This is a genomic window from Alkalibaculum sporogenes (assembly GCF_009362815.1).
GTDB lineage: Bacteria > Bacillota > Clostridia > Eubacteriales > Alkalibacteraceae > Alkalibaculum_A > Alkalibaculum_A sporogenes.
In genome coordinates this window covers 1-57,671 of sequence record NZ_WHNX01000003.1, presented here as the reverse complement: position 1 = coordinate 57,671, position 57,671 = coordinate 1, and the positions used below count along the sequence as shown (strand labels likewise).

59 protein-coding genes, 2 tRNA genes and 1 riboswitch (1 of these 62 running past the window's edge) are annotated in these 57,671 nt (G+C 30.1%); of the genes, 18 read left to right on the top strand and 43 right to left on the bottom strand.

The window, feature by feature from the left end:
- Positions 1 to 1,034 carry the 3' portion of a D-alanyl-D-alanine carboxypeptidase family protein gene (locus tag GC105_RS02300; protein ID WP_193708243.1) on the top strand. The gene continues 250 nt to the left of window position 1, outside the view, so the window shows 1,034 of its 1,284 coding nt (coding positions 251-1,284); its start codon lies off the left edge, out of view; it ends in the stop codon at positions 1,032 to 1,034.
- Positions 1,035 to 1,076: 42 nt separating this feature from the next.
- Here GC105_RS02300 and GC105_RS02295 read toward each other — a convergent pair whose 3' ends face one another.
- From GC105_RS02295 to GC105_RS02240, 12 genes are all read right to left on the bottom strand, one after another.
- Positions 1,077 to 1,925, bottom strand: a complete 849-nt coding sequence (locus GC105_RS02295) for a histidinol-phosphatase (RefSeq protein ID WP_193708242.1) — start codon at positions 1,923 to 1,925, stop codon at positions 1,077 to 1,079.
- 153 nt (positions 1,926 to 2,078) lie between these two features.
- Positions 2,079 to 3,230, bottom strand: a complete 1,152-nt coding sequence (locus GC105_RS02290) for an MFS transporter (RefSeq protein WP_152801285.1) — start codon at positions 3,228 to 3,230, stop codon at positions 2,079 to 2,081.
- 64 nt (positions 3,231 to 3,294) lie between these two features.
- Positions 3,295 to 3,912 carry a V-type ATP synthase subunit D gene (locus tag GC105_RS02285; protein WP_152801283.1) on the bottom strand — a complete coding sequence of 206 codons (618 nt, stop codon included), beginning with the start codon at positions 3,910 to 3,912 and terminating at the stop codon, positions 3,295 to 3,297.
- Entirely contained in the window at positions 3,913 to 5,301 is a 1,389-nt protein-coding gene (locus GC105_RS02280; protein ID WP_343029931.1) for a V-type ATP synthase subunit B, read from the bottom strand.
- A gap of 16 nt (positions 5,302 to 5,317) precedes the next feature.
- Positions 5,318 to 7,084: a V-type ATP synthase subunit A gene (locus GC105_RS02275; RefSeq protein ID WP_281350059.1), complete on the bottom strand. Its 1,767-nt coding sequence runs from the start codon at positions 7,082 to 7,084 to the stop codon at positions 5,318 to 5,320.
- Position 7,085: 1 nt separating this feature from the next.
- Positions 7,086 to 7,694 (bottom strand): V-type ATP synthase subunit E, encoded by a 609-nt coding sequence (locus GC105_RS02270; protein ID WP_152801282.1) that lies wholly within the window; start codon positions 7,692 to 7,694, stop codon positions 7,086 to 7,088.
- 19 nt (positions 7,695 to 7,713) lie between these two features.
- Positions 7,714 to 8,013: a V-type ATP synthase subunit F gene (locus GC105_RS02265; RefSeq protein WP_152801280.1), complete on the bottom strand. Its 300-nt coding sequence runs from the start codon at positions 8,011 to 8,013 to the stop codon at positions 7,714 to 7,716.
- Between the two features lie 8 nt (positions 8,014 to 8,021).
- Positions 8,022 to 8,441, bottom strand: coding sequence for an ATP synthase subunit C (locus tag GC105_RS02260; protein ID WP_152801278.1), 420 nt, complete (start codon positions 8,439 to 8,441; stop codon positions 8,022 to 8,024).
- Between the two features lie 129 nt (positions 8,442 to 8,570).
- A complete protein-coding gene (locus GC105_RS02255) occupies positions 8,571 to 10,520 on the bottom strand; it encodes a V-type ATPase 116kDa subunit family protein (protein WP_152801276.1) in 1,950 nt (649 codons plus the stop codon).
- On the bottom strand, positions 10,520 to 11,584 hold the full coding sequence (locus GC105_RS02250) for a V-type ATPase subunit (RefSeq protein WP_152801274.1): 1,065 nt from the start codon (positions 11,582 to 11,584) through the stop codon (positions 10,520 to 10,522). The genes GC105_RS02255 and GC105_RS02250 overlap by 1 nt, the downstream gene beginning before the upstream one ends.
- Before the next feature lie 8 nt (positions 11,585 to 11,592).
- Positions 11,593 to 11,913, bottom strand: coding sequence for a hypothetical protein (locus tag GC105_RS02245; RefSeq protein WP_152801272.1), 321 nt, complete (start codon positions 11,911 to 11,913; stop codon positions 11,593 to 11,595).
- 228 nt (positions 11,914 to 12,141) lie between these two features.
- Entirely contained in the window at positions 12,142 to 13,359 is a 1,218-nt protein-coding gene (locus GC105_RS02240; RefSeq protein WP_193708240.1) for a pyridoxal phosphate-dependent aminotransferase, read from the bottom strand.
- Between the two features lie 175 nt (positions 13,360 to 13,534).
- Here GC105_RS02240 and GC105_RS02235 point away from each other — a divergent pair, with 175 nt between their 5' ends.
- A complete protein-coding gene (locus GC105_RS02235; RefSeq protein WP_152801270.1) occupies positions 13,535 to 13,714 on the top strand; it encodes a hypothetical protein in 180 nt (59 codons plus the stop codon).
- Between the two features lie 100 nt (positions 13,715 to 13,814).
- On the opposite strand, the gene gloA is transcribed toward GC105_RS02235, so the two are convergent.
- Positions 13,815 to 14,195 (bottom strand): lactoylglutathione lyase, encoded by a 381-nt coding sequence (gloA, locus tag GC105_RS02230; RefSeq protein WP_152801268.1) that lies wholly within the window; start codon positions 14,193 to 14,195, stop codon positions 13,815 to 13,817.
- A 198-nt stretch (positions 14,196 to 14,393) separates the two neighbouring features.
- Here gloA and GC105_RS02225 point away from each other — a divergent pair, with 198 nt between their 5' ends.
- Both GC105_RS02225 and GC105_RS02220 read left to right on the top strand, forming a co-directional pair.
- On the top strand, positions 14,394 to 14,837 hold the full coding sequence (locus GC105_RS02225; RefSeq protein ID WP_152801266.1) for an NfeD family protein: 444 nt from the start codon (positions 14,394 to 14,396) through the stop codon (positions 14,835 to 14,837).
- Between the two features lie 3 nt (positions 14,838 to 14,840).
- Positions 14,841 to 15,740, top strand: coding sequence for an SPFH domain-containing protein (locus tag GC105_RS02220; protein WP_152801264.1), 900 nt, complete (start codon positions 14,841 to 14,843; stop codon positions 15,738 to 15,740).
- Positions 15,741 to 15,839: 99 nt separating this feature from the next.
- Here GC105_RS02220 and GC105_RS02215 read toward each other — a convergent pair whose 3' ends face one another.
- Complete coding sequence (locus GC105_RS02215) at positions 15,840 to 17,051, bottom strand: ATP-binding protein (protein ID WP_152801262.1); 1,212 nt, start codon at positions 17,049 to 17,051, stop codon at positions 15,840 to 15,842.
- Between the two features lie 163 nt (positions 17,052 to 17,214).
- On the opposite strand from GC105_RS02215, the gene GC105_RS02210 reads away from it, so the two are divergent.
- Both GC105_RS02210 and GC105_RS02205 read left to right on the top strand, forming a co-directional pair.
- Entirely contained in the window at positions 17,215 to 17,622 is a 408-nt protein-coding gene (locus GC105_RS02210; protein ID WP_152801260.1) for a PspC domain-containing protein, read from the top strand.
- Positions 17,612 to 18,508, top strand: a complete 897-nt coding sequence (locus tag GC105_RS02205; RefSeq protein ID WP_152801259.1) for a LiaI-LiaF-like domain-containing protein — start codon at positions 17,612 to 17,614, stop codon at positions 18,506 to 18,508. Before GC105_RS02210 ends, GC105_RS02205 begins: the two co-directional genes overlap by 11 nt.
- Before the next feature lie 136 nt (positions 18,509 to 18,644).
- Here the strand turns inward: GC105_RS02205 and thiT are convergent, their stop codons facing one another.
- The 8 genes from thiT to GC105_RS02165 form a co-directional block, all read right to left on the bottom strand.
- The gene (gene thiT / locus GC105_RS02200; RefSeq protein ID WP_152801257.1) at positions 18,645 to 19,265 is read right to left on the bottom strand and encodes an energy-coupled thiamine transporter ThiT; all 621 of its coding nucleotides are present in this window, start codon (positions 19,263 to 19,265) and stop codon (positions 18,645 to 18,647) included.
- Between the two features lie 34 nt (positions 19,266 to 19,299).
- Positions 19,300 to 19,388: riboswitch (TPP riboswitch) on the bottom strand.
- Between the two features lie 126 nt (positions 19,389 to 19,514).
- On the bottom strand, positions 19,515 to 20,513 hold the full coding sequence (locus GC105_RS02195; RefSeq protein WP_152801255.1) for an NAD(+)/NADH kinase: 999 nt from the start codon (positions 20,511 to 20,513) through the stop codon (positions 19,515 to 19,517).
- Between the two features lie 89 nt (positions 20,514 to 20,602).
- A complete protein-coding gene (locus GC105_RS02190) occupies positions 20,603 to 21,445 on the bottom strand; it encodes a DegV family protein (protein ID WP_152801253.1) in 843 nt (280 codons plus the stop codon).
- Positions 21,446 to 21,464: 19 nt separating this feature from the next.
- Positions 21,465 to 21,902: a MarR family winged helix-turn-helix transcriptional regulator gene (locus GC105_RS02185; RefSeq protein ID WP_152801251.1), complete on the bottom strand. Its 438-nt coding sequence runs from the start codon at positions 21,900 to 21,902 to the stop codon at positions 21,465 to 21,467.
- 273 nt (positions 21,903 to 22,175) lie between these two features.
- Positions 22,176 to 22,868 carry a DUF1638 domain-containing protein gene (locus GC105_RS02180; protein WP_152801249.1) on the bottom strand — a complete coding sequence of 231 codons (693 nt, stop codon included), beginning with the start codon at positions 22,866 to 22,868 and terminating at the stop codon, positions 22,176 to 22,178.
- A gap of 38 nt (positions 22,869 to 22,906) precedes the next feature.
- Positions 22,907 to 23,632, bottom strand: a complete 726-nt coding sequence (locus GC105_RS02175; protein ID WP_152801247.1) for a GntR family transcriptional regulator — start codon at positions 23,630 to 23,632, stop codon at positions 22,907 to 22,909.
- A complete protein-coding gene (locus GC105_RS02170; protein WP_152801245.1) occupies positions 23,611 to 24,291 on the bottom strand; it encodes a cobalamin B12-binding domain-containing protein in 681 nt (226 codons plus the stop codon). Before GC105_RS02170 ends, GC105_RS02175 begins: the two co-directional genes overlap by 22 nt.
- Before the next feature lie 270 nt (positions 24,292 to 24,561).
- On the bottom strand, positions 24,562 to 25,113 hold the full coding sequence (locus GC105_RS02165) for a 5-formyltetrahydrofolate cyclo-ligase (protein WP_152801243.1): 552 nt from the start codon (positions 25,111 to 25,113) through the stop codon (positions 24,562 to 24,564).
- A gap of 136 nt (positions 25,114 to 25,249) precedes the next feature.
- On the opposite strand from GC105_RS02165, the gene GC105_RS16750 reads away from it, so the two are divergent.
- A complete protein-coding gene (locus GC105_RS16750) occupies positions 25,250 to 25,411 on the top strand; it encodes a hypothetical protein (RefSeq protein WP_193708239.1) in 162 nt (53 codons plus the stop codon).
- A gap of 32 nt (positions 25,412 to 25,443) precedes the next feature.
- On the opposite strand, the gene GC105_RS02160 is transcribed toward GC105_RS16750, so the two are convergent.
- The 7 genes from GC105_RS02160 to GC105_RS02130 form a co-directional block, all read right to left on the bottom strand.
- The gene (locus GC105_RS02160; RefSeq protein WP_152801240.1) at positions 25,444 to 27,078 is read right to left on the bottom strand and encodes a nucleoside kinase; all 1,635 of its coding nucleotides are present in this window, start codon (positions 27,076 to 27,078) and stop codon (positions 25,444 to 25,446) included.
- Positions 27,079 to 27,120: 42 nt separating this feature from the next.
- Complete coding sequence (rnhA, locus tag GC105_RS02155) at positions 27,121 to 27,582, bottom strand: ribonuclease HI (RefSeq protein WP_152801238.1); 462 nt, start codon at positions 27,580 to 27,582, stop codon at positions 27,121 to 27,123.
- Between the two features lie 68 nt (positions 27,583 to 27,650).
- Positions 27,651 to 28,199, bottom strand: coding sequence for a Holliday junction resolvase RecU (locus tag GC105_RS02150; RefSeq protein WP_152801236.1), 549 nt, complete (start codon positions 28,197 to 28,199; stop codon positions 27,651 to 27,653).
- 58 nt (positions 28,200 to 28,257) lie between these two features.
- The gene (locus GC105_RS02145) at positions 28,258 to 29,253 is read right to left on the bottom strand and encodes an RluA family pseudouridine synthase (RefSeq protein ID WP_152801234.1); all 996 of its coding nucleotides are present in this window, start codon (positions 29,251 to 29,253) and stop codon (positions 28,258 to 28,260) included.
- A gap of 9 nt (positions 29,254 to 29,262) precedes the next feature.
- Complete coding sequence (polA, locus tag GC105_RS02140; RefSeq protein ID WP_152801232.1) at positions 29,263 to 31,935, bottom strand: DNA polymerase I; 2,673 nt, start codon at positions 31,933 to 31,935, stop codon at positions 29,263 to 29,265.
- Between the two features lie 717 nt (positions 31,936 to 32,652).
- Positions 32,653 to 34,563, bottom strand: coding sequence for an FAD-dependent oxidoreductase (locus GC105_RS02135; RefSeq protein ID WP_152801229.1), 1,911 nt, complete (start codon positions 34,561 to 34,563; stop codon positions 32,653 to 32,655).
- 169 nt (positions 34,564 to 34,732) lie between these two features.
- The gene (locus tag GC105_RS02130) at positions 34,733 to 35,542 is read right to left on the bottom strand and encodes a MerR family transcriptional regulator (RefSeq protein ID WP_152801227.1); all 810 of its coding nucleotides are present in this window, start codon (positions 35,540 to 35,542) and stop codon (positions 34,733 to 34,735) included.
- A gap of 248 nt (positions 35,543 to 35,790) precedes the next feature.
- On the opposite strand from GC105_RS02130, the gene GC105_RS02125 reads away from it, so the two are divergent.
- From GC105_RS02125 to GC105_RS02110, 4 genes are all read left to right on the top strand, one after another.
- Complete coding sequence (locus GC105_RS02125; protein WP_193708238.1) at positions 35,791 to 36,918, top strand: ABC transporter ATP-binding protein; 1,128 nt, start codon at positions 35,791 to 35,793, stop codon at positions 36,916 to 36,918.
- On the top strand, positions 36,918 to 37,559 hold the full coding sequence (locus tag GC105_RS02120) for an ABC transporter permease (RefSeq protein WP_152801223.1): 642 nt from the start codon (positions 36,918 to 36,920) through the stop codon (positions 37,557 to 37,559). The genes GC105_RS02125 and GC105_RS02120 overlap by 1 nt, the downstream gene beginning before the upstream one ends.
- Complete coding sequence (locus tag GC105_RS02115) at positions 37,556 to 38,143, top strand: ABC transporter permease (protein ID WP_152801221.1); 588 nt, start codon at positions 37,556 to 37,558, stop codon at positions 38,141 to 38,143. The genes GC105_RS02120 and GC105_RS02115 overlap by 4 nt, the downstream gene beginning before the upstream one ends.
- A gap of 94 nt (positions 38,144 to 38,237) precedes the next feature.
- On the top strand, positions 38,238 to 39,149 hold the full coding sequence (locus GC105_RS02110) for a glycine betaine ABC transporter substrate-binding protein (protein WP_152801219.1): 912 nt from the start codon (positions 38,238 to 38,240) through the stop codon (positions 39,147 to 39,149).
- A 152-nt stretch (positions 39,150 to 39,301) separates the two neighbouring features.
- On the opposite strand, the gene GC105_RS02105 is transcribed toward GC105_RS02110, so the two are convergent.
- The gene (locus tag GC105_RS02105) at positions 39,302 to 40,465 is read right to left on the bottom strand and encodes a DUF4349 domain-containing protein (RefSeq protein WP_152801508.1); all 1,164 of its coding nucleotides are present in this window, start codon (positions 40,463 to 40,465) and stop codon (positions 39,302 to 39,304) included.
- Complete coding sequence (locus tag GC105_RS02100; RefSeq protein WP_152801218.1) at positions 40,466 to 41,041, bottom strand: RNA polymerase sigma factor; 576 nt, start codon at positions 41,039 to 41,041, stop codon at positions 40,466 to 40,468.
- A 294-nt stretch (positions 41,042 to 41,335) separates the two neighbouring features.
- Between GC105_RS02100 and GC105_RS02095 the strand changes: the two genes are divergently transcribed.
- On the top strand, positions 41,336 to 43,120 hold the full coding sequence (locus tag GC105_RS02095; RefSeq protein ID WP_152801216.1) for an urease accessory protein UreH domain-containing protein: 1,785 nt from the start codon (positions 41,336 to 41,338) through the stop codon (positions 43,118 to 43,120).
- 192 nt (positions 43,121 to 43,312) lie between these two features.
- Here GC105_RS02095 and GC105_RS02090 read toward each other — a convergent pair whose 3' ends face one another.
- From GC105_RS02090 to GC105_RS02075, 4 genes are all read right to left on the bottom strand, one after another.
- Positions 43,313 to 43,537: a hypothetical protein gene (locus GC105_RS02090; RefSeq protein WP_152801214.1), complete on the bottom strand. Its 225-nt coding sequence runs from the start codon at positions 43,535 to 43,537 to the stop codon at positions 43,313 to 43,315.
- A gap of 125 nt (positions 43,538 to 43,662) precedes the next feature.
- Positions 43,663 to 43,929, bottom strand: coding sequence for a metal-sensing transcriptional repressor (locus GC105_RS02085; protein WP_152801212.1), 267 nt, complete (start codon positions 43,927 to 43,929; stop codon positions 43,663 to 43,665).
- A 75-nt stretch (positions 43,930 to 44,004) separates the two neighbouring features.
- On the bottom strand, positions 44,005 to 45,375 hold the full coding sequence (locus tag GC105_RS02080; RefSeq protein ID WP_343029930.1) for a sensor histidine kinase: 1,371 nt from the start codon (positions 45,373 to 45,375) through the stop codon (positions 44,005 to 44,007).
- Positions 45,376 to 46,059, bottom strand: a complete 684-nt coding sequence (locus GC105_RS02075) for a response regulator transcription factor (RefSeq protein ID WP_152801210.1) — start codon at positions 46,057 to 46,059, stop codon at positions 45,376 to 45,378.
- A gap of 187 nt (positions 46,060 to 46,246) precedes the next feature.
- Between GC105_RS02075 and GC105_RS02070 the strand changes: the two genes are divergently transcribed.
- The 4 genes from GC105_RS02070 to GC105_RS02055 all read left to right on the top strand — a co-directional run bounded on the left by GC105_RS02070 (position 46,247) and on the right by GC105_RS02055 (position 49,606).
- Positions 46,247 to 46,606 (top strand): DUF2512 family protein, encoded by a 360-nt coding sequence (locus GC105_RS02070; RefSeq protein WP_152801208.1) that lies wholly within the window; start codon positions 46,247 to 46,249, stop codon positions 46,604 to 46,606.
- An 87-nt stretch (positions 46,607 to 46,693) separates the two neighbouring features.
- Positions 46,694 to 46,780, top strand: a tRNA-Leu gene (locus GC105_RS02065).
- Between the two features lie 679 nt (positions 46,781 to 47,459).
- Entirely contained in the window at positions 47,460 to 48,377 is a 918-nt protein-coding gene (locus GC105_RS02060) for an ABC transporter ATP-binding protein (protein ID WP_152801206.1), read from the top strand.
- A complete protein-coding gene (locus GC105_RS02055; protein WP_152801204.1) occupies positions 48,374 to 49,606 on the top strand; it encodes an ABC transporter permease in 1,233 nt (410 codons plus the stop codon). Before GC105_RS02060 ends, GC105_RS02055 begins: the two co-directional genes overlap by 4 nt.
- A gap of 206 nt (positions 49,607 to 49,812) precedes the next feature.
- On the opposite strand, the gene GC105_RS02050 is transcribed toward GC105_RS02055, so the two are convergent.
- Positions 49,813 to 50,544, bottom strand: coding sequence for a hypothetical protein (locus GC105_RS02050; protein WP_152801202.1), 732 nt, complete (start codon positions 50,542 to 50,544; stop codon positions 49,813 to 49,815).
- Positions 50,545 to 51,029: 485 nt separating this feature from the next.
- On the bottom strand, positions 51,030 to 51,842 hold the full coding sequence (locus GC105_RS02045; RefSeq protein ID WP_193708237.1) for a sensor histidine kinase: 813 nt from the start codon (positions 51,840 to 51,842) through the stop codon (positions 51,030 to 51,032).
- A 127-nt stretch (positions 51,843 to 51,969) separates the two neighbouring features.
- Here GC105_RS02045 and GC105_RS16745 point away from each other — a divergent pair, with 127 nt between their 5' ends.
- The gene (locus tag GC105_RS16745; protein WP_193708236.1) at positions 51,970 to 52,143 is read left to right on the top strand and encodes a hypothetical protein; all 174 of its coding nucleotides are present in this window, start codon (positions 51,970 to 51,972) and stop codon (positions 52,141 to 52,143) included.
- A 209-nt stretch (positions 52,144 to 52,352) separates the two neighbouring features.
- On the opposite strand, the gene GC105_RS02040 is transcribed toward GC105_RS16745, so the two are convergent.
- Together GC105_RS02040 and GC105_RS02035 are read right to left on the bottom strand one after the other, a co-directional pair.
- Entirely contained in the window at positions 52,353 to 53,087 is a 735-nt protein-coding gene (locus GC105_RS02040; RefSeq protein WP_152801199.1) for a LytR/AlgR family response regulator transcription factor, read from the bottom strand.
- Between the two features lie 383 nt (positions 53,088 to 53,470).
- A complete protein-coding gene (locus GC105_RS02035) occupies positions 53,471 to 53,818 on the bottom strand; it encodes a hypothetical protein (protein ID WP_152801197.1) in 348 nt (115 codons plus the stop codon).
- Between the two features lie 190 nt (positions 53,819 to 54,008).
- On the opposite strand from GC105_RS02035, the gene GC105_RS02030 reads away from it, so the two are divergent.
- The gene (locus tag GC105_RS02030; protein WP_152801195.1) at positions 54,009 to 54,326 is read left to right on the top strand and encodes a DUF6951 family protein; all 318 of its coding nucleotides are present in this window, start codon (positions 54,009 to 54,011) and stop codon (positions 54,324 to 54,326) included.
- A gap of 126 nt (positions 54,327 to 54,452) precedes the next feature.
- Here the strand turns inward: GC105_RS02030 and GC105_RS02025 are convergent, their stop codons facing one another.
- The 4 genes from GC105_RS02025 to GC105_RS02010 form a co-directional block, all read right to left on the bottom strand.
- Positions 54,453 to 55,796, bottom strand: coding sequence for an NCS2 family permease (locus GC105_RS02025; protein WP_152801193.1), 1,344 nt, complete (start codon positions 55,794 to 55,796; stop codon positions 54,453 to 54,455).
- A 249-nt stretch (positions 55,797 to 56,045) separates the two neighbouring features.
- A complete protein-coding gene (locus GC105_RS02020) occupies positions 56,046 to 56,468 on the bottom strand; it encodes a universal stress protein (protein WP_152801191.1) in 423 nt (140 codons plus the stop codon).
- Positions 56,469 to 56,640: 172 nt separating this feature from the next.
- Positions 56,641 to 57,063, bottom strand: a complete 423-nt coding sequence (locus GC105_RS02015; protein ID WP_152801189.1) for a universal stress protein — start codon at positions 57,061 to 57,063, stop codon at positions 56,641 to 56,643.
- Between the two features lie 330 nt (positions 57,064 to 57,393).
- Positions 57,394 to 57,469 (bottom strand) — tRNA-Lys (locus GC105_RS02010).
- Positions 57,470 to 57,671 lie beyond the last annotated feature (202 nt).

Here is a 57,671-nt window from a genome sequence, read left to right as displayed (position 1 = left end):
AAATTGAAAGTGGCAGCAGTGCTATTTACCTAATACCAGATGAAAAATTGACTATGGAACAACTTATGTACGGTTTACTTGTTGAATCTGGAAATGATGTTGCAGTTGCAATTGCTGAACAAACAAGCGGTTCTGTTGAGGAATTTTCCAAATTAATGAATGCAAAAGCTAAAGCCCTAGGAGCTAATGATTCTAATTTTGTAAATCCACATGGTCTACATAATGAAAATCATTACACTACCGCTCACGATATGGCATTGATTATGCGCGAAGCAATTAAGAATCCTATACTATTAAACCTTATGACTACAAAAAATTACATAATTCCTGAGACTAATAAGCAAGATACAAGGTATTTATGGACTAAAAATAGACTTTATAGATCTGATACAGGGGAATTCTTTTACGATAAAGTAATTGCTTCTAAAACAGGTTTTACAAGTGTAGCAAGAAATACTCTTTTAAGTGCAGCAGAAGAAAATGGAATGAGACTTATTGCTGTGGTACTTCAATCTAACGGAGTTGCTTCATATAGCGATACTATAAATATGTTCGAATACGGATTTGATAACTTTGTTACTTCTACTTTAGTTAATAAGAACGAGTTCATTCAAGAATATAGCATTCAAGACGCTACATCTCCACTCAAAATTGTATCTAGAAGCACTGTAAAATATGTTGTTAATAAAGATAATGATAAAGAGATAGTAGCCTCTATTAATATATCAAAAGATTTATCTCCTTCAATTAAAGAAGGTGAAAAAATAGGAACTGTTGAATACTCTTTGGATGCTACAAAAATAGCTGAAGCTGACTTAGTCTCGGGAAATGAATTGGAAAGTGTAAACTCTGTTAGATTTAACAAAATAATTAAATCACTTGTTTGGGTACTACCTGGTATACTTGGGCTGTATATATTTGCAAGACTCTATGTCTTTGTTAAAAATACTCAAATAAGAAAGAGAAGATATAAAAGACAATCTGCTATTAAATACATTAAAAAATCTAGTAACAATGAATACTCAAAGTATTAAAAATAACCCTCAAACAAAATTTGTTTGAGGGTTATTTTGTAGTTATAATTTATAAGGTATCCAACCATCATGAGTAAAAGTCATAATTCTCTTAAATCCAATATCTTTAACTATTGTATAAATTTCATCATAATAGAAATCTATTCCTTCCACACTATGAGAATCTGCGTTTACTGTAATATCCATATTATTCTTTAGTATCTCTTCTAGGATAAAAGTAGATGGATATAAGCAATCACTTCCATATCTAGGTATGCCACCAGTGTTTATTTCAATAATACTATTACTTCTATTTATTACATTTAGTGTTTCTACGATAATATCCTTATACCATTTTTCCTCTTCATTAAAAAAGTAATTTCCTTTATTGTTCTTTTTTATTATATCTATATGGCCTATTATTGTAGGCTCATATTTTACCACCATCTCTTTTATGCTATTATAATAATGTCTTACAGCATATTCCACATTTCCTTTAAACATCCTGTCAATAGCTTGTTCTAATACTTCTCTTGATTCATCAACAAAACAAAAGTCTCCTGTATTGTGTGCATATAGTGTATGAACAGAACCTATATAATAATCTAAATATTCTATATAAGGGATAGCTAGTGGATTTAATCCTAATCCATTAAAATAGTCTATCTCTAGTCCAGAATATATAACAATTTTTTTACTATATCTATCTTTTATTATACTAATTTCTTTCAAGTAATTATTCATTTCACTTTCATGCATTGTCCAATGCTCTTGATTTATTATGGCTGCATGGGATGATATGCCAAGATGTAGAATGCCTTTATCTATAGCTGCTATAACCATCTCTTCAATTGTATTTTTGCCATCGCAATAATTATTATGAGTATGATAATTTGATATAAACCTTTTCATCATATCCTCCCTGATGAGTTACTAGTTCTTGATTACTTTAGTATCAAAATCAACTTTTATACGCTACAACTGTCATTCATTTATGTATTTTAGTCGTTAATTCTTTATTTGTTAATCTGTACTTTACTGTTATATTAATTCTATGAACTGTTATCAATTAAATTTTTCAGTGTTATTTTTAGCAAATTTCAAAAATAAAATATATGAAATAATTATAAAAAATCCACTTAAAACAGTAGTATATAAAAATCCACCGTAACTGTACACCACAGGCCCTATAATATAAAATAAAATTAATGAAAGCGATACGACGAAGAATACTAGAGACATAAATACGCCTCTTTCTTCTGGTATTATTTCCGAGGAAATAGTCTGTATAATAGTCCATCCTCCATCAAAACTTAAAGACATTATAAATGTAATTATCCAAATAAAGTGGATATTAACTATATTAATTAGAAATATACTAGCTATCAATATAAGATAATAGATTTTAGTTAGTTTTAGCTTTCCAATTCTGTCAGATAAAATCCCAGCAATAAAAATACCTGATAATGTTCCAAAAGCAGAATACGTTAGCACCTTCCCAATATTTAAAGCTGATAAATTGAAAAAAGCTTCTAGATGAACTGCTATATAACTGAAGTATAATACTAAAAAAGTTCCCATACTAAAATTTAAAAACAAAAATAACCTTCCATCTCTATTTCTAAAAATGAGTATAATATCCACAGTTGAAATTTTATAACTACTACGTTTTTCTACCTTTGGTATAAAAAAAGATAAAAGTAGTATTATTGCTGTAATAAAAGCAATAATTAAATAGTATACTTTTAAACTAAAATTACTAATTAAATAAGTTGAGGTTAGTGGACTTAGTAGTATTCCTATACCTGATGCCGCTCTGATAATTCCATATATTTTACCTCTATTACTATAGGCTACAATATCTCCTAAGTAAGCTAATAATAAACCTGACAAATTGTAATATCCAAGGCCAATAATGCTTCGACCTACCAAAAATAAAGTTGCACCATTTGCATAAGATGTAATTATACTACCTATTAAAAATGTAGATACTCCAATTATAATAAACTTTTTCTTTCCATATTTTTCAGAAGCAACACCAAAAAATGGGGCACATATTCCAGCCAATGCAAATCCAATATTCACTAGTATAATCGAAGAATGGTTAATTCCAAAATTATTTGAAAGGATAGGAGCCATGGCATAAAGACCTGAAGTCTCAAAGGTAATAATCATTTGTATTAAAAACATAGTTGTTACAGTAAGCATCTTTCCCATGATGTCTCCTCACAAGTCAATAGTAGCGATATATCTCACTACTATTTATTAAACTAAATCTTGATTAGTTCTGCTTTTTCTTTACTATTTTTAACCTAAAGAAGTCTTCTCTTTCTTTTTCTTCTAAAATTTCTTCAATAAACTTTATTTGCTTATTAAATTTAGGTATCTGAATTTTATCTAAGGCATTAGCCCTTTTCTGAGTCTTTCTTATCTCTAGAGATAATTTATAAGCAGAAGTTTCAACTTGTGCTAGTTGATATGATAAGTACTTTACTTCATTTAATTTAAATATTGCAATATCTAAAGACGGATTACTCCGATAAAATCCGTATTGCGGATTAATTTTTTCCTTTAATGTGTACAAAACTTCAGGGATCTCAACCCCCATAACACTTTTAAATCGTATATCATAATCTTGTTCCTTATTAACAGCTAAAATGACTTCTTCAATGTTATAAACTCCCATAGTAATACTTACTTGCTTAATGGCTTCGTAAGCTTCAGCAAATTTTTCTTCTATTTTATCCTCAATTGTCTTAGCTGATTCAGTAAGTGTCATCATTTCTTGTATTAACACTGTCCTCTTCTTATCTAATAAGTCAAATCCTTTTAGTGAAAAATTTAAAGCGCTCTTACTTTTTATTAAATTTGCTTTTGTAGGTGTTATCTTATTAGCCATTTATTCACCATCATTCTTTAATTCGTAATGCACATCAATTAAATCGGGATTTATTCTATCTAGTTCATCTTTGGGTAGGATCCTAAGAATTTTCCAAGCTAAATCTATAGTTTGGTTAATGTCCCGGTTTTCATGAAACCCTTGAGAAATGAATTCATCTTCAAATACTCTCCCAAATTTCATGTAACTTCTATCTACCTCTGACAAATCATCTTCACCGATAATCTGTGCCAATGATCTAATCTCTTGTACTTTTGAATACGATGAAAATAACTGGTTTGCTACATCAGGATGATCACTTCTTGTATAGCCTTCACCAATACCATCCTTCATAAGTCTAGATAGAGATGGCAAAATATTTACTGGCGGGTATATATTGTTCTGAAATAGTTCTCTTCCCAATACGATTTGACCTTCTGTAATGTATCCAGTTAAGTCAGGAATAGGATGAGTAATATCATCATTTGGCATAGTTAAAATAGGTAAAAATGTAATTGATCCTGGTTTATCTTTTAGCATTCCAGCACGCTCATATAAAGAAGCTAAATCAGAGTATAAATAACCTGGAAAACCTTTTCTACTAGGCACTTCTTCTTTTGCAGAGGATACTTCCCGTATCGCTTCGCAATAACTAGTAATATCGCTCATGACAACTAATATCTGCATATCTTCTTCAAATGCAAGGTACTCAGCTACTGTCAATGCACACCTTGGGGTATTAATTCTCTCCGCAATTGGATCATTGGCATAATTTATAAACATGACTACTCGATCCATTGCATTAGCTTCCATTAAGCTCTTTTTAAAAAAATCTGCATCATCATGTTTTACACCAATTGCTGCAAATACAATTGCAAAATCTTCACTAGACCCTTCTCCAAGTTTAGCTTGTCTTACAATCTGGGCAGCAAGTTCATTATGAGTCATACCATTTCCCGAAAATATAGGCAGTTTTTGACCTCTTATAAGAGTCATTAGTGCATCTATACTTGATATGCCTGTTTGTATAAAATCTCTAGGATACTTTCTTGCTACAGGATTAATAGGTCTCCCATTAATATTCAACTTATTTCTACTGTAAATCGCACCACCTTGGTCTAATGGTCTCCCCAAGCCATCAAAACTTCTCCCTAGTATTTCCTTAGATAGTGATAGTTCAAAGGCTTCTTTGGTAAATGAAATTGAAGAATTATTTGTAGAAAGTCCTGAAGTATTTTCAAATACTTGTATAACAACTTTCTTCTCTTCTATTTTAATTACCTTTCCTTTTTTTATCACACCATCACTACTCATAATATCTACAACTTCACCAAAAAAAACATCATTCACGTTGGACATTTCAATTAGTGGTCCAATTATTTTATCGATCTTTAAATATTCTTTTTTCACTTTTCAACACATCCAATTAAACAAGATATTTTTTTTCTAGTTCATCATAATATTCGTTGATTTTTGCTTGTATTTCGTCTATTTTAGATAAATCATCATTCAAAACAGTATATTTCATCTTGATTATCTCGTCAAAAATACTTTGGTTTTTTATTTGAGAAATAGGTACATTTAGTACTAATAATTTTCGGCATTTTTCATATAAATAATCAATAATCCATAACATACGATACTGCTTTTTTAAAGGAACAAAAGTATCCTGAGAGTTAAATGCATTTTGCTGTAAAAAACCGATCTTAATTAATTTTGCTATTTCTAGAACTAAACGTTGATCATCTGGAAGCACATCTTCTCCAACTAACATAACAATTTCTTGAAGTTTATTTTCATTATTTAATAGCTCTAGCATTTTATTTCTAAGTTTTATAGAATCATCAGCTAAGTTAACCTCGTACCACTGTTCTAAAACCTTTATGTATCCACTGTAACTATCTAGCCAATTTATGGCTGGATAATGTCTAGAATAAGCTAATTCCTTGTCTAGCGCTAAAAATACATTTACATATCTTTTTGTATTTTCAGTTACTGGTTCAGAAAAATCGCCACCGGCTGGAGATACAGCTCCAATAATAGTTACTGAACCTTCTTTTCCATTTAATGATTCAACTGAACCTGCTCTTTCATAAAACTCAGCAACTCTTGAGGATAAATAAGCAGGATAACCTTCCTCTGCAGGCATTTCTTCAAGTCTCCCTGAAATTTCTCGTAACGCCTCTGCCCATCTAGATGTTGAATCAGCCATTATTGCTACATCATACCCCATATCTCTATAATACTCTGCCATAGTAATTCCTGTATAAATACTTGCTTCTCTAGCAGCAACAGGCATATTAGAAGTATTTGCAATTAAAATAGTTCTTTCCATTAGAGGCTTATTAGATTTTGGATCTATTAATTTAGGAAAATCTTCTAACACCTCAGTCATTTCATTTCCTCGCTCACCACAACCGATATAGATTATGATATCAGCATCAGACCATTTAGCAAGTTGATGTTGCGTCATTGTTTTTCCTGTACCGAAACCTCCTGGAATAGCACATGTTCCACCTTTTGCTAAAGGAAAAAATATATCCAAAACTCTTTGCCCTGTAATTAATGGCTTTTCTATCTCTTTTCTTTCTTTAACAGGTCTAGGAACCCTAACAGGCCATTCATGGTACATTTTTAATTGCTCCTGTTTGTTCTCTCCTTCTAATATTACTAATACATCTTCTATATTGTAATTTTTATTTGTAGCTATTGAACTAACAGTACCTGATTTATTTGGTGGTACTAGTAACCAATGTTTTATAAGAGAAGTTTCTTGTACATAACCAAAGATTTGCCCTTCACTTAGTATATCTCCAACCTCTACAGTAATAGTGACTTCCCATAATTTTTCTTGATTTATAGATAGTAAACCAATTCCTTCAGGAATAAAATCTTTATTGATTTTATTGATCTCTACTAAGGGTCTTTGTATTCCATCAAACATATTTCCCATCATTCCTGGACCTAATTTTACCGATAAAGGCTTTTCAGTTGAAATAACTTCTTCACCTAATTTTAAACCTTCTGTTTCCTCATATACTTGTATAGTTCCTACATCACCATCAAGTATTATTACTTCGCCAATAAGTTTTTTGCTACCAACCATGACCATTTCACGCATCTTAAAATTTGCCATATTTTTTCCTCTGATTACTGGCCCATTAATCATGTTTATAATACCATTTTTTCTCAATTTATTTCACCTGCTTTTCAAGTGATTCGTAAAGCCTTATACCTATTTCACTTTTATATTCGTTGACTTTTCTTTTAATTGTATAGTCCATTCTTTCCTTATCAGACACAGACTCAATAATAATTCCACCAATATTTTCATCATCCATTTGGACTATTTCAACGTTCTTATACTCAGCCTTAATATAACTCGAAAACCTTTGTACATCCCTTTTTACTAGAAAAATTTTCGTATCATTATTTAATATTAATTCACTAGATTCACAAAGAGTGTCTTTTACATAAATATCATAAGCTTCTTTATTTGTAAACTCTATCAATGAAGATATAATTTCACTAATAAAGGAATTAAGTAAATCTTTTTGTACATTCAACAACATCTTTTTTGAGTCTATTTTAGCTGTTGACAATATCTTTTGAGATTTAATCTGTATATTTTTACTCATTTTTTCATTCAAAAGGCTGCATTTTGTTTCTATTTCTTTACGTTTACTATCAGTTATTTCCATGTTTTTACTATCTATCTCTGCTAATAATTTATTAGCTTTTCGTACTTCTTTGTCATAAACGTATTTAGAAAAGGTCCTAATTTTATCTTCTACAGTTATCATCTAACTCACTTCCAATCAATCATAGTCCAATAGACTCTTTAATGTAACTCATAATTCTTTCTTTATCGTTGTTATAACCATGTCGGTCAGGAATCACAGTTATTAACGGTATTTTAGTTGTAGTTTTAGTGTGGATTACTTCTTCTTTAATCGAGTGGTATATTTTTTCAGTCATTAAAATAATTCCATATCCACCTGATAAAGCTTCTTTGAATGCTTGTTCTATATCGTCACCTTCTTGTAAATAAACACCATCGACTCCAGCCAGTTTCATTCCTATATATGTATCTCTATTTCCACTTAAAAGATATGACTTCATATAAACACCTACAGAGAACCAAGTATCATTATAGAGATAACTAAGCCATAAATAGCAATACCTTCAGCAAGTCCAACAAATATCAACGTCTTGCCAAGCATTTTTTCATCCTCTGATACTGCTCCTAATGCTGCAGACCCTACATTACCTACTGCAACTCCACACCCTAGACATGCCAAACCTGTTGATAAAGCTGCACCTATATAACCCATACCAGCATTAGTACTCTCAGTATTAGCTGCCCTTGCAATTTCTGGCATCATCAAAATAACTAAACCCATCATAAGTGGAATAAAGAAAGATAGATTAAACTGTAAAAAATGTTTTATCTTTGAGTTTTCCTTATATCCCTTCTTTAAAAAATACACACCTGCTGATATTGTTGAAAAAATAATAAAAACCGTACTATACATAATAAAATTTATCATCCTAATTTTCTCTCCTTAATTTATCTAGTAGTTAAATTTCTATTTATTCCATCTGCAGTACTATGAAGTCAAGCTTTGACTCATGGACTATTTTGTTTATTGATTTGAAATATTTTAAGCTGCTTAATTTTATAATTTTGCTGGCTTAAATTCTATCCCACCACCTTGAAAATACTTGCTAAACAATTCATAATACTCTAGTCTAAGTACTTGTATTCCAACTATTAAACCTTCAAGACCAATTATAAATATATTCCCTAAAATATACACAATTGTGCTTCCAATACCACTATTTACCATATGAGCTAATGATTCAAATGCTATAAATAATCCTACATGATTTAACGCAAAAGCCCCTATTCTTATAAAAGAAAGAGTATTACTTACAATGCTCATAAGTATTTCAAAGACCTCAAAAAAGCTTTCAACAAAGAAGCTAGAATCTAGTTTATGAGAACTATTGTGATTTGCTTTTGACAATTTTGCAATAATAGGTTCTTTAAATAATAATATTACAATAGCTGCTAATATAATACTACTTAGTATAGGTATAGATATCAATCTATTCCCAGTAAATAAAGCTAATACTACTAATATAATACAAAAATACAATACTAAACCAGTTACTCCATTTCTACTCAAAACAGAATTGTAGTAATCTTTAGATTTATATTGATTAACTATGCCATAAATATATCCTATTAATATGAGAGTAACTCCAATCACTATGGCTGCAATTAAAATTGTATTCACATTACTAAATGGCTTAAGCCACCAAGTTTTAATAATTGTTTCGAAGCCAAAAAAACTTCCATATAACAAGCCAAAAAACATAGAACTAATACCAAGCCTTGATATTATGCTTCCCAACTGAAATCCTTTAAAACGCGCTAGGTTACCTAAGAGGAACAATACAAACCCTTGACCTAAATCCCCAAACATAAAACCAAAAAGAAATAAATATGATATGCTTAAAAATGGAGTCGGATCAACCTCTTCATACAATGGAACCCCATACATCTTTATGAATGTTTCAAATGGCTTAAATAACCAATTGTTTTTTAGCTTTGTAGGTATTCTAACATTCGGATTTTGATGATTATCATTAAACATAATAATCATATCCTCGTACTTTGAAAGAATTGCAAGAATTTCTTTCTTTAATCTTACTGGAATCCAGCCAGAGAAGTAGAAATGTTCCTTACTAAAAGCTATATCTTTCATAACCTCATGTATCTTTTCATATAGATGAAGTACATTGTAATCATAATTACTTTCTTCTTTATATCTCTCTTTGATTATATCTATTTCTTTTTCTAGAAGTTCAACTTTTTCTTGGAAATGATTTTTCTTCTTTTGTAGCCATGTTACAATCTGCGAAGGTTTTTTTGTATATTCTGATTTTACACCCTCAAGTTTATTGAAGTTTAAAGACTTAAGTATTCTATTTGTCTCAGTTTCTAAATCGTATGGAGATATTACAACATATACTTCATTTTCATCATATGCCCCTACATGTACTACAATAGCCGTAATATTACTGTAATTATTTTTTAATCGTTCTACGTTTTCCTTGCTTAATGTACCTATTGTATAATGAAAATTTTCCATGTTATTAATTTTATCCATCTCTATATTTGCTGAAGATAGAAAGTTATATACCTTAATGCTTTTTTGAATTTGATTTATATCATCATTAAACATCTTTAGTATTTTGTACTTCGTATGTATTTCATCGTAGATTTTATTAACTGATCTTATAGTTGATTTAAGATCAATCTCTCCTTCGAGGATTTTCTTATCCACTGTGTAATGATCGCCAAACACTTCTTGTAATAAATTTGATTTGCTTACAAAGTCCTCATTACTTGCATTTTTTAATCCTGATTGAACTTCCGCAAACCCCAATATTTCATCAAGGTTATTATCAGTCACATCCATACTAAATCTAAAATTCTCTATCTCGTTATACGCATCTGCTATCTGAACATTTTCAAATAACAGTATATCTTTTATAACTTTTTCAACATAGTGGTTTTTGCCCACAATATTCATCATGATGAGTTTTTCTACCGCCACTACTCCACCACCTCAATTGTTCTAATTAAATACTTAGTTATTTCTCCAGCACTCATTTGATATCTTTTACTCTCTATGATCGATATAATATCTTTCACTTCGAATTCAATTAATTGTATATACGCTATTACTTTTCCAAAACTCAGAGTAGAAAATCTGTATAGATGCAAAGCCTTGTAAAAAGTATATCTATCAATCCTTCTTTCCATATACATATCTATATCGTCGTAATTATGATTAAATAAAAAAGCATATTCTGTTTGTTCAAGATAGCTTTTTAGTTTTTTTAAATCAAAAGCATATATAAAATCCTTTAATTTGTGGTAATCATATTTATATCCATAATCTAATACAAAATTTAAAATTTCTTCCTTAGACATATCGTAGTATTTAGTAGCTCTATAAATCCATTCTAAATTTAGCAGATCTATATTCTTTCTTAAGATTTCTGTTGATTCTTTATCCTCTTGGTAAGGTAATTTTAAAGCTGTTGCAACTAATTGATGATAATAATACTTATCAAGAATCATTTCAATGTAAAAACTAAATTTATCGTCAATCTGTTTACTATATGGCAAAATAAGTCGATAGTAATCCGTTCCCTTGAGCTTTTCTAAAACCTTATTAATGCTATCTTGCTCTAATAATTCTGTAAAATTTATTTTTGAATATTTTGAAGAAAAAAGATAATCCTGAAAATTATCAGGTTTTGTTCTACCTAATACAACTTCTAAAACTAATTTTAAATCTTCAATTTCATATCGAAGCATATAGCTTTTTATAAAGTTTTTATACTCATCTCTCAAATAGAACATTATCTTTTCTATTACTATTACTCTATATTTATATAAAGCTCTCTCTACTTCATTTCTATGTATTTTTCTACCCTTGAGATTCCATAGCACTTTATTGAATGCAGTATTATCGTTTAGATAATTAAAAACCTCTTTAACATTTTCAAGTTTCATCAGTGTAATAAAATCTTTCTCACTTAACATATTTGATTTCATTGCACTTATCTTGGTATTTACTGTGCTAAATTTCATATTATTTATCATATTCATCTACCTTATCAAGATTCTATGATCTCGTTGACTATTTTATCTATTAGTTCACCTTTAATAAGTTCGTATTTTTTTATTAAGTTTTCACAAAACTGTTTTGATTCATCCATTATCTTTTTAGCATTTTCATTGGCGTCACTAATAATCTTCTCATTCATCATCTTTAATTCGACGCTTAATTCTGTGCTAAGCTTATCCTCAAGCTCTTTCATATCATTAGTCAGTGATGATTCTTTATCCTTTATTAGCTGATTTGTTTTTTCCTTAACCTCTATTGCTTTATTATCTATTTCAATAATTTTATTAAAAACAAACTCTAACTCATTCATATAGCCACATCCTTAACATGGTAGTTTTTAGGAAAGATTCACTCTAAATCTATCCCTATTATACTCCTAATTTTAAAAAGGTCAAATAATTATTTACTTTTGTTTTCTATACCTATATCTTCTACAGGGTGTACTGTTGTTAGCTTAGAAGTAATCTTTATAAAATACTGAATCTCATAAGTATACAAAAAAAAGATGGTCATTTAAAATGGCCCATCTAAAATATTATTATTTTTGCAAGTAAGTTTCTAAAAAACTTTCTAGTCTATCTAGCGAGGTTTTAAGATCATCTATGGAAGGTAAAAATACTACTCTAAAATGATCTGGATCTTTCCAATTAAATCCAGTCCCCTGAACAATTAGTACTTTTTTACTCTTAAGAAAATCTAGGGCAAATTGCGTATCATCCTTGATATTATATTTTGTTATATCTATTTTTGGGAAAATATAGAATGCTCCTTTAGGTCGCGTACAACTCAAACCTGGGATCTTATTTATCCTATCATATACATACTCTCTTTGCTGATATAATCTCCCACCAGGTTTAATTAAATCATTTATACTCTGATATCCTCCTAATGCGGTCTGTATAGCATGTTGAGCTGGTACATTCGCACATAATCTCATAGTTGATAGTATCTCTATGCCTTCAATATAGTCTCTAGCACTAGCTTTATTACCGCTTAACACCATCCACCCTACTCTAAATCCTGCTATTCTATGAGATTTCGAAAGTCCATTATACGATACACATAAAACATCGTGAACTAAACTAGATAGTGGTACATGTGTTATTTCATCATATAATATCTTATCGTAAATTTCATCAGCAAAAACTATTATCCCATTTTCATGAGCAATCTTCACAATATCTACTAAAATTTCTTTTGGGTATACTGCACCTGTTGGGTTATTGGGGTTAATAATTACTATTCCTTTAGTATTACCTGTAATTTTTGATTTTATATCCTCAATATCTGGATACCAATCCGAATCTTCATCACATATATAGTGCACAGCTTTTCCACCCGAAAGATTGACTGAAGCCGTCCATAGTGGATAATCCGGAGCAGGCACTAAAATTTCATCACCATCGTCTAATAAGGCTTGCATAGACATTGTAATAAGTTCACTTACACCGTTACCTATGTAAATATCATCAAGTGTAATATCCATTACTCCTTTGTCTTGATAATATTGCATAATTGCTTTTCGCGCAGGGAATATTCCTTTAGATTCACAGTACCCTTCAGAATTTCTAAGATTAATTCGAACATCGTGAATTATTTCATCAGGAGCAAAAAGATCAAATGGAGCTGGATTCCCTATATTTAGTTTAATAATATTATCACCATTTACTTCCATTTTAGAACTTTCTTCCATGACAGGTCCACGAATATCATAGCAAACATTATCGAGTTTTTTAGATTTAATAATTTTTTTCAAGATATATCAACTCCTTCCTACTATTTTCATCATATACTATTTAATTTTAAATACTAAATTAAATTATATCAAACAATAATAGAAATAAAAACTTATTTGTATTAAAAATTGATATAGTATAATTTTTTCTTATATGTTGAATAATAAAAGATAACACAATAAAGGAGATGATATTTTGACAGGTAAAACAAATTTTCAAGCAGTAGCTCAAAATTGTTCTCAGTTTGATTCTAGATTATCATTAATAAAATCATCAAAAGGTGATGATATTGTAACATGTTTAATCTGTAATCATTTTAAAGAAGGGTTTTGTAATATAGATAAATATGACCCTATTTTATCAAACTTAACATAAATTCAAACTTTATTCAGTAGAGGTTTTCTTCATCCCCTACTGAATATTAGTTTTCGCGAAACACTTATTTTTTATATTTAATTCTAAGTTGTTCCACATGTTATTTTTGAATTATTTCTATTGAATATCCATCTGGATCAAAAATAAAATAAAATCTAACTGGTGCACCTGGTAGACCGTTTAACTTTGTTACTTTATATTCACCTTTACTATGTTCTTCGTGAGATTTTTTAAGGTCATCCACCACTAATGCAAGATGACTATATCCATTCCCAATATCATATGGTTCTTCTCTATCGTAATTGTAAGTTAACTCCAATTCGTGAGCCGACTTTCCATCTGACATAAATACTAATGTAAACTTCTCATCTTTAAAATCTTTTCTTTTAACTACTTTAAATCCCAATGCTTTTTCGTAAAATTCCATTGACTTCTCTAAATTTAACACACGTATACACGTATGCACTATTTCATAATCCATAAATACCCCTCCCATTTTATAAGATATTTTTATTCTATCTAGCTTTTCTTATCTATGTCAAGTATTATATAGTGATTGTTCATATCCCTAGTTAAAGTGAAACTTTTATAAAGGAAATTTTTACTATGTTTAGGCATAATAGCTAGTTGCTTTGATAAATATATGTTATAATTAATTATATAGAAAGGAGTATAAATCATGTATGCAGAAATATTTATTGAAGGTTGGATTATTGCAGTTATTATTTTTACTATAGTTGAAATCCTAACATTGGGATTGGCTACTATTTGGTTCGCGATTGGGTCTTTAGTCGCACTTCTTGCAGCACTGCTACATTTTCCATTTCCTGTCCAATTTGCATTGTTTTTAATAACATCTTTACTATTGCTTGCCTTTACAAGACCTATAGTGAAAGATTACTTAAAAGTAGGAAAATCTAAAACTAACTTAGATAGCATTATTGGTTCAATAGGAATCGTTACTGAAGATATAGAGCCCTTTAAGTATGGTCAAGTAAAAGTAAATGGCCAAATATGGACTGGAGTTTCTGAAAATAAAAACAGTATTATCAAGGATACAAGAGTTGAGATAACTAATATAGAAGGTGTAAAATTAATAGTAAAAAATATAGAGGAGGAATAAATTATGATATATTTTATAATCTTAATAATCTTAATAGCAGCTCTGGTAGTTCCAAACATCAGAGTAGTACCACAAGCAAATTCTTATGTTATTGAAAGATTAGGTGCATACATGCAGACTTGGGGAGTTGGCCTACATGTAAAAATACCACTGATTGACAGAGTAGCAAAGAGAGTATCTTTAAAAGAGAGAGTTATAGACTTTGATCCACAAGGAGTTATCACTAAAGATAATATCACTATGCAAATTGATACTGTAGTCTTTTTCCAGATAACTGATCCTAAACTTTACGCATATGGTATGGAAAACCCTATGTCTGCAATTGAGAATTTAACTGCAACTACTCTTAGAAACATTATCGGAGAACTTGAATTAGACGAAACTCTCACATCTAGGGATTTAATCAATACAAAAATGAGAAGCATACTAGATGAGGCAACAGATCCTTGGGGTATAAAGGTAAATCGTGTAGAAGTCAAAAACATTCTGCCTCCTGAAGATATACAACAAGCCATGGAAAAACAAATGCGTGCAGAAAGACAAAGAAGAGAATCAATCCTTAGAGCTGAAGGCGAAAAAAGATCTTCAATTCTTATAGCTGAAGGTCAAAAAGAATCACAAATACTTATAGCAGAAGCTAATAAACAAGCAAAAATCAAAGCTGCTGAAGGTGAATCGGAGTCGATTCTAATGGTTCAAAAAGCTACTGCTGAAGGTTTGAAAATGCTAAAAGAATCCTATCCTACTACTGAGGTCATTGCATTAAAAAGTTTAGAGGCACTTCAAGTAGTTGCAGATGGCAAAGCTACTAAAATTATTATTCCATCAGAGATTCAAAACTTAGCAGGTCTAGTTACTTCCTTTTCAGAAATAGTGAAAGATGTAAAAGACGAAGAGAAATAAATTAAGTAAGCATTAAATTACAAGAGAAGCTTCTTAAACAAATGAAGTTTCTCTTGAATTATAATACTTTTTTTATCTATCCATCCTATTTTTTTTGCATTATATGAGTGTATCTATAAGTTGTTGTGCAGTTCTCCCTGACTTAGACGATTTTGATATTTTCCATTCATTAGCTAAACGTAGTAATTCATGTTTAGGAAGAGTTATCCCATTTCTTTCTGCTAAAGTAATAACCATTTCATTATACAACTCATCTTTAGGTTGGTCATAAAGTATCGTTATTCCAAATCTATCAAACAATGAAAGCTTTTCTTGCAAAGTTTCATTGCTGTGAACATCTTCTTCACGATCTTTAAAACTTTCTCTTATTAAATGTCTTCTATTTGACGTAACATAAATCAACACATTATCAGGTTTCTTTTCAAAACTTCCCTCTATAATAGCTTTAAAGTTTTTATAATCTGTCTCAAACTCTTCAAATGATAAATCATCAATAAAAATAATAAATTTATAATTTCTTTCTCTAATAATATCAGTTATAAGAGTAATTTGCTCTATGTCTTTTTTTCTTAACTCGATTATTCGTAATCCAACAGAACTATACTCACTTGCTAATGCCTTTAGAGATGATGATTTCCCTGTACCTCTTTGCCCATACAACAACACATTATTAGCTTTACCTTTATTAATAAACGCATTTGTATTTTCTTTTAAGCAGTTTATCTGTCGTTCATACCCAATTAAGTCGCTAAAAGAAACCTGGTCAAATTTGTGTATTGGTGTGAGTTTTTTAGTATCATTCCACTTAAAGACGTAGTTTTTTGAGTACATACCAGTACCATAAGTATTTAAATACTTAATTAATTCCTTTACTATAAAAGTTTCTCCAAGGTTTTCATTGGCAAACAAATTATGTAACTCTAAGTACTCACTATTTCTGCAATCATTCAAAGTAAATAAAGTACTTCGTTTTATACTTAATTCCTCTAACTGATTAATCCAATCATAATTATATACATCTCGTAAGATCTTTACATCTCCAGTAGTTAGAGTTATCAACGTAGAATCTATACTGTCACCATTTTCACATTTTAAACTAAAAATATTTTCATCCGTTAAAATAATTTTCAATATTATTTCTTTCCAACTAAAGACTTTCAGACACTCATGATTTAAAATAAGATATTGTAGTTTAAATAGTTGTTCTATTTTATAATTTCTGTCATTTTCAGCAATAAAGTTCCTAAAACTTATCAGAATTTCATTTTCTCTTATATTTCTAAATACTACTAATTGGTCTAATTCATGCATTGAACCATTCCTCCTTTTAGAATATAGTAATATTTTACTCTATTATCAGTTGTATTGAAATCAAAATATCTTCTAATCACAATTATTAACAATATTAATCTTGATTTAATGTCATTTTAATAATAATTGGGTATAGTATAATTGTAGAAAGGTGGTATGTATTATGAACGGTAAATTAACTAAATCAAAAAATGATAAAATGATTTTAGGAGTTTGCGGAGGGGTAGGCGAATATTTAGATGTGGATTCGTCTATAGTAAGGGTATTGTGGGCGATTGCTTCTCTTGTATATGGAACTGGAATAATACTGTATATAATTATCGCATTTATTTTACCCTATAGTGACGAAAATGAAGAAGAAATTCATAATAAACAAAGTAGCGAATCTAAGATGGATATAAAACATCAGCATAATCATGTGATTGCTATTATACTAATTCTCAGTGGTGTATTTCTACTACTAAGAAACTTCACCATATTTTTTGATTCAAGGTATGTATGGCCAAGTTTTCTAGTTATCTTAGGTGTACTGCTAATTATAAAAGGAAAGGAAAGAAAAGATGAAGAATAAAAATTTTGTGTTAGGTTTTATACTAATTGCTTTAGGATCTATCTGGTTTCTAAATAACTTTAATTTAATTGATTTTCAATTAAGTTACCTAATTGGAGGTATCTCAGATCTATGGCCTCTAGTGTTAGTCGTTATAGGTATAAATCTATTAATTAAAAATAAAGTTATAGAAAAATTTGTTTGGATTTTATTTTTAATTATTCTTATCTCTTATAGTATCTTTACTCAAAACAATAGCTTTTTTAGGTCTAATACAAACAATTATATGAGTGAAAATCAAGTTTATGTAACTCCTATAGAAGATAATATAAAAAAGGGTGATTTACAATTACAGCTAGGTGCCATGAAGTTTGATATTACCTCTGGAACTTCTGACTTTGCTCACTCTCTTTCAAATTCAAATGATTTACAGTATGATACAGATGTAGCTATAGAAAGCCAAACTTTATATATTCAAAATACAAACGATGTATTTAAATTTAATAATAGTACTAATAACTATTTAGACTTAGATATCAATGAAAGTATTCCTTGGGATTTTAATATATCCTGTGGTGCTGTAGATGGATCATTAGACCTTCAAAATATTAATGTAGAAGAATTCAATTTAGATATGGGCGCAGGTAGAATTGAAGTAGATTATGGTATGAAATCAAAAGATTCTAATATCAACATTAATACAGGAGCTTCACAGATAATTTTAAACTTCCCCGCTGAAACCGGTTTGAAAATAAAATTTGAAGGAGCGTTGAATTCTACTAATATTTCTAATCTGAATTTAATTAAAGAAGGCAGCACCTACACATCTAAAAACTATGAAGAAGCAGATTCTAAATATAATATTAACGTAAAGATGGGCTTAGGAGATTTCACTATTAATTATTAAATTTCTTGTGCATATTACATACAAAAAACAAGCATGAGAAATGTAATAAGGTTTTGCAAAATTTGCAAAACCTTATTTAAATACCTGTGTTATTTGATTAATAAGTCATAATAGCGAATAAGGCAACTGATTTTTGCTAAATTGCGTTCTTTACTCTCTCTAATCCGCTTTTAATAGGAGGTAAAAATAATAAGATACAAGTTAATAGTGCTTCTATTCCAAGAAATGACCCATTATATCCTAAAGAGTACATAAATACACTTGTACCAGCTGGTGTATATGCAGCAAAAAATATTACCCCAGAAATAACATGGCAGACTAATCTACCAAAAACTCCTACAAGATATCCAAAAACAATATGTTTACTCCTAAATAATCCACTAATACCTAAAGCTCCAAATGCCAATGGATAATCTAAAAACAATTGCATTGGATGTACTATGTATGGATTTACTAATAAGTCTAATAAACCAAAAGCTACCCCTGCTAAAATCCCTTGTCTCGCACCAAAAAAGTACCCGATAATAACAATAAACAACATGCTAAATGGCGTAATCGACCCACCTTGTGGCATTCTAAACAAAGTAACTTGATTTAATACAAAACCCAAAGCTACTGCTATAGATGAATAGGTAAGCGCTTTCACATTATATTTTTTATCTTTTTTACTTAAAAAGAAGATTAAAGCTAATGTACCAGCTATCAATAATATCAATAATATCTGACCTTGTAGTGATTCAAAAAATTCTTGTAACATAAAAAAAACCTCCCATAATTATCGCTGGAGGATGACTAAGCTAAGAACGCTTCCCCACGCTGGTATTATCCAGATCAGGTCCAAAGGGTTATATCTCAGCCATAGGCTCCCCTAGCGAAAAATTTATTTTCATATCATTATATAGCAAACAAATAATACTGTCAAACTTTTAAATAACAACTGATATTACTTAGTACAATTACTTTTTATACAAGACTATGAGCACCTATTTAATAACTAAAAACTAGCTTAACCATTATATCTAAACAGTTGTTTCCCGACACCGTACTCTAATGCAGCTTCCACATTTACACTTAAAGGACCTTTTCTTCTAATTACTAAGCCTACTACTTCATTACGATTAAATTTTAATGCTCTCTCTCCATCTAATGCTATAGATCCTTGCATTTGCGGTTTGCATACATACATTTGATTTAGAGGCATTTTCACTGGTTCTTCCATTTTAACACGAGTCATTTTACCAGGTGTGAATGGAGCAAGTGTTAGAACATTTCCTTGTTTGAATTTTGCTCTGTAACCAAAATCATCACTGATAGTTGATATGGCCTGTACTCCAATTGTAGATGAAAACCCTATAGACGCAGGATGAGATCTTGATACTATCAATTCATCAATATCGTCTATTTTTTCAATTGCTCTATTACCAATAAATAATTGATTTGTTATTGCAGCATCTATCAAGGCATAATCTACTACTTCACCATTTTTATATACTTCTATAATTTTATCTCTTCTAATATATTCATCTTTCAATCCATAAGCACAAACTACAGCAGCAGCCATTCCAACAATAGTACCTTCATAAAAACTTGGATACACATTATTCGTACCAGTAGATACTGCAATAATGGGTGCACTTGGCTTAGTTGATCCCACAAGTCTACTAGTTCCATCTCCACCGAGAACGATAATACAATCCACTCCTATTTCTTCAAATATTTTTGCTGCTAATATCGTATCTTCCCCATTTCCAGATGGTCTAAAATCTAGTACATTAATTGTTGCTTTCAAATCTCCATTGTCATTTAGTGTAGCTCTAATGCTATTACCCATATTATAATGATCAGGCATAATGAATACTTCTTCTACTCCTAAATCTTGTGCCCCTAAAATTATTCTCTCTATAAGATTGGCTTTTTCATTATTACCTATAGTCAAGGCATACGAATATAATCTTCTAACATCTTTTCCAGAATTAGGATTAGCAATGATGCCAATACTCTTCACAAAATCATCTCCAAATTATTATCTAAATTGTACAAACAAGTGTTTTCTAAATATAGTGTAAGGCTTTTTCTTTAGGAGTCTAGTGCCTGTTAATGCGGGATAAAACACATACCAATTGCACCGGGACCACTATGGGTTCCTACTATTGCACCAACCTCAGATTTTATTATATCTTTAACCCCAAACTCTTCAATTAACATAGTTTCTAATTCTTCCAAGTATTTTTCATCTCTAGCATGTACTATATATATAGTTTTATCAGTTAGATCTACGTTATTTTCTTTTAACCAATTATTGATCCATTGCAGAGTTTTCTTTCTTCCTCTTACTTTATTGAGGGGAACTAACTTTCCTTGTGACATGGTCAGTATAGGTTTCAAGTTTAATATTCCACCAATAAAAGCTTGACTGGCTGTAAGTCTACCACCTTTTCGCAAGTAATCTAAAGTATCTACTACAATTATTGTTTTTAAACTTTCTTTGACCTGATTAATGTACTCTACTATATCATTAACACTCTTTCCCTGTGATGCCATTACTGCAGCTTTATACACCAGTAACCCTTCTGATAAGCTAACCATTTGAGAGTCTATAATAGTTATTTGATTACTTTTCAGCATATCTTTCGCAATTAATGCAGCATTATATGTCCCACTAAGGTGAGAAGATAAGAAAATACCTAAAATCTCGTCTCCTTCATCTATTATACTTTTAAAAACATCTTCAAATTCTTTAGGATTTACTTGCGAGGTACTCGGTATAACTTTACTTTCGTCTAATTTATTAAAAAATTCTTCTGATGTTATCTCTACTCTATCTTTATAAGATTGACTATCGAAATTCACTGTTAAAGGAACTATCTCAATATTATATTTCTTCTCTATATCAATATTTAAATCACTGGCACTATCAGTTACAATTCTTATTCCCATAATTTTTCCTACCTTCTAATTATTTTTTGCTCATAAAGTAATCAATTAAATTATCTAGCGCTTTTACTAGAGCTAATTCTTCACGTGTATTCAAATTCGCAACAATATCTTTAATCATCTCTTTATGAAAGGCACGATGCTGTTCTACTACATCTTCGCCTCTTTGTGTTATATTTACCAGTACTACTCGCCTATCTACTTGACTTCTATTTCTTTCTACATAGCCTTTTTTTTCTAAATTATTAATTGACGCCGTCAAAGTTCCAAGGGTAATACTCAAATTAGACGCAACTTCACTCATAGTCTTTTTTTCTACTTTTGCTATAGCATCAATAGTATGAATCTCAGCAATAGACAAATTTACTCCAAGGTTTCGTATGAATTTTTCCTCAGATTTTAGTACTAAATTAAAAATTAAAACTAACGCATTATTTAATACATCATGTATTTCTTTCATACTAACCACCATATAATTATTTTGATAATCAAAGTATCTTCACTAATTATAACCTTATGCATTTTCATCGTCAATTCATTATTGTTATACATAATTACCAAGGTATAGTATGTTTTACTTATTTCTCCTGCATTATAGGCTAAGGAACACTTTGTTTTACAGAAAAAAGAGTATCTCACTAAAGAAACTAATTCTAAAACTAGTCTCTATTTTCAAGATAACTCTTTAGGTTAAGTGCGGTTAGTATTATACATCTTCAACTGAGACTATAATTCAATACGTAGAGTTGTAATGAGGATACTGTTGCTCATTAAAAGCATCTTTAAAATGTTCTAATAAAGCTTCTTCACCACATTCAATAATGCAGAAATCCTTATCCCACTCGCCTTTAAGTAATTTTTCTATAATATGTAAACTGCCTGATTCTACTACTAAATTGAGATCTATTTTTTGTGCTATATCTTGTGATATTTTTTGATATTCATCTAGTATGTAAGATTTAGTATCTATTAACATTAAATTTTTATAATGCTTTAGCATTGCAGTGAATATTCTTTTTGCTCTTTTTTCACCGTATTTATCTAAGCAATGATTGTATTCTACAATAATACTCTTTTCGCCATTTATCCACCCTTTTGTTAGAAAGTATGTATCTTTTCTAATATCATTAATACTTTTATGTTTACACAGAAGCATACCGATACAATCGGCAAAAACAGGTATAACAAGTTTTGAATGTGTCGCTCTTATTCCTATAATTGCATTTCCACAAGTCCCATAACTCAATAATATATGATCATATTGAGAATTGCTATCTATAACATTTTGCAACTCACTCCTAAGTAAGTCCGGATTATTGTGAAGGCTTGCATTCATCCAAATTATATTTTCTATAAAATTAAATTTCTCAATAGTGCTTACAATTTCATCTCTTAAAGTTTCGCATGCTATCAGTAGATTATTCATCTAGAGTCCTCCTCTATACTACTTAATCACAATATATACTAATATATATTATTAGATTTGTCTATAAAAGATGAAACTGCCTGCAATTGAAAGTACTCACCTAAAAAATAGGTTACTCCCCAACCAATCGGTTGATTTAATTCGTCCAGCAATTTTTGTTCTATAGTCATAACCCAATCATTATTATTTAACTTAAGATTATTAGTAATGTCTTCATTTGATTTTTGAACTTTTATTGTTAACTCTTTCTTGATCGCAAATAGAGATTTTTTCTTAGCTACTATTTCTGGAAAAGTTGCATAGTGAATTTCTTTCTCCACAATTGGCATACCTCTATAGTATGGTATATACTTTATATCATAAGCTACTGGAACTTCATCTATATACATTAATCGTCTAACGACTACTACCCTCTTACTCTTTGGAATCTGTAAATTAAAAATAGTTTCAAGATTAGGCTTAATAATATTAACATCTAGCAACTGAGTTTCTTCTATACTACCTTCTATAGAATCCATTTCATTAAAATATAATATATATTTATCTTGGTTTGGCTCCTTAACAAAATTACCTTTTCCTGGAACTGAATAAATATATCCTTCAGTAGCTAATACCGTTAAACTTTTTCGAACAGTCATTCTAGATACTTTATACATATCACAAAGTAAATTTTCTGAGCTTATCATATCGCCAGGTTTAAGAGTACCATAATTTATTTGTTGTTTTATATCTTCTACAATTGTTATATAAATTGGTTCTCCCATTTATTTCTCCCTTTTCTTCTAGGATTAATCACCCAGTCTTTACAAATTTGTATACCGTAATTAGCATTATTAGTATAAGCATCTGCATCTATATACTTATGTGAATTTTTATCTATCATATTACCACCTACAATAATTTTTAAATTTTCTCGCAAATCATTGGATATCAAAGCATCAATCGTTTGTTTCATATAATCCATAGCTAAAGTTAATACACCGCATAATGCTAAAATATCAGGTTTCAGTTCTTCTACTTTCAAACAAAATACCTCTGGTGAAACATCTACCCCTAAGTCAAAAATCTCAAACCCAGAAGCTTTAGCAAATCCTATGAAAATATCTTTACCAATATCATGTAAGTCTCCCTTAACAGTTCCGATAACTAAGCGTCCTATATACTTGTTTTGATTATTATTGTTTATTGCATCTTTCATACCTTTTATTTCTAATACTTCTTTAAATATAATACCAGCCATCATTAAATCTGTAATGAAATACTCTTTTTTCTCGTATAGTAATCCGATATTTTCCATCCCGTTTTGCAATGCCTTAATAATGTCATTAGCATTTATACCATTAGACAAATAAATATTAACTAATTTAATTACTTTATCTTCATTAAGTTCTGAAATTGCTTTTATAATTATTCCATCATCCATGAAGTCTTACCCCCTGATATTACCAGACTAGATATATAGAAAACTATAAAACCATCTTTCTATATATTGTTAAAAAGGCTCCTAATGGGAGCCTCACATTAAATTAGTAATTTTTTATGCCCATTCCTCAGAATATAATACGACATTAAATATGTGTACAAACTAGTTTGTTTAAGATTATTTTAACAATGTGTAATTTTACAATTTAATTATAACAAATTAGTATTGTCTTGTATATACAACATAGAAAAATAAAGTGAAAATACTAGTCTACCCGCTGATTATATAATCAATTAACATGTCATGCTTATCAGTGGGAATATCTTCAAAAATAAATTCTTCAAATACTGGAGCTACAGTTATAGTATGTAAAGATTTTTGTGCTAACAACTTATCGTAATAACCTGCGCCATAACCTAATCGCTCACCTTTTTTAGTAAACGCTACACCAGGCATTATAATCAAGTCAATTTCTTTGATATTTACATGATCACATTCCTTTGGATCTAGTTCTAAAATACCATATTTTGTTTTATGAAATCCTTCTGGAAACATAGATGTCTTACCTAAAATTAATGTTCTATCTTTAGTATTACATATAGGTGTCACTACATTTTTGCCAATTTTTAAACAGTCTTTAATCATATCATGTGTATCTATTTCCTTATCAAAACTTACATAAATAAGAATTGTTTTGCTATCATTAAATACTTCCATTTTTTTTATTTTATTCATTAAAATAGTACTTCTATTCAATATTTCCTCGTCACTAATACTATTTCTTAATTCGAGTACCTTTCCTCTTAAATCTTTCTTATTCAAAAATAGTCCCCCTTTTATTTAATATTATTATATCAAATATTACTATTTTTTTTAGCAAAAATATTGAGTAAATTTCAATATTGTGCAAAAAATAGATATAGCAAAAGAAGAATTCTTGCAGAAGGGAGTGAAATATATGAATACAAGAAATATGATGATAGGAGGATTGACTGCTATCGCTGGAGTTGCTGTAATGAGAACAATGCAAAATAATGGTACTAAAAGAAAAGTTAAAAAAGCAGTCAATAAAGCCTTTAATACAGTAACAGATTCAGTACAAAACATGAACATGAAATAATAATTTAAAAGGGCTTTTGCCCTTTTAAAAATTTACCCGTAAATACTTCCACCAATAAATTCTCTAAGTATTGAATTCCCCAGAATTGTATTTTCATCATCAATTGATAAGAATAAATCTAAGAATCGTATAATTCTTTGGGCTTGTGGATACTGAGCGCTATTATCATTCACATCTTTTAACAATGGAAGCGCATATTTTTTTAACACTGCAAGCTCATAAAATAATGCAGAATTAAAAATGTAATCTGCTTCTTCACTATAAGGAAAAATATTTTTCTCTTCTCCTGCTCTTACAGAGTTCCACATATTGAGAGTTCCCTCGCTATTATGACCTCTCATTCTATTATCTCTGATTAATCTTCTAATCAATCGAATATCTGTTGTTGGAATTCTATTGTATGAATCTATATTTAATTGGGTAAGAGCATTAATATATATTTTATATTTATTTTCTTTAGGAATATATTTCGTAAGTTTTTCATTAAGTCCATGTATCCCTTCAATTATAATTGGGTTTCTATTATTAATTTTAAGTGTAACTCCTTTTTCTCGTTTACCGGTTAGGAAATTAAACTTTGGTATTTCAACTTCTCTATATTCCATTAATTGCAATAAGTTTTCATTAAATAGTTCCATATCAAGAGCATCAATACTTTCAAAATCATACTCGCCTAAATCGTTTTTAGGGGTTTTTTCTCGATCTAAAAAATAGTTATCTAATTCAATAGTCACAGGCATTAATCCGTGCACCATTAAATGTGTTCTTAATCTTTTAGATGTTGTAGTTTTACCAGCAGAAGAAGGGCCAGCTAAGAGGATTAGCTTAGCTCTCTCAGGATTTGTCGATATCTCTGAAGCTATATTATTTATATCCATTTCATGTTTAGCTTCCGCTACTTTAATTAGATCAAATATGCTCTTATCTCTAATCTTTTTGTTTAGTGATGCTATATCTTTGATTTCCAACAGACTACACCACTTCTCATAGTCAGAAAAAACATGAAATAACTTCTTTTGATCTGTAAATTCTGATATCTGTGTTGGACTACTCGACCTGGGATAAAGTAATACAAATCCAGGATAATAGAACCTTAAATCAAATTTTTCTAGGTAAGCAGTACTAGGCAGCATATGTCCATGAAAATATTCATATAAACCGTCAAGTTCATATAATGTTACAGAATTTCCTTCAATGAAATCAAAGAGTTGGGTTTTGTTACTATCTAATTTTTTATTTGCTTCTTCTTTATTATAAATAAACTTATTAAAAGGAATGTCTTCTTCTATAATCTGCACAATATTATTATATATTTTATCTAGCTCGTATTTTTTAAGTTTCTTGTGATTAGTAAATTCACAATATATACCACCACCTAAAGAGTGCTCAATAGATAACTCTTCGTCAGGTAATACTCTCTTAGCTGCCTTAATTAACACAAATAATAAGCTTTTTTCATAAATTGTAATTCCCATTGCAGAACTTAAGTCGATAAACTCTATTGTACAATCTTTAAATATTTTACAATTTAGATCTCTAACAACATTATTTACAGTAGCTCCCATTACAGGATTTGCATGCTCAATCTCACCTATTAACTCTTTAATGATAATACCTTTATTCACAATGATTGCTTTACCATTAATTATAACTGTAATCTTTTCCATAATTCCTCCTTCTTTAAAATAGTCACTACTCAAATATTGATATTACTTGTTGCTTAATAAATCCATTGCTTGATTAACTAATTCATCTGCTCTATTATTATATTTATCATTTGAATGACCTTTAACTTTTTCTAAACATAGTTCATGCTCTTTAGATAATTGATCTAGTTTTATCCACAATTCTTTATTTTTTAATTCTCCACTTTTACCTCTAGTCCACCCCTTCGACTTCCACCCTTCTATCCACCCTTGTTTAAAAGCATTAACAACATAAGCAGAATCACTATAAACAGTAACTTTACATCTTTCTTTTAACATCTCTAATGCTTTTATTACTGCTAATAGCTCCATTTTATTATTGGTTGTATTATAGAAACCTTCTTTATATTCTTTTATAATACCTTTCTCTGGATATAAGAGAACAACACCTAGTCCTCCAATATTATCCTTTTGAGAATCATTACCTCTACATCCACCATCTGTGTATATTGTTATTTCTTTCATATCATTTATTCCTCTCTAACTCTCATAGGTGTATTAACAACTGAAAATTCGCTGATTAAAAGTATTTTCTACTCTACTGTGATATTATTGATTTCTTCTAAGTATGTACTTAAGCTTTCAAGATAATGAACTAAAAACATTCCCTGCTTTCTAATTTCATATTTTTCTATACATTCTTTACAAGGTATAGATTTTCTTCCTCCGATTTTAGCTTGATCCCAGTAATTTTTTAATATTTTAAAAGGAATAAAGTAATACTTCTCTTTACATGAATAGTAAACTATGATAAAAGAGATTCCATTTTGCTTTTCAAAATTTTCCATAAAACTCATCTGATGTTCATGAATATTTGAAATAGGCAAGCTCAGTTTTGATGTTTCTTTAACATCAAAACACACAGGTATTCCCTGTACATTCCCCATATAGTCTACTGTACTCTTTTGCTCGAAATATGCCTTTGTTATAATTCCTTTTTGTTGATCTAATTCGATAGTCTTAATTGACGTTGGTATTTTTTGTATTACAGCTAAATTCTTTTTTATATACTCTTCATTAGTGATATTTACAAATTCCTCTAATGTACTACCCCTTAGCCCTCTACTATTCCAATATGCCAATCCTTATCACTCCATTTCTTAAGACCATATAACGCACTACTATGCTAAACATTCGCTATTAGTCACTAGCCTTGGGGTTTTCCAATATACTCACCTTATCCAAGTTATCATCTAATTTGAGATTATTTAAGATTAATTTCAGACTCTTAGTTATTGGTGCAGTTATTATTAGTTCACTGCCATCTTCCGTGTACTCTTCTATTATAATTTTATGGGCATGGAGAAATTGATTTGATAATGAGTAATCTTTCTTAAATAGCTTATTAACCCTTTCATCTCCGTATTTAGGGTCTCCAACTAATGGATGACCTATGGATTTTAAATGAGCTCTTATTTGATGTGTTCGACCTGTCACTAGTTCTATATATAAAAGTGTAAACTTTCCATTATTATCTATAGGATGGATTTTTGTAATTACTGGCTTCGCCTCACCTTTTGGGTTCTCTTCAGTTATACTAACTTGTTCACCGTTTTTAATCCAAAATCCTACTAAAGTTTGAGACTCAGTGATACATCCTTTTACTAATGTAACATAGTATTTTCTTACACGATTGTCTTTAATTTTATCATTGATTCCCTTTAAACCAGCAAAATTCTTACCAATCATTACAATACCAGAAGTATTTCTATCTAATCTATTACAGCATGCCGGAGTAAATGATATTTCATTTTTAGGGTCAAATGAACCACTTCTAATTAAATATGTTATTGCTCGATTTAAAAGAGAACTTCCTTCTCCATGTGTTAACATATTTTTGCTTTTATTTAAAACGAGTAGCTGCTCGTCTTCGTATAAAATATTAACATCTTTTAATGAAAGAGTAGTGGACTTTTTCTGAGTAAACTTCTCCATTGTTTCCTCTGCTAAATATAGTTGAATCTCGTCTCCAACTTTAAGAGTGTATCCCGATTGTGCTCTTTCCCTATTAACTTTAATTCTTTTTTTGCGAATCATTTTTTCTATAAATCCTTTTGAAGCTGTATTCATAAATTTCAAAAGAAAACGATCAAGTCTTTGTTCTGCTTCATTTGGTCCAATTTGAATAACTTTCATATATTCTCCTTATTTTGTCTCATACCAATTTTTTCCTACATTAATATCTACAGTTAAGGGTACAGACAATTGTGTCGCACTTTCCATTTCAAATTTGACGATACTACTGACTTCGTCTATCTCATTAGGATTAGTGTCAACAATTAATTCATCATGAACTTGTAAAATTAATTTTGATTCTAATCCTCTTACTTTAAGTTCATCATATACTCTAATCATAGCAATCTTAATTATATCAGCGGCACTTCCTTGAATAGGTGTATTTAATGCAAGTCTCTCTCCAGCTTTAACTATTACTTTATTTCTAGAATTAATCTCTGGAATATATCTTCTCCTACCAAAAATAGATGTAACGTAGCCCTTTTCCTTAGCATTGTTTACTATATCTACCATATACTTTTCTACTTTTGGATACCTTCCAAAATACATATCAATATATTCTTGCGCTTCTTTTCGAGAAATTTTTAAGTCTTGTGCAAGACCAAAAGCCTGTTTTCCGTATATTAATCCAAAGTTAATAGCCTTTGCATGGCCTCTCTGAAGATTTGTAACTTCACCAAGCGGAGTATTAAAGATTTCTGAAGCTGTCCGTGTGTGTATATCTTCACCCTTCACAAAAGAATTAATCAATGTTTCATCTCCAGAAATATGAGCTAGCACTCTTAGCTCAATCTGAGAGTAATCTGCATCTACTAACACATTTTCTTCATTTGACGGAATAAAAATACCTCTTATTTTTCTACCCATTTCAAGTTTTATCGGTATGTTTTGCAAATTAGGCTCTGAACTACTAATTCTTCCAGTTGTAGTAACTGTTTGATTAAAAAATGAATATATCTTATTTTTTTCACCTTCGATAATACCTTTAAATCCTTTGATATATGTCGAGCTCAACTTTGCTATAGTTCTATACTCAAGTAACTTTTCAATAATTGGATGATATTGTCTTAATTTTTCTAATACTTCAGCATTAGTCGAATTACCTGTCTTTGTCTTTTTTATTACAGGTAATTTTAATTCCTCAAAAAGAATTTCACCTAATTGTTTTGGAGAATTTATGTTAAATTCTTTACCAGCAAAATTATATATTTCTTTTGTCAGTTTGATAAGTTCCTCATCAAACTGTTTATCCAATCTATTTAACTCTTCGACATTTATTTTAAAGCCTTGGTATTCAAATGATGCTAAGACTTCAATTAACGGCAATTCAATATTAACTAATAAGTCTTGCATTCCTAATTCAGTTACCTTTTCAAATAATACCTGATGTAGTAATAGTAAAGCTTCTAATTTTTCAATAAGATTTTCTCTTTTGTCTTGGACTCCTACCTCTAAAAATGAGATTTGGTTTTTTCCTTTACCTAATAGATCTTCTTTACTCTTCATAGATCTATTTAGATACTTAAGAGCTAGATCATCAAAATCATACCTACTATCAGATGGCTCTATCAAATAAGCTGCAATATAGCTATCAAAATTAATATTTTTCATATCTATATTGCAATGCATACAATATACTAAGAAATCTTTAAAATTGTGTCCTATTTTCTTTATCTTATCATCCTCAACTAACTCTTTTATAAAAGCTGTAAATTCTTCTATACGTAACTGGTCAGTAAAATAATATATCTCGTCTTGAACTCCTATAGCTAGCCCTTGTAACTCCCTTACATTATAAATAGGATTTGAAATAGCCCAAGTCATGTATATTTCGCCCTCATAACTTGCCTTTTTCAAGATATCATTCAACATTTGAGTATTAATTACGTCAATAACTTTTTTAGTACTCTCCAATTTTTTCTCTTCAATTATCTCTTCAAAAGATCCAAGTCTATTAGATATAGATAGTATATCCAATTCATTAAAAAATTGAGCTGCTTCTTTATTTTTGTGATTAGCAGTAATAAACTCTTCTAATTTAAAATCTACTGGTACGTTTGTAATGATTGTTGCCAACTGTCTACTCATAAACGCATTTTCACGATCATTTATCAACTTTTCTTTTAATTTACCCTTTTGACTTTCAATATTTTCGTAGACACCTTCAATACTCTTATACTCTTGTATTAATTTTAAAGCAGTTTTTTCACCTACACCAGCAACACCAGGTATATTATCAGATTTATCTCCCATTAGAGCTTTTACTTCTATTAAATCCTTAGGTTTTATACCGTATATATTTTTTATTTCCGTTTCATCCATTGTATCTACATCAGATATACCTTTCTTAGTAAATAGAACCAAGATGTTTTCATCGACTAATTGAAATGCATCACGATCACCAGTTACTATATGGACATCAATTCCTTCAGCCGAATAACACTTTGCTATGGTTCCAATTAAATCATCAGCCTCAAATCCTTCTATGGCTATTCTTCTTATATCTAACAAATCTAACATTTTATAAATCAAAGGTAATTGAATCTGCAATTCCTCAGGCATTTTTAATCTTCCTGCTTTATAAGCTTCATATTGATCATGACGAAATGTTGGTTTTTTCTCATCAAAAGCAACTCCAATATAATCAGGCTTATGTTTTTCTAGCAAATTCAACAGTATATTTGCAAAACCATATATTGCATTAGTAGGTATGCCTTTTTTGCTAGTCATAGGACGAATCCCATAAAAAGTTCTATATACAAGGCTATTACCATCAATAATTATCATTTTTTTATTCGTCATTGTACACCTCATTATTATTTCTTCCCTTAGTTTATAAAATTATATCATAAATTGTAGTGCTAATATCTATTACCTACTTTATCCTACGCAGATTACCCTCAACCCCTTTGGGGTTTCGGTCGTTAGCACTCGTTCATAGAAGTCATTTGTTTTTCTCGTGCAAGCACGGAAAACGACTTGAATTCTGCGAGCCAATCTGCGCAGATTTCACCTCTGCAGCTATCGCTGCATCGGTCGTTGGCACTTGCTCATAGAAGTCATTTCTTTTTCTCGTGCAAGCACGGAAAACGACTGAATTCTGCGAGCCAATCTGCGCAGATTTCACCTCTGCAGCTATCGCTGCAGAGGTCGTTGGCACTTGCTCATAGAAGTCATTTCTTTTTCTCGTGCAAGCACGGAAAACGACTGAATTCTGCGAGCCAATCTGCTGATGCGCATATTATATCATAAATTTGAGTAGTCGTACGTAGCAGTCTACTTTATCCTCCGCAGATTATCCTCAACCCCTTTGGGGTTTCGGTCGTTGGCACTCGTTCATAGAAGTCATTTGTTTTTCTCGTGCAAGCACGGAAAACCATATTACTTCTGCGAACAATCTGCTGGTGCGCATATTATATCATAAATTGTGGTGGTAGTACGTAGAATAAGGCAAAACTCTCATGTTTTAAATTGAGAGTTTTGCCTTATGAAATTGATATTACTTTATATTATTTTATATTACTTTTCCAATGAATTAGAACCTGCAGATTCTCCGCCTAGACGACCTGATGTAAATGCATACCCTATTCCAACGCCGTTACCAATATATGTATCACTGAATAATACACCTTCTGATTCTAATCCTACGGCATAGAGTCCATTGATTGGCAATCTATCGTCATTTAAAACTTGGAATTTTGTATTTACTAATAAACCACCAACAGACCCTAAATTGTTAATTTCAGCTATAATCGCATAATATGGTCCTTCTTCACCATTTGCGACTAAAAAGTCTGCGGTTTTACCAAACTCTGTATCTACTCCTGTTTTTGTTGCTTCTTCATAATTTTTGAATGTTTCAACAAATACAGCTTCATCCATTCCTGCATTTTTAGCCAATTCTTCTATAGTATCTCCTTTAAACCCATGTCCATTTTCAACCATAGAATCAAACACTTTATCTGCATTTTCCCAAGGATTATCTAGTGTGAATTGATCAGCAAAGCTTAGATAAAACTCAGGTGGCATTCCAGGAAGTGAAGGTGCTGCAACTCCTTCTAATCCCTTTTCTATTAATGAATCAATTTGAGATTGAGATACTATAACATAATGAAATGGTCCTTGAAAAGCGCTAGTATTAGCTGCTGCAACAGCTTTTAAGGTAGCAGCTTCATCTCTAAATCTAGCACCTGAACTACCTACATTCATAAAAGTTGGAACATAAGATAACATAAGTGGGTAACTAGCTTCAAATTCGCTATACTGAGTTTTCAAGTCTGCTGTAGCTCTAACTAATGTTTGGTGAAGCATTTGTCCGCCAAAATTATCTGGAACCTTAGCACCTACATTCCATGCCATCTCTAATCCTTCTCCAATATTTTGGCCTAATCCACCATTAACGCCTTCAAATCCAAAAGCTTCTTTAACCATTTCTGCATTTGCTGCATATCCACCTGTTGCAATAACAACGTTCTTTGCTGTTATTTCTAAAGTTGTTCCGTCTGCTTTTTCAGCGATTACACCGGTAACATCTCCTGCTTCATTAGTTATTAAACTTTTTGCAGTTGTTTCAGTGATAACTTGTCCATCTTGATTCTCAACTGATTCAGCTAACATTTCTTTTAGTATATCTTCACGTGTTTCATATCCTGGCAACATGTGTAATTGTTGTCCAAAGAAATTTATAAATTGTGTTACATATCCTTTATCAGCTAACCAGTCATATGTATCTCCAGATTTAGTAACATATTGTCTTACTGCTGATGCATCAACTCTCCAGTTATTATGTTCTACCCAATCTGCAATCATTTTTTCTTGGTCAATTTTTAAACCATTTTCGATTGCAACAGAAGAATCAACAAATTCACCTGCCCAAGATAAATTACTTGCGCCACCAATTGTTCTTGTTTTTTCTATAAGTATAACTTTTGCACCCTCGTCACCAGCTGCTACAGCTGCAGTAACTCCAGAAGCTCCAGCTCCAACAACTACTACGTCAGTTTCTAATTTTTCAATTACACCTTCATTAGCTTTTTCGCCATTAGCTTTTAATGCATCAACATCACCATCAGCTTGTTTAACTGCATCTTCTACTGCGGTTAAAATCGCAACACTTGAGTTAGTAGCACCTGATACTGTATCAACTGCTAAAGTTTGATCTTCTAGTATTTTTACTTTAATACTTTCAAGAACATCATCGCCAAGTCCAGCTGTTTCTGATTGACTTACAATATCTATTCCAGTAATTTTTGTTTCGCTAAATGTTACCTCTATCTCTACTGGTCCTCCGTGTCCTTGAGCTTGTGCAGTGTATGTACCTGCTTTAAATGAATTTGTAGATGTTGGTGTGCATCCACTAAACATAGATACAATCAAAAATGCACAAATTGCAATAACCATAATTCCATTAATTTTGTGTGTCTTTTTCATTAAATGTTCCCCCTTATTGATTTTTTGACTAGTCATTTTCCATTTAATATAGAGTCGTATAAAAACTTATAAGTAAATACTGACTATACTTAATATTCTAAACCTTGGTCTTACACTAATGTCAATAAGTTTGTTAAAAAATAAATAACACACGGTGTAAAGTTTCACTTTATATTGGTATATTTGTTTCCAAATACGATTTCTTCTCTCCCTCTATAATTTCAGTAAGTATTATCTTACCTATAATATCACCGCTAATGCTATAGTTATTTTTCTTTACATAGTCAATCATTTGTGCTAACGAATCTTTCATCATATACTCATCGTCAGTAGCAAGTATCACAGCAGATATGCAAGTCTGTGGCTTTATATATTGGATATTGTGATCGATTTTCAAACCAGTCTTGTCGATTTCATCTTCGTTAATCGCTAATCCCCAGTTAAGTTCTAAATAATTTTCTTTAGATAAAATCTTTTTATAATCGATCCTATAAGAATAATAAGCATAAGGCAATGTATTCATCCACGCACTTACCAGGCTTCTTAAAGAATCATCATTTAACAGCATATTTCCATTTGTCTGTTTTAATCGATAAACACCTGGTATTTTCTTTAAAGTGCACTGATTTAATGTTGATTTAATTTCCTTAAATTCATAGTTTAATTCTTTAATTTTATTTAATAGCATAATGCTCTTTTTTATTTCATCTTCTAATTTGTCTTGAGTCTCTTGAACTTTGTTAATTATATCTTCTACTGAAGAATTTTTAGTAAGCAAGGTCACGTCTTGTAATGATATTCTCATACTTCTATACCATCTACTCATTAACAAACTTCTTGCATCAAAATCATTATAGTATCTATAATTGTTCTTATCATCTATTCTAGGTTTAATTATTCCCTGTTTTTCATATAATCTCAGTGTATCTGGCGTTACTCCAAGTATTGCAGCAAATTCTCCAATTGTATAATTTATCATAAGATCTCCCCTTATATTATTAATAAAGTAAATTTCTTAACAATTAAAATCCTATGTTATATTCACATCTAATTTTCATTAGCCAATATAACCTTGTAGTTTTATCATGTCAATAGTATTATACCTCTTAATTTTTAAAGACACAAAGTTACTAAGTTACATGCTACATATATGATTAGTTTACATAAGTAACAATTTAGTGGTATAATAAAGTTGTTACTTATGCTCTTTGACTGTATTAAGAAAGGATGATTAAATTGATTGAATACAAGAACATACATAAAGAATACCAAGGTGTATCAGTTATCAATAATATAAATTTTAAAATTAACAATGGTGAATTCGTCGTTCTTATTGGTCCTTCTGGATGTGGTAAAACTACTACTCTCAAAATGCTTAATCGTCTTATAAAAATTGATTCTGGGGAAATTTACATAGATAATAAAAATATTATGGAAGTTGATATAGAAAATTTGCGTAGGAACATAGGTTATGTAATTCAACAAATAGGGCTTTTTCCTAATATGACTATTGAAGAAAATATTTGTGTTGTCCCTAAACTTTTAAAATGGGACAAGGATAAGTGTAATAACAGAGTTCATGAATTACTCTCTATGGTAAGCATGCCCTATGAACAATATGCTAAAAAATATCCAAAAGAACTTAGCGGTGGGCAGCAACAAAGAATAGGTGTGCTTCGGGCTATTGCAGCAAAACCACCTATTATATTAATGGATGAACCCTTTGGAGCTCTTGATCCCATTACAAGAGATATACTACAAGATGAAGTAAAGGACTTGCAAAAAAAGTTAAACCTAACTGTAATATTTGTAACCCATGACATGGATGAAGCTATCAAACTTGCTGACACAATAATATTCATGGATAAAGGTGACATTTTGCAAATTGCATCGCCAGAGGAAATGCTCAGAGCTCCTGCCAATGAAATTATTAGCGAATTTATGGGTAAAAGAGGTAACTTTCTAGATGCTGAAAATATGGCTTGTTCGGATTTGATGAGAACACCAGTGTTTACTATTAAAGATGATAAGAAAACTTTAGAGTGTATAGAAATTATGAAAAAAAGGCAAATTGATTCTCTTATTGTTGTTGATAAGGCCGGAATATTTCAAGGTGTTGTAACAATAGAATCAATCCGGAGTAAAGGTAAAGCTGGCGAAAAAATAAATTCACTGATTTCGAAAGATTTTCCTACAGTACTTCAAGATGATGTAGGAAAAACGGCTTTCGACCTATTAATGGATAAAAAATATGATTATGTAATAGTATTAACTAGAGATAATAGTGTAGTTGGTATTATAACAAAATCAAGCTTAGCTAAGGCTTTAGCAAGTGTTGTATGGGGTGAAATGTAATGCAATATTTTTTTAGTACCTACGGACAAATGTTACTAAAGGCTGTATTTACCCACTTTTATTATGTACTTATATCTGTAAGTATAGGATTTTGCATAGCTTTGTTACTTGGTATACTTCTTTCTCGTATACCTAAATACTCTAAAATTATTATTCCTATTATCTCAATATTTCAAACTATACCGGGAATAGTCTTTATCGGTATACTATTTATCTACATTGGCATGGTTCCTACTACAGTAATTATTGCACTTTCTATCTATGCTATCTTTCCTATACTAAAAAACACTTACGTGGGTATATGCGAAGTCCCTGAACCCTACAAGGAAGCTGCAAGAGGCTGTGGCATGTCCCAATTCCAGATATTGACTCGAGTAGAATTACCTATTGCTTTGCCAACTATAATTAGTGGTTTGAGAATGTCAACTGTTTATACCGTTAGCTGGGCGGTACTTGCAGCAATGATTGGCCTAGGTGGTCTTGGTGAATTTATATACCGTGGCGTAGGTACTAATAACAATATTTTAATTATAGCAGGAGCTATACCTGCTGCAATAATGGCAATTTGCCTTGGCTTACTAATTGATTATGTTCAGAAATTAGTCACACCTAGAGGCTTACGAGAGGAGAATTCTAAATGAGTTGGACATTAATTTTTCAACATCTCTACCTTGTGATAATGGCAACTATTGGTACTATTGTCATTGGCTTGCCTCTAGGTGTTCTAGCCTATTTAAATAAATCGTTTAACAGATTAATACTTTGGTCAGTAGATATTTTGCAAACCTTGCCTGCTCTAGCATTACTTGGAGTAATTATGGTTTTTATAGGTGGTAATAGCCTTACTGTAATTATTGGCTTAATTCTATACTCACTATTACCTATCGTTCGAAACACCTATGTAGGTTTGACAAATATCGATCCTGCGATCAAAGAAGCCGCTACTGCTATGGGCATGGGTAAATTTTACAAACTTATACATGTAGAATTACCCCTAGCCTTTCCAGTAGTTTTTACAGGTATTCGAATTGCAGTTGTAACCTCTATAGGTGTCGCTGTATTTGGTACTTTTGTGGGAGGTGGTGGACTAGGATCTGTTATATACAGAGGTATTCATATTCAAAATATGAATCTAATTATGTCTGGCACACTTTCACTTATGGCAATGGCAATAATTTTCGATTTTTCTATGGCTTGGATAGAAAAAAAACTATACCAAAAATAATTATAGCAACTAGTTAAAAAACATTAGCCAGTAGTTAAAATGGTGCTGTACCGTAGCACAGCACTAATAGTTTAAGACTGCGGAGAAAAGAGGGATGAGTTTGAAAAAATTAGTATTACTTATTATTTGTTTATTTTTAACAACCACCATTATTGGCTGTCAATCATCAGATGATGAAATAATAATTATCGATGGGCAGTATTCTGAATCAAGAATTATTCATCAAATGGTCAAATTATTGGTAGAGGAACATACAGATGCAAAAATCACTATAAAAGATGAAATGACTCCAGTAAATAGCTATAATGAAACTGTTAAAGGCAACGCTGATATTATGAACAGCTATGATGGAACTTTATTAACTACCTTTCTTAAATTAGATCCTAGCGATGTGCCTGAAGATGAAAATATTTATGATTTTTCTAACAGAATTGCAGTAGAGCAAGACAGTGTATACCTTCTAGACAAATTAGGGATAAACAATACATACGCAATAGCAGTTCCTCAAAACCTTTCAGAGCAATATAATTTGCTCACTATTACTGACTTAAAAGAAGTAGATGATCAATTAATATTCGGTGCGGAACATGAATTTTTTGATGAAGAAGGTACTATGAAATTTAATCCCTTCACATCATTTTATGGTCTTGAGTTTAAAGAAAGTAGATCTGTAGATTTAGGATTAAAATATTCAGCAATTGAAAGTAATAACATTGACATCACTGTAGTTTATTCTACTGATGGTCTCAATAAAAAAGCACAACTCACTATTTTAGAAGATGATCAAGATTTTTTTCCAGAGTATAATGGTGCTCTATTAGTAAGAGAAGATCTTTTTGATAGATATTCACAAACAGCTCCTAATCTTAAAGAAACCCTCAATCTTATGGGAAATATATTTGATAACGATACTATGGTAGAACTTACCTATGCTGTAGATGTAGACGGAGAAAGCCCTATATCCGTTGCAAAAGAATTCTTGCAAAGCAAAGGTCTTATAGAATAACATAGTCTATAAAAAACTACTAGTAATAGCTTCTTTAGATGGTTTTACCAACATCTAACTTTCGAAATAAAACACCCTATAGAAAGACCATTTCAAAGTCTTCCTATAGGGTATTTTATTAACTATTGTGATCTCACCTTACATCATTTAGCTTATCGTTTTAATACGTATTTTTTAATTACCCAAGCTATTGGTAGCAAAATTACTAAAAATGGTATTAACCTAAATGTTAAAACGATAATAAACGCAATTGATTGTAGTAATAGATTAATTGAACTAATAAATCCTTTGCTAATATTCTCAATCAGTTGTCCAAATGGCGACTTAATAGTAGTAGTTAATGTTTTAGATTCCCTCAGATTTACCGTAATATTTGAATAATCTATTAATCGATCGTAATTTGTAAGTTCCGTATTTAATCTATTCAAATTAGTTCTAACTCTGTTGAGCTCACTTTCAATAGTAATCATATCTTCAACCTTTTTTGCTTCCTTCAAGTAATTTAACAATCTATCTTCTTGTATCTCTAAGCTTTGTTTTTCACTCTCTATATCTCTGTATTGCGTAGAAACGTTAGTGCTATTAATATTAGTACTAGTTTCTTCTCCAAATTCTTTTAGTTTTTCCATAGTTTGGTTGAATTTACTTGCCGGTACTCTAAAAACTATATATGAATGGTTTGTATAAGGTTCATTTCTATTTTCGTCGCTTTTATTTGAATAAGAGTTTTCTATAAAACCTCCCTGTGCTTCAATATAATCTCTGATATCCTTTGAAGCCTTTTCACTATCCTTAACATCTAAATTTATATCCCCATGATAAATAATTTTATCTCTATCAAAGACGTTATTATAAGACATTTCACCACCATCTGTAATACCTAAATCTGAATCTAGTTTGTCTTCTGTTATTTCTGCACCATTAAGGTCACCCATAGTTCTATATGCTGATTCTTCTTGCATTGCCATTGTGTCAGAAGAGTAATAATCGTTCTTTGAAAATGGCCATTGAAGTACAATAGCAGTAACAAATACACCGCAAACAAGAACTGCTGCGTATGATAAAAACCTTTTAAATGACATTTTTTTATTCCCCTTTCCTGTTTTTATTTCTTTTATTACATTAGCAGAAAAATCTTGTGGTGGTTTAACTTCTTCTAACTGATTAAGTGAATCTACTATTTCTTTAGTAATTCGAAAATTATTAGAACACTTACGGCAACTTTTCAAGTGTTTATCCATTTCCTCTTTGTCCCAATTAGAAATTTTGTTATCTATATTATCAGAAATTAACTCATTACATCTTTTGCAATCCATTTAATGACCTCCCTTTTTAAAATCAAATGGAGTTTCTAAAAGCGCCTGTCTAAGCTGTATTCTAGCTCTGTTAATCCTAGATTTTACAGTCCCTATACTAATACTTAAAACTTTACTGATTTCCTCATAGGACAATCCTTGTATGTCTCTAAGTACGATTATCATTCTTTGATTTTTTTTAAGTTTCATAAGCTCTTTTAAAACAAGCTCTCTCTTTTCAACTTCTTCAATAGCAGCTTCAGGATTACTGCTTTTTTCATATGAAAACTCTTGTTCTATGTCTTTAGTATCATCTATAAGTAAATCTATCTTCTTCTTCTTATTAAAATCTTTTGCACAATTAATAGTTATTCTATATAGCCAAGTAGAAAATTCACTTTTGCCTTTAAATGTATGCATATTTTTATATATTTTAATAAAAACTTCTTGTGATACATCTTGAGCGTCCTCTTCATTGCCAAGAATTCTGTGTAGTGTATTGTATACTTGTATAGAATACTTATTTATTAATACTCCAAAGGCATCCAAATCCCCTTGTATACACTTAGCCAATAACTCTAGCTCTATAACATCCATTAATTTCACTCCTTATCTATTAGACGATAAAACGGTATATTTTGTTCCATATTCAAATTAAAATATTTAGAATTTACTTGTCTCCATAAATAATAACAGATAGAAACTTGCAAATACAGTGAAACTTTATTCAGTAGGCGCTTGCTTCATACCCCTATTGAATAATAGTGGTGCAGGATAAATTACTTTCATCTCTAATTGAGAACTTTAATGAACAATTATCAGTTTCTTCACAGTATCAACATATTTACTCGTTATACTAAGTACATCACTTTTCAATTATAGGAGGAATTTATGAGTATTAAAAATGAAAAATTTAAGGTATACGAAATGACCTGTACTTCTTGTGAAGATCATGTAGAGAGAGCTATTAAAAAATTACCTGGTATTATTGATGCCAAAGCAAATTTTAGTGATGAATCTGTTGAAGTTAAGTATGATGATAAGCTATCTAATGAAGAAAAAATAAATTCAACTATTATAAAATCTGGTTACAGTACTAGTAGTTCCAAAGATTATAAAATTATGGGTATTCTTATCGTCGTTGCAGCTGTTGTACTACTAGGGTTAAAAACAAGTGGTTTTGACATGGAAGCGAGACTTACCAATGCATCTTATGCAGTACTTTTCGTAGTAGGTATTCTTACTTCAATTCACTGTGTGGGTATGTGTGGCGGCATCATGCTATCTCAAAGTTTATCTAAAGAAAGTCAAAATAAATTTCAAGCCATTCAACCCTCTATATTATACAATATAGGCAGAGTTTTATCTTACACCATTTTAGGTGGTATTATAGGCGCTGTTGGTTCGGTATTTTCACTTTCGATCACTGCTCAAGCTGGTGTACAGGTATTCGCCGGTATTTTTATGATAATCATGGGCCTTAACATGGCAGGTTTTAAGCTCTTTAGAAAATTTCAAATTAAACTGCCCAGTTTTGCATGTCGTACAAAAAATAAGTCGGGATCTCCATTTATTGTAGGTATTCTAAATGGATTTATGCCTTGTGGTCCTTTGCAAACTATGCAACTATTTGCTCTAGCTACAGGAAGTGCAACTAAAGGTGCTTTAGCAATGTTTGTATTCTCCATTGGCACAGTTCCTTTAATGCTTACATTTGGAGCCCTGTCAGGCCTTTTAAGTAAAGGATACACTAAAAAAATACTTAAATTTAGCGGTATTCTAATTATAGTTCTTGGTTTAATAATGGGAAATAGAGGTTTAGCTCTTGCTGGACTAAACATAAATCCTGTGACTACATTATCTAGTTTTTCTAGTTCTATAAGAGGTAACTCTAATATTACAATAGCAACTTTGGAAGAAGATATACAAATTATAAACATGACTGCTAATAACAGTGGTTATACACCAAATGCTTTTTATGTTCAAAAAGGCATACCGGTCAAATGGATTATCAATGGAGAACAGATAAATTCATGTAATAATGCTATCGTTGCTAGAGAATTAAATCTTGAGAAAAAAATTAGTAGTGGAGAAAATATAATAGAGTTTACACCAGGGGAAAAAGATATCAATTTTAGTTGTTGGATGGGTATGATTAGAGGCGTAATAAAGGTTGTGGATGATCTAGATACTGTTGACATTGCGACTCCCGATCCCTCAATACCTCCAGCTAGTGAAGGCCCAAGTTGCTGTGCAACGCCAATAGAGGATAGCGCTGCCGATATTGGACCAAGTATTTATGGAGATGATATAAGCAAAGTTGCAACAGACGTATTGATAAATACATCTATTGATAAAACTTTAGAATTTAAGGGTACTGGATATGAGCTTCAACCTTTAATAGGAGTTACTTCAAAAGATGAAAAAGTAAAATTAGTTTTTAATATAAATGATTTTGACAATTCTGATAGCGAATTTCTAATTTTAGATTCGTTTACTGGAGAAGCACTTTTCTCTTTTCCTGCAAATAACGGTATAACTGAAATTGACATTGAACCAAACTCGACAGGCAGTTATATTATATTAAAAGATAATGCTATATTAGGAATAATCGAAGTAGTTGATGACGTAAATACTACCGATATGGAGGTTTTACGCGAACAATATATAAGATAGTTTCTCATCAAGTAGGTTAACAATGTATGACGATAGGGAAATATTTTCCCTATCACCTTTTCTATATTATTAATTCGAAATTAAACATAATAGAGTTACGCGGTAGTCGCCAAATGTCTGCAAGCAGCCACTCAGCTCATTATTTCGCGATAAAAAAAAAGTCATGTCTTATAAACACATGACTTAACACTTTTATAGAGTTAATATTTTTTTTACTCTGAACCCTAATTTATTTAAAGTGTATTTTATTTCATAATCTTTTACTTCAGTATCTGCATCTAAAATTATGTAATCTTGGTCTATGGCAATTCTACAAACTCCTAAAATTTTACTTAATGCTCCTCTAATAAGACTTATCGCTTGCTCACAATTTATATCTTCAATTAGTATTGCTTTTTTCATTTTATAATCTTCCATATTATTCTCCAATTTATTATTGTTTTTATACAAAGTTAAAATTATTATTTATACACAACATAATACACAAAATTTATGAAGATTATATGAAGAAAATAAAGTTAATAGCAATATAGAGAGAATTCTTATTTTTGAATTATTTTTTCTAAAATATCTGCAATCTCATCTATTTTCTCTTTACCATTACCCTCAATAATCGCATCTTTAACACAGTGATCAATATGTTGCTTTAAAATTAGAATATTTGCTTTTTTCATATGACCTTGTACTGCAATTATCTGATTTGAAATATCTACACAGTAACGGTCATCTTCCATCATTTTTATTATTCCATCAATTTGGCCTCTGGCAGTTTTTAAAGAAATTAAAGCCTTTTTTTTCTCTTGATTCATATTATATATACCTCTTTTCTGTTTTTTTTAAACTTTACTTATATTATTATTTTTTAACAATCTTTACTTTTCACTTTAATTGTCTTTTCTAAAACTAATTGTAAAGATAGTTCCAATATTTTCTTCACTCTTAACATCTATGGTTGCGTTATGAAACTGTAGTATGTTTTTTACAATAGTTAATCCTAATCCACTTCCGTCAATCTGGTTCCTGCTTTTATCTCCTCTATATAGCCTTTCAAATACAAAAGGCAAATCTTCATTTTTAATACCTATTCCATCATCTTTAATCTCTACAATTATACTTCGATTATAAGGATATAATTTAATCTCTACTTTCCCATCAACTTGTGTAAATTTAAAGGCATTTGAAATCAAGTTTATAAAAACTTGTCTTATTTTATCTTTATCTCCTTTAATACTATAATCTATCTCAGGTTCAATTTCATAATAAAGTTTGATATTCTTATTCTCAGACGCTACAAAAAAATCTTCCTTTAAATCTTTCAATAATTCATCGAGGTAAATTGTTTCAAAGTTAAATTTTATACTTTCAGATTCAAATTCTTTTAATATATTGAGATTATTTAATAATTTTCCAAATCTTATTACTTCATCATTAAGATAATTAAGGCGTTCTGTCGTAACTGGAAATACTTCATCTAACATTGCCTCTAGATTATTTTGCAATACATTTAGTGGAGTTCTTATCTCGTGTGTTATATCGGCAACTAGTCGCTTTCTCAAGGTATCTTGATACTTTAATCTTTCAGCTAATAGATTAACACTATTCCTTAGATTTTCGAGTTCTTGTATGTTACTTACTGTAGTGTATTTCATGTCAAAGTTCCCATTTGATAGACTAACAGACATATTAGATACTTCTTTAATTGGTGCTGAAAAATGTTTGGAAAAAAATAAACTCATACAAATAACGACAATAAGTGTCAACAATCCACTAACAATAATACTTATATTAATAGAATTTTTAAAATCTATATCTTCTTGAGATAAAAGAATAGAAGAGTACTGTCCAATATCAACGTATCCTACTATACTCCCTTCATATAAAATTTCAAAAGTTTTAGATTGATATATACCTTCGTCTCGTGTAACCATAGCTTTTAAATGTTGTCTAGATTGTATATCATTAGGATCCATTCCCCAAATAACATTATTGTTGCTGTCAGTTAGAGTTAAACAGTAATTACCCATATAGGCTTCATGTATAGACCCAGTTCCAGAGTTTTCTGTCCACTTACCTTCTCGCCTATATTCTTCCTCAAAATAAGATATAATTCTTTCATGTCTTGTATCTTGAATATCTAGGATATACTTATCAAAAGTCTTATTAATCGTAATATTAACAAAAAACGCAATAATTATTAATGAAGCAATTGAGCAAATAAAAAATAATATACTTAGCCGCTTTCTTATAGACTGCACTTAAATATCACCACCAAATTTGTACCCTACCTTCATAACTGTAATAATATATTTAGGATTTTTTGTATCTTCTTCAATCTTTTTTCGAATATTCTTTATATGAACATCTATAGTACGATCATATCCATCAAAATCAGCACCGAATATTTTACCTATAAGCTGCTCTCTTGATAATACCTTCCCTTTATTTACTATAAGAGAGTATAAAATTTCAAATTCATTAGGAGTAAAAGATATTACTTGTCCATTTACTTTTACAACTCGCTCGTCATAGTCAATAGATAATCTGCCCTTATCAATAATATAAGTTGTAGTACTTTTTAAAGATAGTCTTCTGAAAAGCGCATTTACCCTTGCAGTTAATTCTCTAGGGCTAAATGGTTTTATTAAGTATTCATCAGCACCAATATTAAGTCCATCTATTCTATCATCCAGTGTTCCTTTAGCAGTTAACATAAATATATGTACTTGAGAGCTTTGACGTATTAATTTACACACTTCTTCGCCGCTTATGTCTGGTAACATGAGATCAAGTATTACTAAGTTAAATTCATGAGTTCTAAAAATTTCCACACCTTTAAGCCCACTACTAGTACAAGTAACTCTATACCCTTCTTTTTCCAAATATGCTTTTAATACCTCTGAAACTTTTTGTTCATCTTCTATTATTAAAATATTTCCCATATTGTTTCACCTAAACTTTTTTATATAGTATTTACTTATTTGATTATACCAATAAGTTTTAAAGATAATGTGAAGATTCTTCAAAATCTACAATAAAAAATTTAATTTCAAGAGAATATTGCGTAAATCAATTAACTTATGATTATCTTTATTAGGAAATGGATAAAATGATAAAAACTAAAAGGATGTGTATATTATAAAAACTATAGTTGCACTTGTAATAAAATTTATAATAACTTTTATAGCATCATGGATAGCATTTACACTTATTGATACTGTTCCCTTAAGTTGGATTACATTAATAGCTGTAACTGTTACCATTATTAATTACCTATTAGGACACTTACTATTATTGCCGTCATTTGGTAACAGCATAGCAGCCTTAGGTGACGGTGTAATAGGAGCATTCACTGCTTATGTAATATCACTTCTCACTAATGATTTTATACTTACTAGAAATGCTTTAGTGTTATTTGCAGTACTAATAATAGTAGTAGAGTACTTCTACTACATGTATTTAAAAAGCTCTGATAAAGTAGCCCTTTAATATAAACATAAGAAATATTATTATTTAAATAATCTTTTTTATTTGAATTAATCCGTAAATTATGTTATTATATTCTAGCAGGCAAATGCCGGAGTGGTGGAATTGGCAGACGCGCTGGACTCAAAATCCAGTGAGGTAACACTCGTGTCGGTTCAAGTCCGACCTTCGGCACCATATATTAAAAGTAAACCCTTTAGGGTTTTTTTTAATATATAATGCTGATAGTCGGGATAAGTACGACACCATTAAACTTAGATAAAGCACTCAATCGAATTTTAACATACAAAATATATTAAAAAACTATACCGCGTGTCGGGCGCCGACTTCAAGTCCCATCTTCGGCACCATATAATTAAAATATACTCTGAAACGCTTTCATGCCAAGGCTTTAGAGTTTTTTTATACCTATGATTCACTTTGAAATAACACAACCGTAACACAACCCACAGGAAAATAAATGTTTAAATATATAAAAAGCCCTACCTATTGGATATGAGATAAGGTTATTGAAAACTTATAAAATATTAAGCTCATATACTTGATATGAGCGGTTCTATTTATTTCAACGATATTTACTCCTATATTTTTTTAGATCTTTCTCTAGTCTTCTCTATTCCTCTTATAGCACTCCATTTTATCTAACAATGAATCTACATTATCATAGGCTTTTAACTAGTATAATTCAAAACTAATCCACCAATAAAAACTGCTGCACTATAAGTACATACATGCAAATATTTAAAAATATTAAACAAACAATCATCCATATAAGTAAGTCTCATAAAAAAAGTTGATATATGAATTTATTTCCTATATCCTATTATTATACAGTAAATATAGGAGGTATGGTAACTTGAAGCTTGAAGTCAAAGACATCTATAAAAGCTTTTCTGATAATGAGATTCTACATGGTATATCTTTATCAGTAGAAAGTGGAAAAGCGCTAGGTCTACTAGGAAGAAATGGGGCTGGAAAAACTACAACAATTCGTATTCTCATGAATTTATTCGATGCTGATAGTGGTGAGATACTTATTAATGGTCAAAATTTTAGGGCTCTAGACCATCAAATTGGGTATTTACCTGAAGAAAGAGGCTTGTATCCAAAGAAAAAAGTAATAGAGCAATTAATTTATTTAGGTCAGCTTAGAGGTTTAAGTAAAAAAGAGGCTAAAGAAAATTCATTGCATTGGCTAAAAAGACTAGGTGTAGAGGAGTATAAAGATAAAAAATTAGAAACACTGTCTAAAGGAAATCAACAAAAAGTACAGTTAGCTCAAACCTTTCTTTGTAACCCTGATATTATCATTTTAGATGAGCCTTTTAGTGGTTTAGACCCTCTAAACTCACAAATATTAAAGGATATTATTAGAGAGTTAATCCGTGAAAACAAGTTACTGATTTTTTCAAGTCATCAAATGGGATATGTAGAAGAATTCTGTGAAGAAATTGCAATAATTAATTTTGGAGAAATTGTTTTAGACGGAAATTTGAAAGAGATTAAGAGCATTTTTGGCCAGAATAGATTAACATTAAGCATAGTAAATTTAGCTCCTGAGCATCTTCAAATAATATTTAAAGAACAGTTAAATCATATAGCTATAGTAGAAAGTATTAGAAAAAACGATGTAATCATTGAATTGTTGCCAACAAAGACAAAGAACGATTTACTTAGCGCCATTCTATCAATGGATCTAGACATAGATAAATTCACTGTATACGAACCAACATTAGAAGATATCTTTGTGAAAAAGGTAGGTGAAAACAATTGAAAAACTTTCTTACTGTACTAAAATTTGAGCTTATGCATTTCTTAAAAAACAAAGGCTTCTTAATATCAACTATCATTATATGCATATTAATAGCTATTGGTTTATCCATACCCTCAATAAGAGGAGTTTTTACTTCGTCTAACGAGGATTCTTTAGATAATGCTGATAAAGAATTAATTTCATATGGTTATATTAATTCTAATAATACATTACATAACACAGAATTCTTAGAATCCAATTTTCCATTAGGTAATTTAAAAAAATATAGTAGTAAAGAAGATTTAGAAAAGGGTATTATGTCTGGAGATTTAGAAGCTGGATTTATTTTGGAATCACCTTCACAATACGAGTATATCGTTCAAAACAATGAATTAATAGATATGAATCAAAGCATTTTCCATGAATCATTTAGCAAAGCTGTACAGATACAAGGATTTGAAGAGCTTGGAATAGAATATGAAGATATAAGCCAGCTACTAAGCCCCATTATCCAGTATGAAACTATAATTCTTGGTACTGACAGTGCCGGAAACTATCTCTACACTTATATATTAGTTTTTATTCTTTACTTTATGATAATTATGTATGGTCAACTGATAGCTACCTCTGTAGCTAGTGAGAAGAGTAACCGAGCTATGGAAGTATTAATTACTAGTACCGATAGTACAAATTTAATATTTGGAAAAGTCTTAGGAGGAGCTATAGCTGGTATTATTCAAGTTGGATTGGTTCTATTGACAGCTAAAATCTTCTACACATTAAATGCCAACGCTTGGGATAATATGCTGGACTTTATATTTGAAATACCAATAGATGTAATACTTTTATTCTCTGTTTTTGGTATACTAGGCTACTTATTCTACTCATTTATCTTCGGCGCTTTAGGTGCCCTAGTGTCTAGGACAGAAGACGTTAGTACTTCATCTACACCAGTAACAATAACTTTCGTAGTTGTGTTCATTATTGCGATGTCAGGTATGTACAACACAGAAGGCCTAATAATGACTATAACTTCCTACCTTCCTATTAGTTCTTTTTTATCTATGTTTGTAAGAGTTTCAATGGGAACAGTATCCACAATAGAGGTATTAATTTCACTTGCAATTTTAATAATATCTACTGTAATAACCGGTGTGATAGCTTCAAAAATCTACCGTATGGGTACTCTTATGTATGGAAATCCAGTTAAAATTAAAACTGCTATCAAGTTATTAAGACGACAAAAATAGCGACTACTCCATAACCACAAGAAACACGCTTTGCGAGTTTCTCCCGGTTACGCGGTAGTCGCCAAATGTCTGCAATCAACCACTAGGCTCATTACTACGAGATAGTTAAAAAGTAGCAGGGGAACCCTGCTACTTTTATTTAATAACTAACTAGAGATTTATGTATTTAAATAATACTCTATATCGCCTTATAATAATATCAAGTATTAATGCACAAAAAAGGCGTTTTCAAGAAATTTTTTATCAATATAATTATATGATTCATCATAATATGTTATTTCCGCATTTTTTATTGCTGAGTTTAAAGCTGAATACAATTTTTTATCTAATTCATTAATATATTCTATTAACTCCTCATCGGTTATCATATCATCTTCACTAATTACACTCTCTTGATTTTGGTTTAACCATAAATATATAGTATAAACCATTTTATAATAATCAAGTTCCTTTTCAATGTTTTCTTGTTTCACTTTAGCTACTCCATATAGTTGTGGACTTTTTTTCGCAAATAATGTTTCTTCATAAATTCTATTATAGTAATTAAATATTTCTTGATTATCAGGTTGATTTTCAATCTTTAGATTTTCTCTAGAAATTTCTGTATACATCAGTATTTTATATGAATAATCAAGTATAGCATAATTCATGTATTTCTGATCATCACTTCCTTCAATATCAGTACTGTATGCCTCTATTTCTTTTGCCTTAAACAATAAGTGCCCATAGGTAATGTTTACTCCGTTAATATCTATAACTGGCTTAGTATTTTCGGGGTCCTCTAATAATTGATATCCTTGATTGATAATTGATTCAGCTCTAACAGAATTTAATATAAATTTAGCGGGTTTAATTAGTTGTAAGGAAAGTATTACTATTAAGAATGCCACTGTAGCATATATTATCTTTTTAGATATACGTATATTCTTTATAGACACAACAATTTCCCCTTTCTAAACAAGAGATGCCTGATTATAGTTATGATAGTGAGTATAGTTTTTGAGGATAATAAATTAATTTATAAATATAACACCGGTAGTTTTACCTATTTAAAATATGTTTGAAGGGAGAAATTAAACAAATAATATATCTATAGAGATAAACCTTACTGTAAAACCTATGTCGAATATAGGGAAGTTTATTTATTATTAAACAGCTTTTTCTCTATACCTACCGATGTATATTTAAAATAATAAGTATTACTAGTATTAAGTATACTTGATGAAAATCAAATTTCAAGGTGCATGTGACGAATGGCCGTTTTTTCGTGGTATTTAAACGTTTTTTGTAAAATATTATCAATATCTATAATATTAATGGATATTGATCTCACTATAGAAAATTAAAATACACTTACAAAAAAAGTATATTAAGGATTAAAATATACTTTTTCTTTAAAGCTATTCTATTGTATGATTATTTTTTATTTGTTTATCATAGTAGTTTTTATACTAAATTCTCTATCTGATAACTGAATCTTCATATCACCTTCATAGTTATCAACTACGATCTTAATATTTTTTAATCCTATTCCATGGTTAAGAGTGTCTTCTTTAGTAGTATAAAATTCTTTTTTGTTATACTTGACCTTTTGGGGATTCATAGTATTAATACAGTCTACTAAGAAATAACTTTTGACTGTATAAATCTTTAAGGATATTTTTCTATTTTGAATATCTACACTATTACATGCTTCGATAGCATTATCAAGTATGTTTCCTAATAGTATAGTTAAATCAGTGTCTTTAATTTTAATTTCTGTATTTAATCTCAAATCTATATCTAATTTTATATTATCTTTTTCTGCCAACATTGATTTTACATAAAGCATGGATGAAATAACAGGGTGTTCAATATCAAGCAGATCATTCATGATTTCAATAGGTTTATATAACTTATGTATATATTTTTTTGCATCATCATATTTATTACATTGAATATAACCGCTTATTACAGATAAATGATTTGATATATCGTGTTTTATCGCCCTAATGCTGTCAACAGTCGCAGCTATTTCTTGATTGTATTTATATTCTTTTTCTTTCTGCTGAATCAGGAGATTTGCTTTCATTTGCTTTTCTGACTCACTTAGTATCCCTTCATAAATGCTTACCGATAATATACACACTGCAGTAAAACTTAAAATAAAAAGATAAATAAGTACATCTAAACCGCTTGGTATGCTATCCAATCTCACATACATGCTCAAGACTAAAACTGTAATTAATAGTATCATAGTTACTAGTGAAGTTATTTTGATTATTAAAGTCCTATTTGTTTTTACGGATATTGAGAGTAAGCTTATAGATTTTCTTTGGACATAATATGTAATCCATAAAAACAATATTATTTTTGAAATTGTAATGGCTATAAATTTAATTAAAGTATTATCTGCCATATGCCATATTGGAATTCTAAAACCAATAACAAGTAAAAATACAGTAATATTTTCTATACAAATTATTATAATTATGAATGTTGCAAAAGCAATGAGTTTTTTTGAATTTTATCTTTATATAAACACAGAATTAGTGTAAAAATTATAAGATAAAAAATCGGTGCATGTAATATCTCTATTGATTTTATGCGACTAACTAGATATGTAATTAAGCTAATAGTTAACATCCAAATAGGATTATATTTATCAGCGTGCTTTGGAGTTAGCACTACTTTCAGATATTTTAATAGTATATAAATTTCAACAAAGAATACAGAAAAATCGATTATTTGCCATAGAACCTCTATTTCATTCACCTTCCCTCAAATATTCAAAAAAAGTCTCCTTAATATCGTTTAAATAATTCTTGCTTACAGGAATTTTATGATTTTTGTCCATTATAACCATATTATTTTCTAATCTTATTATTTTTTCCTTGTGTACAATGGCTCCTCTATGACATTGTACAAAAAATTGGTTTCCTAGTAGCTCTTTTAACTTTTTAAAAGTAAGATAAGATTCATATTCACAATCTTCGCAAGTAATAATTATTTTATTTCCATGTTTTTCAAAGTACAGTATATCTTTATAAAGTATCTTGATGTACTTACCTTTATCATATATAGTAATATACATTGATTGTTCGTCAATACTTAATTTTGTTATTAAACGTAAGGATTTTCCTAAGGTATCTCTTAATTTCTCCTTGTTTATTGGTTTAACAATATAATTAAAAGCACCTACTTCAAAAGCTTTTAGTGCATATTTATCATGAGCAGTAACAAAAACAGTTATAGCATACTCATTAACATCTTTTATCCTCGCCCCTACGTCTAATCCATTCATTTCAGGCATGTCCACATCTAGGAAAATTAAATTATATATAAAAGGATCATCTTGAAATTTTTTTAATAATTCTATAGGATTGTCGTAAATGTCTATTTGTATTTCAAAACCTTCCTCATAACTAATTTCTTGAATATATTTTTTTAATGTTAGTACTATTGATTCCTGATCGTCGCATACAGCTAACCTATAAGTCATAAATACCTCCTCACACTTAATTTTCACTCTATTAATTATATGTTCTACAGATTTATCTGTATTTCCTTCTTATATTACGTAAAATATAATATCTATATTATCATAAAATCACTAATTTCGTACTACAAATCTAAGCAAGTAAGAGAGGACATATATTAATATTATACTACTAATTCGATATATATAGACTTGTTTTTACGATAATATAATATGCATTATATATGAGAATAAAGCGAAACTTTATTCAGTAGGTTTTTTTTCATCCCCCTACTGAATATAAGGTGGGAGTCTTAGTGCCTGTTAATGCGGGATATAAGGGTTATATATTTAGCTTTAGTGAAAGGGCGTAGTAATACTGTGCCCTCTCTTATTGTTGCATCAATCTATTTTCTTTTCTGTATCTTGGCGATTACACTTTCGTCACTTTTAATTCTCTCATAACCTTTATTTGCTGCTAGAGATACAATAAATGCATTGACAATATTCATCATTATTATAGCAAAAATTTCATTTGTACTTTTATTAATTAATGCACCATTGGCATAACTTATAGATATTAGTAATATCACAGATATAACTAAAGAAATTATTTCTGTAGGCATACTTATAATGTTAAAAATTTTAGAAAACAACCAATCTAATCCACGTTTTGTAAACTGAGTAATTATTCCTACTAGTAGTACTAATACAGGAAATTCAGTTAATGCTTCTAGCGTGATAAATCCATCCATCTTAAAACTCCTTTCTACTTTATTGTTTATTTATATTCTAATAGAATGGATTTAGTACTTCTTGTTTTAGAAATATATGAATGGGTAAGAAGATAAAGAAAGGTTTTTTTCATATTGAAATCTTAAAAACCAGCGTCTTAGTGGCTGTTAATATGGGATAAATATTATGGTATCTTAAGGAGGGTTTAAAATGTCTACAGCAATTGTAAAACCAGGGGTTTGTGGAATTGAAAGTAAAATAGTGGTTAGAAAAAAGGACAGAAGAACGATGGATATTACTATCGAAACTAAATGTCCTTACATCAAAAAAATGGAAAAAGACCTTGATGGAATTAATGGTTCTAATGAATGTTTCAATAAGTTTTCTGCTTCTAAGGTGTATGAATTAGCAGATCAACACTGTAAACATCTCGCTTGTCCGGTTCCTTCTGGTATTATTAAGGCTTTAGAGGTCGAAGCTGGATTAGCACTACCAAGAAATGTAGAAATTCTAATAACAAAAGAATAAATCCGTATTTAGTTTTACTAAAATGTTAATTGTCACATATAACCTATTTTATTTATAAGAATAATGGACTGCACGCCAATAGTTATTTAAACCATAAATGCGGCAGTCCTTATTTGTTTTTAGCCTTTAAATTTCAATAATATAGAATAATAAAAACATGACAAATACACCATACATTACAGGATGGATGTCCTGTTTTTTTCCGCTAACAAACTTTAAGAATACATAAGCTATCCCACCAAAAGCTAATCCATCAGAAATACTATAAGCCAGTGGCATTATAATAATCGTTAAAAATGCTGGTAATGCTTCTGTATAATCTGTAAAGTCTATATCTACAACATGTTCTATCATAAACAAACCTACTATTATAAGCGCAGGTGCCGTTGCAAATGCCGGTATTACAGCAATCACAGGACTAAATAATAGTGCAAGTACAAAAAGACACCCAGTAGTAAATGATGTCAATCCTGTTCTTCCACCATCTGCTACACCTGAAGCACTTTCTACATAGGTTGTAACTGTAGAAGTACCTAATACAGCACCTACAGTAGTTCCAATTGAATCTGCAAGCAATGCTCCTTTAATTCTAGGTAACTTTCCATCTTTATCTAAAAAACCTGCTTTAGTAGAAACGCCAATTAAAGTTCCCATTGTATCAAATAAATCTACAAATAGAAATGTAAAGACGACAATTAAAAAGTCTATAGATAATAATTGAGAAAAATCTAATCTAAAAAATATTGGCGCTATTGACGGTGGTGGAGATACTATACCATTTGGGATTAATGAATACATACCTAGTTCAGGATTAACAATATACAGTCCTGTAAGCTGACATATTACACCTACAATATATGTAGCTAAAATACCCCATAGAATTGCACCTTTTACCCTCCTTACTAATAAAACTGCTGTAAATAAAACACCCATAATTGCTAGAAACACAGTAATAGATTTCACATCACCTAAATTAACTAATGTATCATTATCATTTACTATAATTCCTGCATTTTGAAATCCAATAAATGCAATAAATAATCCGATACCTACACTAACAGCCTTTTTTAACGTAGCTGGAATCGCATTGAATAAGGCTTCTCTAACTTTAAATAAACTTAATAAAATAAATATAATTCCTTCAACAAAAATTGCTGCTAAAGCCATTTCCCAGCTATATCCCATTCCTAGCACAACTGAAAATGCAAAAAATGCATTTAGTCCCATACCAGGAGCTAAAGCAAATGGGTAATTTGTTAATAACGCCATAGCAAAAGTTCCAACTGCCGAAGCTAGTGCTGTAGCAGTAATAAGGGCACCTGGATCCATTCCTGTAGCTGATAATATACTAGGATTTACAATTAGTATATAGGCCATTGTCATAAAAGTAGTAAGACCGGCAAATACTTCTGTCTTAATCGTAGTATTATTCTCCTGTAACTTAAAAGTTCTATTTAACAGATTTTTCATACCATCCTCCTTGTGATTAGTCTTACCTATTTTACCATAAAAAACGTAAAACTAAAGATTTTTCAACAAAAATCCTCCTATTATTATTTATTGAAATAACATTCTTCTAGTGCTTATAATCACTTGTCTTTAATTTAATCATAGACAACCAAAGTAATTAATGAAGTATTGATTCTAAACACATGGTTCGCCTGAAAAAGGTATAGATTATATAAAATAATCTATACCTTGAATTATGTAATGGAATACCTACCTTATAACAAGGATAGGCTTTTCTATATTATGTATTACTTTGTTTGTAGTACTTCCAAGAAATAATCCTTTTATTTTTCCGGAGTTCAATCCTTGTGACCCCATAATTACTAGGTCAAAATCATTACTATTAATATAATTAATAATCACAGAGGCTACATCACCCTCCATCGACAATGTCTCAACATTTTCCACTTTTGTAGATAAGTATTTTTTTGCATTAGATAATATTTCTTCAGAATTGTTATTGATAACTTCTGCTATATGCTTTATTTCTATAACTGTCAATTGAGGGATAAAAGAATTTTTAACATTCAACAATGTAACATTACTGTCAAAAGCCACAGCCATTTCCATCCCTTTTTCTAATGCCCTTTGTGAATACTCTGAGCCGTCAATTGGTATTAGTAAGTTTTTCATAATAATAACCTCCAGTTTTTTAATCTATATTTTATATACCCTCCTACTAATATCTAAAACTAACTTTTTCAAAAAATTACAAAAATAGTACATTCTTAGGATAATTAATAAAATAAGGCTATCTTCATTTATATAATAAAGACACCTTATTTTAGGATAGTATATTATAAAATTATCTCACTATTAGTATTGGTGTAGTAATACTATGTATTACCTTGTTTGCAATACTACCTAGTAAAAAACCTTGAAATTTTCCAGCGTTTAGACCTTGTGACCCCATTATAACAAGGTCAATATCATTTTCTTCTACAAACTTAATAATACTAGATGCTATATCGCCTTCTATGGACTCAATTTCAACTTTGTTTTCAATATCTGAAAATAATTGTTTAGCACTTTTTAACATATCTTCTGAGTTCTTATTCATCATCTCCATATAACTTCTTGTTTCCTCGTAAGATAAGTATGGAATTAAAAGATTTTTAATATTTATTAGTACTATATCACTTCCAAATGCTACGGCCATTTCTTTACATTTTTCAAGAGCTCTTTGAGCATGCTCCGATCCATCAATTGGCACTAATATTTTATTCATAACAAAACCTCCGTATATTTTCTACAATTCTTTGTTATTTTATACCCTTTAAAATTACAAGTTAAACAAAGGTTATGAATTTTGTATAAGTTTATTTTATTATAATTACATCTATAACCTCATAAATTACTTGTTTAAGTACATTATCATTTATATAACTTATACTTTAGTCTATGCTTTATCCATCAAATATAGTATTGATAAATAATAGAAATAATATAATACGTCCTCATTTGTAAATAGTATGTAGTTTATATGTACAACTAAAAAAAATAATCGATTTATATATTTAAAATCGATTATTATAATTACTAATTAATTTTGTTTTTTTGGTGATCCATCCGCGACTCGAACGCGGGACACCCTGATTAAAAGTCAGGTGCTCTGCCAACTGAGCTAATGGATCCTAATTGTTTATGGCTTTGTTTCCAATGATAAGTATTGTTTTAATATATATTCTGCCTAACTAAGTGATTCACACAAAATCATAGATTTTGGTTCTCTACTTATGCCAACTGAGCTAATGGATCCTAATTGTTTATGGCTTTGTTTCCAATGATAAGTATTGTTTTAATATATATTCTGCCTAACTAAGTGATTCACACAAA

Bases quoted from the DNA above. Each gene is read 5' to 3' on its own strand.
- GC105_RS02295 (WP_193708242.1), bottom strand. From the start codon at position 1,925: ATGAAAAGGTTTATATCAAATTATCATACTCATAATAATTATTGCGAT.
- GC105_RS02290 (WP_152801285.1), bottom strand. From the start codon at position 3,230: ATGGGAAAGATGCTTACTGTAACAACTATGTTTTTAATACAAATGATT.
- GC105_RS02285 (WP_152801283.1), bottom strand. From the start codon at position 3,912: ATGGCTAATAAGATAACACCTACAAAAGCAAATTTAATAAAAAGTAAG.
- GC105_RS02270 (WP_152801282.1), bottom strand. From the start codon at position 7,694: ATGATAACTGTAGAAGATAAAATTAGGACCTTTTCTAAATACGTTTAT.
- GC105_RS02265 (WP_152801280.1), bottom strand. From the start codon at position 8,013: ATGAAGTCATATCTTTTAAGTGGAAATAGAGATACATATATAGGAATG.
- GC105_RS02260 (WP_152801278.1), bottom strand. From the start codon at position 8,441: ATGATAAATTTTATTATGTATAGTACGGTTTTTATTATTTTTTCAACA.
- GC105_RS02250 (WP_152801274.1), bottom strand. From the start codon at position 11,584: ATGAATATGATAAATAATATGAAATTTAGCACAGTAAATACCAAGATA.
- GC105_RS02245 (WP_152801272.1), bottom strand. From the start codon at position 11,913: ATGAATGAGTTAGAGTTTGTTTTTAATAAAATTATTGAAATAGATAAT.
- gloA (WP_152801268.1), bottom strand. From the start codon at position 14,195: ATGGATTATGAAATAGTGCATACGTGTATACGTGTGTTAAATTTAGAG.
- GC105_RS02225 (WP_152801266.1), top strand. From the start codon at position 14,394: ATGTATGCAGAAATATTTATTGAAGGTTGGATTATTGCAGTTATTATT.
- GC105_RS02220 (WP_152801264.1), top strand. From the start codon at position 14,841: ATGATATATTTTATAATCTTAATAATCTTAATAGCAGCTCTGGTAGTT.
- GC105_RS02215 (WP_152801262.1), bottom strand. From the start codon at position 17,051: ATGCATGAATTAGACCAATTAGTAGTATTTAGAAATATAAGAGAAAAT.
- GC105_RS02210 (WP_152801260.1), top strand. From the start codon at position 17,215: ATGAACGGTAAATTAACTAAATCAAAAAATGATAAAATGATTTTAGGA.
- GC105_RS02205 (WP_152801259.1), top strand. From the start codon at position 17,612: ATGAAGAATAAAAATTTTGTGTTAGGTTTTATACTAATTGCTTTAGGA.
- thiT (WP_152801257.1), bottom strand. From the start codon at position 19,265: ATGTTACAAGAATTTTTTGAATCACTACAAGGTCAGATATTATTGATA.
- GC105_RS02190 (WP_152801253.1), bottom strand. From the start codon at position 21,445: ATGGGAATAAGAATTGTAACTGATAGTGCCAGTGATTTAAATATTGAT.
- GC105_RS02185 (WP_152801251.1), bottom strand. From the start codon at position 21,902: ATGAAAGAAATACATGATGTATTAAATAATGCGTTAGTTTTAATTTTT.
- GC105_RS02180 (WP_152801249.1), bottom strand. From the start codon at position 22,868: ATGAATAATCTACTGATAGCATGCGAAACTTTAAGAGATGAAATTGTA.
- GC105_RS02175 (WP_152801247.1), bottom strand. From the start codon at position 23,632: ATGGGAGAACCAATTTATATAACAATTGTAGAAGATATAAAACAACAA.
- GC105_RS02170 (WP_152801245.1), bottom strand. From the start codon at position 24,291: ATGGATGATGGAATAATTATAAAAGCAATTTCAGAACTTAATGAAGAT.
- GC105_RS16750 (WP_193708239.1), top strand. From the start codon at position 25,250: ATGAATACAAGAAATATGATGATAGGAGGATTGACTGCTATCGCTGGA.
- GC105_RS02160 (WP_152801240.1), bottom strand. From the start codon at position 27,078: ATGGAAAAGATTACAGTTATAATTAATGGTAAAGCAATCATTGTGAAT.
- rnhA (WP_152801238.1), bottom strand. From the start codon at position 27,582: ATGAAAGAAATAACAATATACACAGATGGTGGATGTAGAGGTAATGAT.
- GC105_RS02145 (WP_152801234.1), bottom strand. From the start codon at position 29,253: ATGAAAGTTATTCAAATTGGACCAAATGAAGCAGAACAAAGACTTGAT.
- polA (WP_152801232.1), bottom strand. From the start codon at position 31,935: ATGACGAATAAAAAAATGATAATTATTGATGGTAATAGCCTTGTATAT.
- GC105_RS02135 (WP_152801229.1), bottom strand. From the start codon at position 34,563: ATGAAAAAGACACACAAAATTAATGGAATTATGGTTATTGCAATTTGT.
- GC105_RS02130 (WP_152801227.1), bottom strand. From the start codon at position 35,542: ATGATAAATTATACAATTGGAGAATTTGCTGCAATACTTGGAGTAACG.
- GC105_RS02125 (WP_193708238.1), top strand. From the start codon at position 35,791: ATGATTAAATTGATTGAATACAAGAACATACATAAAGAATACCAAGGT.
- GC105_RS02120 (WP_152801223.1), top strand. From the start codon at position 36,918: ATGCAATATTTTTTTAGTACCTACGGACAAATGTTACTAAAGGCTGTA.
- GC105_RS02115 (WP_152801221.1), top strand. From the start codon at position 37,556: ATGAGTTGGACATTAATTTTTCAACATCTCTACCTTGTGATAATGGCA.
- GC105_RS02110 (WP_152801219.1), top strand. From the start codon at position 38,238: ATGAGTTTGAAAAAATTAGTATTACTTATTATTTGTTTATTTTTAACA.
- GC105_RS02105 (WP_152801508.1), bottom strand. From the start codon at position 40,465: ATGGATTGCAAAAGATGTAATGAGTTAATTTCTGATAATATAGATAAC.
- GC105_RS02100 (WP_152801218.1), bottom strand. From the start codon at position 41,041: ATGGATGTTATAGAGCTAGAGTTATTGGCTAAGTGTATACAAGGGGAT.
- GC105_RS02095 (WP_152801216.1), top strand. From the start codon at position 41,336: ATGAGTATTAAAAATGAAAAATTTAAGGTATACGAAATGACCTGTACT.
- GC105_RS02090 (WP_152801214.1), bottom strand. From the start codon at position 43,537: ATGGAAGATTATAAAATGAAAAAAGCAATACTAATTGAAGATATAAAT.
- GC105_RS02085 (WP_152801212.1), bottom strand. From the start codon at position 43,929: ATGAATCAAGAGAAAAAAAAGGCTTTAATTTCTTTAAAAACTGCCAGA.
- GC105_RS02075 (WP_152801210.1), bottom strand. From the start codon at position 46,059: ATGGGAAATATTTTAATAATAGAAGATGAACAAAAAGTTTCAGAGGTA.
- GC105_RS02045 (WP_193708237.1), bottom strand. From the start codon at position 51,842: ATGATACTATTAATTACAGTTTTAGTCTTGAGCATGTATGTGAGATTG.
- GC105_RS16745 (WP_193708236.1), top strand. From the start codon at position 51,970: ATGGCTATAAATTTAATTAAAGTATTATCTGCCATATGCCATATTGGA.
- GC105_RS02040 (WP_152801199.1), bottom strand. From the start codon at position 53,087: ATGACTTATAGGTTAGCTGTATGCGACGATCAGGAATCAATAGTACTA.
- GC105_RS02035 (WP_152801197.1), bottom strand. From the start codon at position 53,818: ATGGATGGATTTATCACGCTAGAAGCATTAACTGAATTTCCTGTATTA.
- GC105_RS02030 (WP_152801195.1), top strand. From the start codon at position 54,009: ATGTCTACAGCAATTGTAAAACCAGGGGTTTGTGGAATTGAAAGTAAA.
- GC105_RS02025 (WP_152801193.1), bottom strand. From the start codon at position 55,796: ATGAAAAATCTGTTAAATAGAACTTTTAAGTTACAGGAGAATAATACT.
- GC105_RS02020 (WP_152801191.1), bottom strand. From the start codon at position 56,468: ATGAAAAACTTACTAATACCAATTGACGGCTCAGAGTATTCACAAAGG.
- GC105_RS02015 (WP_152801189.1), bottom strand. From the start codon at position 57,063: ATGAATAAAATATTAGTGCCAATTGATGGATCGGAGCATGCTCAAAGA.